The following is a 57,671-nucleotide window of genomic DNA, read 5'->3' on the forward strand; positions in this document are numbered from 1 at the left end:
GCACTATAGCCGTCATATCCTGCTCAATGAAATTGATATTGATGGACAAGAAAAACTCAATCAGGCAAGAGTTCTGCTCATTGGCTGTGGCGGTTTAGGCAATGCCTGCGCACCGATACTTGCAGGTGCAGGTATTGGGCAACTGATCCTTTGCGATCACGATATCATTGAGCAGAGTAATTTACAGCGTCAGTTTGCTTTTCGTCTTAATGATATCGGACGTACCAAAGTTGAAGTCTTGGCAGAATATCTACAACAACGTAACCAAGAGATTAGCATTCAAGCCATTCATAGCAAAATCACAGCCGTATTATTAGAACACTATTTACCGACTTGTGATGTCATTGTGGACTGTACTGACAACTCAGCCACTCGCCATCTGATTAATCAATATGCAGTACAACGTCATGTGCCTTTAGTCAGTGCATCTGCGATTCAATTTAGTGGGCAACTCAGCGTCTTTGATGTACGGCAATCTCATTCGCCTTGCTATGCCTGCCTATTTCCACTGCTAAAAACAGAAGATCGACGCTGTACCAATAATGGTGTGTTCTCTCCATTAGTGCATATAGTTGGTGCGGCACAAGCTGCTGAGGTGCTCAAACTACTGATTGGTTTTGCTGCATCATCCATTGGAAAAATGTGGCAATTTGAAGCATTGAATTTTTCCACCTATGAACTACAACTTGTGCAAAATCCAGACTGTCCTGTTTGTGGACAATTTCACTCTAAAGTTGAAGTTTAATGCACCCTTTCATCTCCCCCTTTATAACTAGATCAATGCTCTACTTCTGATGAACTACTAGCGCTAAATCATTAGGTTATAATGAATGATTAGCTTTATTTATTCATGAGTTGACCATGCTAGTAGATGCTTATGGACGTACTATCGACTACCTACGAATTTCAATTACAGACCGCTGTGATTTGCGCTGTACCTATTGTATTCCCAAGGGCTTTACCGAGTTTGAAAAACCCAGTCATTGGCTCAATTTTGATGAAATTGAGCGTATTGTCCGTCAGTTTGCAAATATGGGGACGCGACGGTTTCGGTTGACAGGTGGTGAGCCTTTATTGCGTAAAAACGTGGTTGAATTGGTGCGCAGACTCAAACAAATTGAAGGTGTAGATGACCTATCATTGAGTACCAATGCCACTCAGTTACAGCATTATGCACATGATTTACGTCAGGCAGGTTTGGATCGACTGAATATTAGTCTAGATTCTTTAACACAATATACAGTGCAAAAAATTGTTGGTTTTGATGCACAAGAAAAAATCATGGCTGGTTTGAAAGCTGCCAAAGAAGCAAACTTCAAACAGATCAAAATCAATATGGTACCGCTTGCAGGCATCAATGAACATGAGATCGATGACATGGCCGAACTCTGTCTCAATAATGGTTTTATCTTAAGATTAATTGAATTGATGCCTATGGGCGCAACAGCCCAGCAATATGATTATGTCAATCTACAACCCATCATCGAACGCATTAATCAAAAGTTTAATTTAAAACCTGCTGAAGATAACTATGGGGGTGGCCCTGCACGCTATTGGCAAAATCAAGATGGTTCATTCCTGATGGGTTATATTACTCCCCGTTCTCAACACTTTTGTTCAAGTTGCAATCGGGTACGTCTTGCAGTGGATGGCACATTATATATGTGTCTTGGTCAGGATCATCAGTATGCTCTTGCACCCTTACTCAAGGCCAATGCCAGTGATGCAGCGTTACAGGCAGCAATTCAACAGGCGATTGATCTAAAACCGTTAAAACATGAGTTTAATGAAAAGCCAAATAAAATGATTCGGATTATGTCGATAACAGGTGGCTAATTCAAAAACCAAACTTTCAATACAACATCTTACAAATAACGTATTCAGATTCAAAAACACCTGAATACGTCGCTTTTATTGCGCTTTAGATCAAACTCAAACTTAGAATAATGGTGTGTGCTTCATCATGCAGTTTTATGATAACAATCAATTAAAAATTTTTAGGTCTAAACGTTTCAGAAATATTGTGATGAGTCTCTATATATGGCCCTCCAATTGCATCTATGCATAACGGCACAGCTGAAAAAATACCATGCACAATTGTCTTTCCATCTGCATCTTTAACCCCCGAAAGCGTTTCTGCTATAGCCTTTGGGCGGCCAGGTAAATTTAAAATTAAACTATTTTTACGAATAACCCCTTCTTGCCGAGACAAAATTGCTGTTGGTACAAAATATAAACTGACTTGACGCATTTGTTCGCCAAACCCGGGAATGACACGATCTGCAATATTCAAAGTCGCATCTGGTGTAACATCTCGAGGAAAAGGACCTGTTCCACCTGTAGTCAAAATTAGGTCACATTTTTGATTATCAACCAAATCGATTAAAACCTTTTCGATCAGTGCTTGTTCATCTGGAATTAGTCGCTCAACACAGAAAAATGGATTTTTCAAGGCAGCTGTTAACCAGTCTTTTAATGCTGGAATACCTAAATCTTCATAAATACCATTAAAAGCACGATCACTTACTGAGACTAAGCCAATTTTTACAGTTTCCATAATCCCCTCCTAAACTTCTTTTAAATAAATAACCTGAATGGATTGTCCCTCACGAACTGTTTGCTGTGCAGGTACTATGACAAGTGCATTACTCGAACCACAATTGGCAAGCATGGCGCTACTTTGTGATGAATGAATCTTTGCATGAAGTTGACCAAATTCGACTGCCAACTGACCACGTAAAAATTGTTGCCGACGCTGAGGCCGATCTATACTAAATTGCGCTTTGGCCTGTAACAGCATAGGCAATGCTTGTTTATTCGTGAGACCCGCCAATATTTTTAAAGCAGGCAATGCAACAATCAAATAGGTCACCCAACATGCCACAGGATTTCCTGGCAATACAAATACTTGAGCTTGATTAATTCGCCCCCAGCCAAAGGGTTTTCCGGGTTTAATTGCTAGTTTCCACTGCTGTATTGAACCTAAACATTGTAAAGCAGCGATACTGTAGTCTTTGTCTCCAACAGATGCCCCACCTGAAATCAAAACCACATCATTTTGATTTGCTGCTTGTGCAAGCGATTGTTGAATCAAATCTTGTTGATCAGGTAGCAAACCGCCATCACTCACTTCAAGGAATTGGTTCTGTTTGAGTAAAGACATCAGCAACGGTCGATTAGAATCATAAATTTGATTTTCTTGTAATTTTTTGCCCAATGCTTGTAATTCATTACCGCTCGAAAATACACAAACTTTTAATTTTTGATAGCATGGAAATTCGGTATACCCTTGACTTGCAGCAATACCGATATGAGTTGCATTTAATACACGCTGTGCGGCAATCAGTACCGTACCTTGTTTATATTCTTCTGCACAAAAACGGATATGCTGCTGCGCTTTGATGTGACTGCTCGTACTGACATAATCATCAATCACATCAACCTCTTCTTGAGTCAGCACTGCTTCAGTACCTTTTGGAATAGCTGCCCCAGTAAAAATCCGAACAGCTTGACCGCGCTGTAAAACTAAATTTTGAGTTGAATCACCTGCTGTAATATATGCAACCAATTGCCATACCGATTCATTTAAGCCACAAATCGCATAACCATCCATGGCACTATTATCAAATGCAGGAGAATCTTGCGTTGCAACAATATCCTTTGCCAATATTCGACCTTGAGCTTGCAATAAAGGAACAAGTTCAATTTGCTTATTTATAGAGAGTTGAGGTAATAATTTTTCTAGTGCCTGATCATAGGAAATTAAACTCATATTGATCGTTCCTAAGCTAAGTAATGCTGCAATGTTTGAAAATCATTTATATTTATAAATTGGGAATCATCTTCAAAATCAATAGCGACGGCCTGCATCAGATGTAACCATTGTCGAATACTATGCTTTGATTGAGTGATCAAGTATTGTTCGAGCTTTGCTAAAACCTGTCGTTTAAATTGAAAAATGACAGGGTAAATTTGATTCGCTGATTTGGCATAAACGACATGAGCAGATTGAAGATTTAACTGTTGAGAGAGTGTTGCAATGACCTGTTCACTGATAAATGGAGAGTCACAAGGCACAACTTGAATCGTATCAATATCTGCTGGAAACTGACTAGCACTGCTATAAACGCCTCCCAAAGGCCCCAACCCTAACCATGGCTCGTGATCTGACCAGACATCCAAGCCTTTTTGCTGATATTGCTCGATATCTTGATTTGCACTGATTGCAACGTAGTCACATTGATTTTTTAGAACTTGAATAACAGGGTCAATCAGATATTCATCTCCAAAAGGCATTAGGCCTTTATTTTTATACCCCATGCGGCTGCCTAAACCACCTGCCAAAACTAAACCGCCTAAACTCATAATGACATACTCCATTTTTTTATTTTATTTTGATCACTTTTCTTCGCCGCAACCCAGTGAGATTCTCCATTTTCAAAATGCTCTTGCTTCCAAAAAGGTGCAGATGTCTTTAAATAATCCATAATAAATTCATTTGCTGCGTAAGCATCTAAACGATGTTTAGATTGCGTCATGACCCAAACGATGGGCTCACCAACAGCAATCTTCCCAACACGATGCACAACAACGATTGCACTCAATAACCATTTTTGCTGTGCTTTCTCAACTATACTTTTAATTTCATTTTCAGTAACTTGTGGATAGTGTTCGATATACAAATGAGTGATGGGTTCGACATAATCATGCTGACGGACAAATCCAGTAAAAGTGACTTGCGCGCCTTGATCATGATTAAACAGCATCGCGAGGTCTGTATATTCATTGATATTGAGTACTTCAGGTTCAATCTGGATAATGATACTCACGAGCTACCCTCCAGTTACAGGAGGTAAAATAGCCACTTCCGCCCCATCGGGAATAGTCGTAATTTGATGACAAATCTGTTTTTGAACGACCAATTTAAATACTTTATCTTCAGCTAAAGCCGTTCCCCAACGTGAATTACGAGAACGAAGTAATTGCAGCAGTGATTCAGTTGTTCCACCATTTTCCCACGGTAATGATTCAGTCCGTGTTCCTAGTTCTGTCGCCAATGGTCCAAAATATTGAATATAAATCATGTCTGTACCCACCAATCGTCTTACTATCCTTTCTAGCTTAGACTGTGGGTTTCTCATCAACAATAATCACTTTGACCGATATTCACCCCCAACTTTGGTGTAGTAACATCAACAAAAGTAGGGAGAATCATCATGTCTCAAAATCAACTCACACATTTTGATCAAGCTGGTCAAGCTCACATGGTTGATATCAGTGGGAAACCTATAAATAAGCGTATTGCTATTGCTACAGGTACAATTTTTATTTCGGAGCAGGCTTTAGCTTGTGTTTTACAAGGCAATAACAAAAAAGGTGATGTGCTTGGAATTGCTCGCGTTGCAGCCATTTTAGCAAGTAAGCAAACTGCTTTACTGATCCCCTTATGTCATCCCCTTGCTTTGACTCATGTCTCTGTGGATATTGATGTCGATGAAAAAAAATCGGCCATTCATATGATCGTAACAACTGAAACATGTGGACAAACAGGGGTAGAAATGGAAGCGTTATGTGCAGTCAATGTCGGTTTACTTTGCATATATGATATGCTTAAAGCCGTCGATAAAAATATGAAAATTAGTGATGTTCAATTGCTAGAAAAACAAGGCGGTCGTTCTGGTCATCTATACAATAATCCAGTAAGAAAATGAGCATGTTAAAAAAATATTTCAACAGCATTTCTAACAAACTTAAATTTGCAATTATTATTTGGTTAGTCGGTGCCTTATTCTTTGTCGGATTAACTTTAAATATTATATGGAAGTTGGAAGACCGAGGTATTGCGATCAATGAGGCTGGTAGTTTGCGAAAGCAGGCTTATTACATGGTCGCTTTGGTGCAGGCTAAACAGACGACAAAGCTACCTCAAGAAATTCAATTGTTTGAAAGTAAACTCAAACACTTGTCATTACTCGAAACACAAACCTATTGGTTTCACTCAAATAACCAATATTTATCGCAATTAAATCAAGTCAAATACGAATTTTCTAAATATAAAATTAAAATCTTAGCGGCAGAATCTGATCTCAATACCCAACTCAATTTAGTACCCGACACGATGTTGTTTATTCAACACATCGATAATTTGGTCAAAAGTATTGAAAAACAAAATACTTTAAATATACAGATCATGCGTATCGCTCAAATTTTATTGATGCTGATGGCAATTGTATCCGCATTTCTATCCTTATTTTTACTCAATCGTTTAGTGATACAACCTTTATCTCGACTCAGTCTAGGCTTTGAAAAAATTAAAAAAGGAGAATTAGACACGCGGTTAAATATTCAAACCAATGATGAGTTTCACCAAGTTTCCAATGGTTTTAATCAAATGGTTACTAGCCTTCAGGATCTATATCAACACTTAGAAGACAAAGTAACGCAAAAAACCATTGATCTTAAACTCAGCAATGACAAACTCACAACCTTGTATGAAATGACGGATTTTTTACATAAAAATCCATATAATGAGCAAACACTCAATTTATTTCTAGAAAAAATTACTGCACTAGCCCATGCCAAGACCAGTAGTATTCGCCTGTTGAATCAACAAGGTTCACAAATGTGGACCATACAAAGTATAAATGTTCCTGATGTTTTGCTACAAAACCCAGCTTGTGTCGAAACAACAGCTTGTTTATGTGGTCAGGCACTCAATCAATCAGATCTTAAAATCGATCTTTTACAACAAGATAATCAAAAATATTTATGTAAAAAATTGGGAATGGATCATTTAATGGTGTATCACATCCGATTACGTGAACAAACTTTGGGATTATTAACCCTATATTTTGAAAGTCCTTCGGCTCAAACGGATAGCAATACCTCATTGATCCAATTGCTATGTAATCAATTGGCTACCGCTATTGAAAATAACAGACTCATTTTAAAAGAAAAACAATATGCTGTGTTAGAAGAACGCAATATTATGGCCCAAGGTTTACACGACAGCATTGCACAGTCACTCTCATTTATGAACATGCAACACCAAATGTTAAATCAAGTTTGGAAAAAACAGCAATATGATAAAGTTGAACAGCATTTAGACTTTTTACATACTGGATTACAGCAGTGCTATGAAGATATTCGAGAATTACTCAATAATTTCCGTTTAAAACTAGCGCAAGAATCCTTTCAAGATATTCTTTTTTCAGTCATTGAGCGTTTTAAAAATCAAACTCAAACTCAGGTCAATTTTACTTATCAATCCTCTGGTGTTGATTTATCACCACAACAGCAATTACAGTTGATTTTTATTTTACAAGAAGCGCTTTCCAATATCCGTAAGCACGCTTCAGCGAGTTTAGTTACAGTTCACTTTAAGAATAGCCAAGAAATATTTTTAAAAATTCAAGACAATGGAATTGGATTTGACACTCAATTGAGTAAAGAGCACCAAGGACATCATATAGGCTTATCTATCATGCAAGAACGTATTCATCAGATTGGTGGGCATTTAAAAATAAATTCTATTTTGAACCAAGGTACATGTATTGAAGCCACAATAAATCATAACAATCAGTTAGTCAGTTAGAGGGAAATCATGCCAATTATTAATATTTTATTGATCGATGATCATACTTTATTCCGAACAGGCTTACGTTTTTTATTAGAACAAGAAGAAAATTTTAATGTCATTGGTGAAGCGACTGATGGACTCAGTGGGATTAAACTCGCTGAGCAATTACACCCAGATATTGTTTTATTAGATTTAGATATGCCTATCATGAATGGCTTAGAGGCCCTACCTCAATTACTCAATAGCTATCCTGATTTGGTAATTCTAATTCTCACCGTTTCGGAAGATGCCGTCGATTTAACTGAATGTATGCGTCTAGGTGCACGTGGTTATTTACTTAAAAATATTGAAACCCGATTTTTAATTGATGGAATTTATAAAGCAATCGATGGGGACAATGTACTTTCACCAGAAATGACAACAAAATTGATTTCTCAACTCCGCAACCCAATCATTGTCAAAGAAGAAACGGCGTTGACCTATTTAACACAACGTGAAAAAGAAACCCTACACTGGCTTACCAAAGGGGCCAGTAATAAAATTATTGCTCGATCTATGAATGTTGCCGAATCTACAGTTAAAGTCCACGTACAAAATGTATTACGTAAACTCGAACTGAATAGCCGTGTTCAGGCTGCTGTCTTTGCTGTTGAACACGGTTTAGATAAAGATTTATAGATGTATCCGTTTTGCTCGATAAAATGGAGAACCTATCTGCTTAAATTTACAATCAAGTTTCAGCCAAATTTAAACTGAGATTGGATGCCAGCGTCCTAAAACGCTGGCATTTTTATGCTCACTACTTATTCTTTAAATTTCTATCTGACTACCAATTTCAACCACCCGATTGGAAGGAATCTGATAAAAATCACTAATTGGACTGGTATTTTTATGCATCGTCGAAAATACCTGCTCTCTCCATTTTGCTAGAAGCTTTTGTTGCTTCGAGATAATTCTTTCACGCGAAACAAAGAAACTGATTTCCATCAAATTAAACTCAAAACCATAGGCATTGAAAATGGTTTCAAGCACTGCTGGGATATTGGGCTGCTCTTTAAAACCATATTTCAAATGAATACGAAAGAAATCTTTATCTAATATTTCAACATCATATCTTGCATCATCAGATACATAAGGTACGTCTTGAACATCAACAGTCACCAATATATTTCGTTCGTGAAGAATTTTATTGTGCTTTAAATTATGTAAAAGCGCATGCGGTACAACGTTTGGTGAACCTGTCAGAAATACAGCTGTTCCGGACACTTTATTTAAACTGTCACCTAAATATTGAATAAAGGTCTCTAGCTGTAAGGTATCACTCTGCAATTTAGCTTGTAATGTAGCCTTACCATTCTTCCAGATCATCATCAAAGTGAAGACCACTGTCGCAACCAATACTGGCATCCACCCGCCAATAAAGAATTTGAGCATATTCGAGCTTAAAAGCACTAAGTCAATGATAATGAATGGAACAATAAATAAAACAAGTTTCCATGTCTGCCATTTCCAGTAACTATAAGCCAAGAAACCGACCAAGAGCGTGTCACAAAACATGGTGACAGTTACCGCTAACCCATACGCTCCTGCTAAATGACTACTGGTTTTAAAGAGTAGAACCACCACGATAATCGAGATAAACAAAAGCCAGTTCAACAATGGAATATAAATTTGCCCCACTTCCGACTCAGAAGTATGCAATACCGTTAAACGTGGCAAATATCCCAATTGGATGGCTTGTTTTGCCATGGAGAACACGCCACTGATTAACGCTTGTGATGCAATAACCGCGGCAGCTGTTGCAAGTACAATCATTGGGTAAAGCAACAATGAAGGAACCAATAAATAGAATGGGTTGGAAATTGCAGAAGGATCTCTAAGCAGTAAAGCCCCTTGTCCTGCATAATTTAAAACCAAACAAGGAAGGACTATAAAAAACCAACCTAGACGAATCGGTAAAACACCAAAATGTCCCATATCGGCGTAAAGTGCCTCACCACCTGTAACGGTCAGTACAACAGCACCCATCACAAAAAAAGAAATGACTGGATTGGTGAGAATAAATGAAATTCCCCAATGTGGGCTTAAAAAAGCCAAAATTGAAGGACTTTGAACAATACTCATCACCCCTAAGCTACCTATGGCTAGAAACCACACTAAAGTAATTGGGCCAAAAAATTTCCCCATGATGGCTGAACCATGTCTTTGTACTAAAAACAAAGCTGTTAAAATGCCAATACTGATTGGCAAAATAAATTTTGACAATGTCGGCGTCGCAACAGACAAACCTTCGACCGCAGAGAGTACTGACATCGCTGGGGTAATGATCCCATCACCAAAAAATAAAGATGCACCCGTAAAACCCAAAGCTGTAATAATAATTTTTGTTCTATTTGATAAGCCTTTTTGACGAAGATTCAAGGCCAATAACGCCATGATTCCACCTTCCCCATTATTGTCTGCGCGCATGATCACCATGACATACTTCAGCGACACAATGAGCGTAATGGTCCAAAAAATTAATGACAAAATCCCCAAGATATTGATTTCATTAATAGGCATACCATGTGTTGCATGAAAACTTTCTTTGAGCGCATAGAGTGGGCTGGTTCCAATATCACCAAAAACCACACCCAATGCAGCTAGAGTCAATATTGCAGTACTTGCCTTTTCAGGCGTCTGATTTTGCATACAGTAAAATCACATGAGTAAAATTGGATTGATACTAGCACCAGAAATAGATGATTTATTGAAGCCAATAAAAAACCATAATTTATTCATTTTTAATTGTTTTTCTAGTTCAATTATAATAATAGCTTGAATCTTCTAACTTTATGGAGAACACAGCATAGAATATAGTGAATAAAAATCATTCAATATCGATGTATTTGGATCTCTACCTAAAGACCAATTTAAAACTTATGTTAATTTTCAAAGTTGGCATGATTCAAGACACGCTAATTGTTCAGCTTTTTTAAGACATAAGCTTTAGCTGGTACAGGATTTTGACTGAAATAAAGCCTATTGTTTTCACTACTGTTTAAAATTTTATCTAAATCCATCACCAAATTACGATCTGCATCAACTTTATAGAAAAACTGTATCCCTTCTATGCGGTTGATAACAATTTCATGGTTCACTTCATCATAAACCCATGTATTTTTTTGATATGAGCGATTCGGTTTTATTTCATTGTTTTCATAGGTCATTTTCCCCATATACACAATATTGCGATGTGCTGTTCCATCTGCAAGTAGATTGACAATAAATTCAGCACGCCCTGTTTCACAATGGGCAAAACGATCTTCACAACTCATTTGAGTATGATAGCGTCCTACAAATGACTCTGCTTTTGCAGGTAGCGGTTCTGCGTCCAGACCTCTGCGTTCTGAAGCAGCAGGTAAAGTTGCTTGCCCTGCAACTTCAGTTAATTTTTTTGCAGCATCTGCATGTTGTTCAGACTGATCTTGTTCGGCTTTATTTAAGGTCTTTTGAGCATCTGTAGATTGTTCTTGATCAATAGAATCTTGTGAATCACAAGCAACCAATACCAAACAAATACTCATGCTTAGTATTCTGCAAAATCCTACTTTATTTAAATTTAAATACATGAACCCAAAACCACATTATGCTGAATAAATACATATCAAATTTTGATTGTGAATATGAGTATATTATTGTGTTGTTTCAATTGACGAAATCATCTCCATTCATTTTTTACAAAAGTATAAAAAAGTACAAGCAACTTTAAAGCTGAATGTTTTAAACAAATCCATGAATTCACAAAAGTTTACATAATATTTACAAATAAATTGCACATTCCCCTTTAATAAATTCACACGATCACCATTTAATAATTATGCGATAAACATCAATAATGATGTTGCAGCTTTTTTTAAACTTAAGGAGACTTTGATGGCCAATTCTGGTTTATATCGTTCTAGCCGACATAACATGATCGCCGGTGTAATGGGCGGTATTGCTGAACGTTTTGGTTGGAATGTCACATTATTACGTATCATTTTTATTTTGGTATCGTGTTTGAGTGCCGCTTTCCCAGGAATTATTGTGTATTTAGTACTTTGGTTACTTATTCCAAAGCAAGAACTTCGATTAGATGGCCCGCAAAGCTATCAACATCCAGTTCGAACAGTGATTGATGAAAAAACACGATAATTAATTTTAATACTGAGTCGATTTTAATACTAAGTTGATTTTCCTTTTCTGCTACGCCAGTTCCCCCAAACTGACGTAGCTTTTTTTATGTCTAAATTTTTCTATGTGGTAAATCGTCTCAACATTAAATCGGATGCGTTGCTCGATTCAGCTGTTGTTGCATGACTGCAATCATGTCTGCTCGGCTAATAATTCCCACCAATTTCTGGTTTTCAACCACTGGGATATAGTTAAATGAACGCTCAACAAAGTAAGGCACCAAATCTTGTATCGGTTGAGTAGGCTGAACTGTTACGACCTTACGATCCATAATTTGCTTCACAAGATGTTGCCATGGCGCTCTTGGATCCGCGGTACGTTTAAACCATTCCACTACCTCATAAAGTGCAAGTGTACCGACCAATTGATGCTCCGTATTGATCACAGGAAGACTCATTAAATTGATCTGTTTAAATTTAATCAACGCGTCTTGAATCTCTTCTTGCTCCAATAGACAAATCACATCCTTGGTCATAATATCTTGGCAAAGATATTGATTCACCGCCCTTGCATTGGCTTTTTCTTGCGCTTCTAAAATAATTTTTTGTAAATCATACTCACTGATATCTAATAACTCTGTTTGATGCTCTAAAACATCGTGAATATCTTGTGGTTGAATCGTCACTTTCTGTGTAGGCGTTGGATCTTTAGAACGCGTATTCAGCTGTGCAACTTGCGGGTATTGCTTACCCAATAAGCGGTTAAAAATAATCGCAACCACTAAAAGTAGGATTGAATTTAAAAGCACTGGATAAAAAATGAAGTGATAACCCAGTTGATGGACAGATTCTCCGCCTAATACGGCTGTAATCGCCACAGCTCCGCTGGGTGGATGCAGTGAGTCAGTGGTCATCATCAAAAAGATTGCCAATGCAACAGCAACACTAAAAGCTTCTGTTAAATTGGGAATATACATCGCGCAAGTCACGCCAATAATACCTGCAATCGTATTTCCAACCACCATATTCCACGGCTGTGCTAATGGACTGGCTGGCACTGCAAATAACAATACCGATGAAGCGCCCATTGGTGCGATATACCATGCATTTAAATCACCAAGAACATACCAACTGATTAATGATGATATTGCTAAACCAAGTAAAGCCCCAATACCACAAAGTAATCGTTCTTTGAGCGGTAAGACTTTAAAATTTGGTTTTAAGGTATTTAACCATTCAAGTTGCGTATGAAACACGACAGTCCTTTGCTTTTGCACTTTTGAGGTGCGTGATTATACGATGTTGTGATGATAAGGTGTATCTATTATCTATCTTAGATTTATCAGTATTTCAACTACATTCTCACTTACTGATTTTTATTGAGAATATTCAGCGAGTTGCTCAACTCTTGCACCATATTCTTTCATCGGACAAAATGCATACATCGGAGAACCTATATAAGCACCTGCATTTTTGCACTCTTGGTCTACATAGTTTTTCCAAAGTTGTTGTGATTTCATAATATCTTTATAGCGCTCAGGCTGCTGATATTTTTCACTTTGTTGCTTGATTTGATCTAACAAAGCGACAATCTGTTTTTCATACATAGCTTTGGTTTTCTGACTGCAAAATTCCACCACCGCATTATTAATATTGCCCAAATCTAATTTTTGAATGGTTTGGTCAACACATTGGCTATAAGCATCAGGTGAACTATTTTGATCACCTGCATAAGCAAATGTGGAACAAATAAGTGTAGCTAAAATAATCGTTGTCATGCATGCTTTCATCATGTTTTATCTCTTTGTTGTTTTAAGCCATGAATCAATATAATAACAAAATCATTTTAAAAGCTTTATTTTTTGCACCGATTTTTATTCAGCTCTTCCTCGTTATTTTATTTATTTTGATAAATCATGAATTTAGCATGAAATCTATCCTCACTGTGTGTGGAATTAGCCTGATCATTTATATGCTTTATTGTGTGATTGTGATGCCTATTGCTTATGCTATTTCAATCTTACTTGCACGCCGATCTTGGCTCAACTTTTTTACAATTATGATCGGTTCACTATTGATGTGGCTCATCGTCACGATCATCGGTTATTTGGTTTTTATAGGATCACTTCCCACCTCAATATCGGAATGGGTTTCAACTTGGTATTTTTATGTAATTGCGGTGTTGGTGGGTTGTTGTTATTGGTCAGCTTTAAAATTCTTTTCACGCCCTATTCTGCCAAACAATAAAGACCAAGCAATAAAAAACCAAGCAATAAAATAAAAACCTACGAAAATTCATAGGTTTTTAAATCATCATTTAACTCAATAAAGTTACTTTACTTGCTAAGACTACCAACCCAAGTGAATGTATTGGGGACATCTGTGAGTTGAATGCTTTGTAGGATTTTTGGTGTTTTCAAATCAATTTCAAGAATTTTCTTTGTATTTGTATCATTGATAAAAATGCTTTCAGAGGCAGCATTGACTACCAAACGGCTTTTGGCTAACTCAGTAGCGACTGGATTTTCAATCACATTGAGTTTCCCAACCACACTCCAATTCCCTGTATCAATGATATGTAATGTTCCTACACTATCTAAAATAACAAAATATTTTCCAGTCGCATTCATCACATGCTGTAAACGCTTAACAGGTGTTATACCATCACTTTCTTTAGTGCCTTTAGCCCAATCAACATTCATTGCATTTAAATTTTTAGGGTCAATGATAAACATGCCCCCTGTGCCTGTGGCAAATCCAACCAATTGATTTAACTTTTCATGTCCAACGATCGTTGTAATACGTTGATCAATTGAGATTTTTTTGTCAGTAAATTGATTACCATTTTGCTCAACCACTAATACGCCATCTAGACATCCAAAGGCCGTATAATTTGCAGTTGATCCTGCACCATGTAATTTGTCACATGGATTAAGCAAAGTTTGTTCTTCATGAAAATGGTCTCCATGCAGTTCATAGCTTTTGACCATACTTAAAATATTAGAATCTTTGGGTAAATATGTACTTAAAACATAATTCCCACGAGGCTCTGCAACACCATGATGCTTTACAGGCAGTTGCTGAGTGGCAATTGACTGTTTCTCAATGGCAAGATCATTAAAATAGTCAAATTTAGAAGTTTCTGTTTCGCTCCCATCATAAAAAATCGCAGCTTGCCCATTAAAACTACGGAAATGTGTAGGTTTAGCGCCCTTAAATTGATAGGTGAGTAAATGTGGCGTATTGATCTGCAATTTATTATCTTTGAGGAAAATACCACTATCTGCAAACTGAACAATACCCTCATTACGGCTTAATAAAACAGCAAAACGCGATTGTGGACTGCTATACATCGCGGCAGGTGCGGTGCTGAGAGCGATTGTATTGATATTCTTTTTATCATTTAAATCATATACAGAAAGCAATGGTCTTTCATTATCGGCATTTGCAATCACCAAACGCCCTTGATGCTCTGTTTTAGGAACGGATGGCTGAGTGACAGAATGCTGAGTATCTGAATCATCATCCCCACACCCTGCTAGTAAAATGCTGCTAAACAGTAACCCCATCAGCATTTTTTGAGAAATCATCATTTTAATTCTCCTATAGAATGATCATTTTTATAATTGAAATGTTATAACATAACATTAACAGAAAAACAAAATTGTATTTCTGGATCGCCATTAAGATCGAGCTAGTTGATAAATCATCGTTACAAAGTTATAGAAAACAATAAAAGATATTCTCATAACTCCTTTGCCACTCACTCGCAAAATCCTTATACTTAGAACCAATTTTTTCTTATATTTATAATGGATGCTGCATGAGTCGCGCCATATCGCACATTGATACATTCCAAGGCTTAATTCTTGCCTTACAAAACTACTGGGCTGAACAAGGTTGCGTCATTTTACAACCTTACGATATGGAAATGGGTGCAGGGACATTCCACACTGCAACATTCTTACGCGCACTTGGGCCTGAAACATGGAACGCAGCATACGTTCAACCGTCACGCCGTCCTAAAGATGGTCGTTATGGTGAAAACCCAAACCGTTTGCAACACTACTACCAGTTCCAAGTGGTACTAAAACCAAACCCAGATAATATCCAACAACTGTACCTAGACTCGTTAGAAGCGATTGGTATCGATACCCTTACTCACGATATTCGTTTCGTAGAAGACAACTGGGAATCTCCAACACTGGGTGCTTGGGGCTTAGGTTGGGAAGTTTGGCTCAACGGTATGGAAGTGACTCAGTTTACCTACTTCCAACAAGTCGGTGGTGTTGAATGTTACCCAGTAACAGGTGAAATCACTTACGGTCTTGAGCGTTTGGCAATGTACCTACAAGGTGTCGATTCAGTTTACGATCTGGTTTGGACCAAAGGTCAGTTTGGTACTGTGACTTATGGCGATGTATTCCATCAAAATGAAGTTGAGCAATCGACCTATAACTTTGAATATGCCAACGTTGAAAAAATGTTTGAATTATTCGATTTCTATGAAGCTGAAGCAACGCGCTTAATGGAAGCTGAACTTCCACTGCCTGCCTATGAGCAAGTGATCAAAGCATCACACAGCTTTAACTTACTCGATGCACGTGGTGCGATTTCTGTGACTGAGCGTCAACGCTATATTTTACGTGTACGTACTTTGGCACGTTCAATTGCGCAAAGTTATGTGGCTGCACGTGCCAAGCTTGGTTTCCCAATGGCAGAACCGCATTTACGTGATGAAGTTTTAGCTCAACTGAAAGCTCAGGTTGAAGCTGAAGCGGCTCAAGCAGAAAAATCAGCGGAGAACAAATAATGTCTAAACATACCGTTTTATTTGAACTCGGCTGTGAAGAACTTCCACCAAAAAGCTTAAAAACTTTACGTGATGCATTACAAGCTGAAACTGTAAAAGGTTTAAATGATGCAGGTTTAGCTTTTGAAGCAATTGAAGCGTATGCAGCACCTCGTCGTTTGGCATTGAAAATTATCAATGTAGATGGTGCTCAAGCAGATACTCAAAAACGTTTTGACGGCCCTGCTGTACAAGCTGCTTATGATGCTGAAGGTAAGCCAACCAAAGCACTTGAAGGCTTTATGCGTGGTCAAGGCATTACTGCGGATCAAGTTTCAACTTTCCAAGCAGGTAAAGTTGAAAAAGTATGCTATTTAAAAGATGTGCAAGGTCAAAGCCTTGATGTTTTACTGCCACAAATTTTACAAACTGCTTTAGATAACCTTCCTATTGCAAAACGTATGCGTTCTGCGGCAAGCCGTACTGAATTTGTACGTCCTGTAAAATGGGTGGTCTTGTTAAAAGACAATGATGTTGTTGATGCAACGATTCAGGATCATAAAGCAGGCAATGTGACGTATGGTCATCGTTTCCATGCACCTGAAGCGATTACTTTAGCCAATGCAGATGTTTACTTAGATGCGCTTCGTGCTGCGAAAGTTGTCGCGAATTTTGAAGAGCGCCAAGCCATCATTGACCAACAAGTGAAAGCACTTGCGGATGAAGTCAATGCCATTGCGATCGTTCCTGCTGATTTACGTGATGAAGTGACTGCATTGGTTGAATGGCCTGTCGCACTTCGTGCAAGCTTTGAAGAGCGTTTCCTTGCTGTGCCGCAAGAAGCGTTGATCACCACCATGCAAGACAACCAAAAGTATTTCTGTTTGGTGAATAGTGATAACAAATTACAGCCTTATTTCATTACCGTTTCAAATATTGAGTCGAAAGATCCGACTCAAATTATTGAAGGGAATGAGAAAGTTGTACGCCCTCGTTTGTCTGATGCTGAATTCTTCTTCTTACAAGATCAAAAGCAACCGCTTGCATCTCGTAAAGAAAAACTCGCCAATATGGTTTTCCAAGCGCAGTTGGGTACGCTTTGGAATAAATCTGAACGTATTGCTAAATTGGCTGTAACTTTATCTGCAATCACAGGTGCAAATTCTGCGGATGCTGAAAAAGCAGCACTGCTTGCAAAATGTGATTTAACTTCTGAATTGGTCGGTGAATTCCCAGAACTTCAAGGTATTGCAGGCACTTACTATGCACGTATTGAAGGCGAGAATGATGAAGTTGCGGAAGCTTTAGGTGAGCAATATTTACCTAAGTTTGCGGGTGATGTTTTACCGCAAACTAAAACTGGTACTACGATTGCCCTTGCGGATCGTTTAGATACGCTCACAGGTATTTTCGGTATTGGTCAAGCGCCTACAGGTTCGAAAGACCCGTTTGCTTTACGTCGTTCTGCGATTGGTATTTTGCGTTTAGTGACTGAAAACAATCTTGATGTTTCAATTGAAGAATTGATCAAGCTTGCTTTGGCTGCTTATGGCGATGTATTGAAAGACCATGACAAAACTTTAACGGATGCGGTTGCATTCCTTGAAGGTCGTTACCGTGCGAAATATGAAGACCAAGGCGTTGCAGTTGATGTAATTCAAGCGGTTCAAGCGCTTTCACCAAAATCACCTCTTGATTTTGATAAGCGTGTGACTGCGGTGAATCATTTCCGTAGTTTGCCTGAAGCTGCTGCTTTGGCTGCTGCAAATAAGCGTGTTGCGAATATCTTGGCGAAAGAAGCTGCACCTACTGGTGAAATTGTTGAGTCTAAATTACTTGAAGATGCTGAAAAAGCACTTTATGCAGAGATTCAAGCTATTCTACCTGTGGTTCAACCGCTTTTGGCTGCAAAAGACTACACCGCTGCGCTATCTAAGTTAGCTGCGCTACGTGCGCCAATTGATGCATTCTTTGAAAATGTAATGGTCATGGCAAATGATGCTGAATTGAAAGCAAACCGTTTACGTTTACTGGCTCAGTTACGCGACTTGTTTACAAGTATTGCGGATATTTCAGTGTTACAACACTAAGCTAAATTATTGAAATAAAATGAGAACCCTGCTTAAATAAGTGGGGTTCTCTTTTTTGAGCAAAATAATGGCTAAACCACGTATCTTTGTTAGTTCTACATACTATGACTTAAAACATATCCGTGCTTCATTAAGCTTATTTATTGATTCATTAGGTTATGAATCAATTTTATTTGAGAAAGGGCAAATTGCTTTTGTAAGTGATGATCCTTTAGATATTTCGTGTTATAGAGAAGCTGAAGCTGCTGATATATTTGTTTTAATTATAGGTGGTAGATATGGTTCTGAAACTAGCTCTGAAAGTTTAGACCAAGAAAAAAATCAATATACACATTACAATAGTATTACGCGAAAAGAATATGAAACAGCAAGTGAGAATGGCATTCCAACATATATTTTAATTGAGAAAGGTGTATATGCTGAATATCAAACTTATAAACGAAACCGGAAAAATGTTGATATTGAATATGCCCATGTAGATAGTATTAATATTTTCAAACTTATTGATGAAATTCATAATAAACCAAATAACAATCCAATATTTGCCTTTGAAAAATATAATGAAATAGAGGAATGGCTTAGAGATCAATGGTCTGGTTTATTTAAAGACTTTCTCATAAGAAGAAGTAACCTAAAAAAACTTGAATCACTTCAAAGCCAAATTAGGCATTTAGAGACACTAAATTTAACATTAAAAAGTTATTTAGAAGTATTATTAAATGCCTCTCAAAGTATAGAAACAGATCATATTATCCAAAAAGAAAATGAAAAAATAACAAAATCACAATTAATCGAAAGATTACAAAATACGTTTATGTTTAGTTATCTATTTAACGGTGGTAGTTTAAGTAATGAACAATTTGATACATTTATTAATACTATAAAAATTTCAGATAGCCCTAATGAATTTATTAAAAGAATTACTAATAATAATTTGCCAATTGCAGATAATGTTTATAGCCTTGCTTTACATCACATAGATGACAAAAATAATTCTTTCTTAAATGATTTAAATGACTTAAGAGCACTGTTATCACTTAGTTTATGGTCATATTAACAATATAACCATAAACTAACTCAATGTAAAAATGTAATAGACTCAGTCTTAAATTAACAATCAAAAACCAAATAAATCTGAATCTTCTCAATGGATTGTATAAACTCAACTCATTAGAATCTACCAAGACTAAAAGCAATGAATGCAAAAATCTTCTTCACTACTATTCTAACAACCCTCACCGCTTGCTCAACGACACCGACAAACCCCGACGCCCCTATTGTCATCGAACAACATAAAAACATCTCTGCTGAACCTGCAACCAAATACAACTTGGCACGTTTGATTAAGCAAAAGGACAACTGCCTTATCGAATTTACAGGTAACTTTGAAACAGGCAAAGCCACTGAATACTGGATCTTTAAAGGTGATCAATTGATTTCAGCATTTTCCAATGTAAAAGTGGAAGTGGAAAATACTCAAACTGTTTTTGACGTACAAAACCCTGAAAAGATCAACAATTTCAATTCACTAAAAAATAATTTTAAAGCATCAAATTTAGAAAAATGTAATTAAAAACATGAAGTATCACTTAGGCAATATTTGATGTCTAAGTGATTTTTTTATTTTCTTATATTCACTTACGAATTCTTTTAAACGCTTTGCGTAAAATCGAAGACAATTTATTGCAACAATGAGCATGGTTTTCTGCTTGATTGCATTTATACAAAACATGTTCATTCAAGAATTTCTTAACAACACTGACTACAGTTGTAACTTTCCAAAACGATAAAACAGATTGAAAACCTATAAATCAATGAGTTAAAAATGCTCACTCTGTAAATTCCATTCACAATTCTTTCATTTTTGTTAAAACTCTGTAGATAAGCTGTTGATGTTTTATCTCAAAACCAACTTTCAAACTTATTTCCGATTAATATAGCGCTGACTCAAACTAGATGTGATTCAAGCACAGGATAAAACCAAATATGAAAATGCTTAAAACAACAGTCATCGCAACAGCACTTATTGCGAGTTCTCCTCTTTTTGCAAATACAACAGTGAATGGCAGTGCGAATGTGTCTGCTGAAGTAAATACACAAGGCGGACTTTTACATAACCTTGGTCAAGGTATTCAAAACACAGCCGACAAAGTAGGTAGTGGTATCGAAAAAGGCGTGGATAAAACCCGTGATGTCTCTAAAGACGCTTGGGACGGTACTAAAAATGTGGCAGGCAAAGTCGGCAATGGTATTGAAAAAGGCGTAGACAAAACTGTCGATAAAACCCGTGATGTCTCTAAAGATGCGTGGGACGGCACCAAAAATGTGGCAACAAAAGTAGGTGACGGCGTTGAAAAAGGTATCGATAAAACTCGTGATGTGTCTAAAGATGCATGGGATGGCACCAAAAATGTTGCAACCAAAGTAGGTGACGGCGTTGAAAAAGGCGTAGATAAAACTCGTGATGTGTCTAAAGATGCATGGGATGGTACTAAAAACGCTGCCGACAAAGCAGGTCATGGCATTGAAAAAGGTGTAGACAAAACCCGTGAAGTCTCTAAAGATGCTTGGGATGGTACAAAAAATACTGCTGACAAAGTAGGTGATGGTATCGAGAACGGCGTAGATAAAGGTAAAACAGCGACAAAAGGTGCTTGGAAAAATACCAAGGAATTGAGTTCTAAAGCTGCTAAAAACACCAAACAAACAGCTGTGAAAGCCAAAGACAAAACTAAAGCAGCAACAAGCAAAACTTGGCAAAAAACCAAAGATGTTGTGAAGCCGAAACCTGCGAATGTAAATGTGAACACGCAAACTCAAGTAAAAACACCTATAGGTAGTGCAAAAGTTGGCGTATCGACGGAAGCAAAAGTAGCGACAAAATAAGCGTCGTCTCATTGAATTTATATACAGAAAAGCTCACCTCGGTGGGCTTTTATGCAAAATGAATTTTTTTAATCTTAGCAATGTAGAGATATGTGTTTTTCTGTACTCATTTTCCTAATAATCAATCTATTCAAACAATAAAACAGTAGGATAGTGACAATATTATTTAAGTTGATGATTCAACAGAAATCAGCAGAGAGAGATAAGTGTGTTAATGAATAAAATCAAAGCTATATATATAGTCACTGCTATGTTAACTACGCCATCACTATATGCACAAACAGAGGATACTAACAAAACCCAGCCTTATGGTGACAATCCAAATATTTTCAGAGTACTGGCTCATAAAACAGGCACAGCGGTTCAAAATACTGCTGAAAAAGTTGGAAATGCCACTGAAAAAGGTATTCAAAAAATAAAACCACAAATTGATGAAACCATTGAAAATACTAAAACCTACACCACCGAACAGGCAACGATTGCACGTGATAACACTCGTCAAGGGATTGATACCGCAGTTAAAAAAGTAGAACAAACCAAAGATAAAATTATGGGTAAAACCAGTGCAAATATACCGATTGAACAAGGGCGTTTAAGTCAATCTTCAACATCACCGAACAGTAGCATGAATAATGCCATGCCTGCTACAGCGCCAATCGCTACACAAGCTCCTGTCATTGCTGAACCTGCTCAACCTGCTCAACCTGCTCAACCTGCTCAACCTGCTCAACCTGCTCAACCTGCTCAACCTGCTCAACCAACAGTAGCACAATCTCAAAATAATGTTTCCGAAGAACCAGAGATTAAGAAACAATCTTTACCCATTGAGAATAATCCAAGCCCCACCGATTCAAACAGTAGCAATGCAAATCGCTCGAATAATTCAAAGGCAAGCAATCCATCAAATGATGAAACAGGTGTTCCACGTTAGTCTGCATTTATTGACAAACTTCATGGCTCTATTAGGGTTTACTTCATACGTTTTAATCTTCCTCGCAATAAAATTAGCGAGAGAGATGAAGAACCTTTAGCCATTTACTTGGCGTATAACCTGTCCATTTTTAAACGCTTTAGCATTCTCATACAACTGATTTACCATGCGTTGTCGTGCTTCTACACTGCCCCATGCACTGTGTGGGGTAATAATTAAATTGGGAATATCCTCAGCCAATAATACATTGCCCTGCTTTGGGGGTTCTACTGAAAGTACATCTGTTGCTGCACCTGCAATTTTACCTTGTCTTAAAGCATCGGCTAGGGCTTGCTCATTGACAATACCGCCCCGTGCGCAGTTGATTAGAAATGCCGAGTCCTTCATTAAATCAAATTGTGGCGTACTGATTAAATCTTTGGTTTCGTCTGTTAATGGGCAGTGCAAACTCAGGAAATCTACTTGAGGAAGTAATTCGGCGAGTGGTACACGAGTTTTATCGCCGCCACGGTGAGGTAATGCGCCAACGAGTATCTTCATGCCAAAAGCTTCGGCAAGTTTAGCAACTGCTTTACCGAGTTCCCCATAACCGAGAATGCCCAGTGTCTTGCCTGACAGTTCAACAATAGGAAAATCCAGTAAGCAGAAAATGGGCGACTTGTTCCATTGTCCTTGTTTCACAGCATGATCATATTTTAATAATGATGTGGATAATGCCAGCATTAACGAAATCGTATGCTGTGCAACTGCTGAAGTGCCATAACCCTGACAATTACACACCACAACACCGTTGGACTTAGCTTGCTCTAAATCGACATTATTGGTGCCTGTTGCAGAAATAAGGATTAACTTCAGCTGCGGAGATTGCTCAATCGTCTTTGCATCAATCAGCACTTTATTGGTGATAATTACATCTACCCCCTGAACACGTTCAATCACTTGCTCAGATGTAGTTGATGGATAAAGAACAAGTTCATCAAAAGCTGTTTTTAACTGGGTAAAATCCAAGTCATTTTTATCTAAAGATTCATAATCTAAAAATACAGCCTTCATTGCTTAACTCACTGATCTATTCAAAATTTAAATAATTTATTTCTACTTATTGTAAAAGTACCGTAAATATTAAACTTGGGAAATAGGATGTAAATTATTTTTAAGTGACCATAAATAAGCGATCACCATCCGATATGCTTCTTGAATAATCTCTTCGGAAATATAGCTATCATTATAATAACCATGCTTCATATAAGTGAAAATCAGCTCCATGATCACCGTTAATACATCTGGGTTCTGAGGTACATAACTTTCGACCTTGATCATTTCCAAAGCCTTACGAACACCGTCACTGAGTTTTTTGAGTTCAACTTGGTATTCTAGATAAGCCTGTCGTGTAAATGGCCCACTGAGGATAATTAGACTCGCAACATCAGATTCATTAAAAAAATTGGCCGTGGTTCGAATTAAACTGGCTGTAAGCAATTTACCACTTTCTTCCACCGATGCTTTTGGGCTATCTGTTAATACGCGTACCGCGGCTTGCCCTAACTGTTTAATCAATACATTTAAATGCATTAACGCAATATGTCGTAAAATATCGTACTTACTGGGGAAAAACTGGTAAATGCTGGTTCGTGGAACGCCCGATGCATTGGCAATTTCAGGAATAGAAATTTTTTCAATTCCAACCGCTAGAAGCAACTCTTGCGTGGTCGCAATCACCTTTTCCATACGCTTTTGAGTACGTTCTTGTTTTGGTAAATTTACTTTCTTCGTCATTTTTTTTTGCATTTGAAAATCCTACGAATGCTGACAAGTCTTATAAAATGATGTCCTTATTTTCATCATCATAACTGATATTGATTCAGGACAAATAACTATTCAACTTTTCATTTAAACTAAGATCAAAATATTGCGATTTTTAGTTTCAAATCTTAGTGTTTAAATCTATATTCTTTACTTTCACGCTTTCAAAATAATCATGAAAAAACTAAAAAAATGGCTTTTGATCCTCGGCCTAACATTGTTCAACATACAAAGTTTTGCAAAAGAAAACCTATTGCAGTCAGTTGAAAATATTGAAAAATATTCATCACATGATGGTAATTATTTTGAACTTGTCCAACTGGATCTGGGCTGTCGTATAGATGCTCGTTTCTATTTATCCAATCAAAACCATTTATATCATTACTTTTTTATTTATGGAAAGTTGTATAAAGCCAGCCATAAAATATTTAAATATCACTATAAAAAGGGCGAAGAAGGTTCATTACTGCATGTTACCGATATCTATCAGGATGCAAGTCATATACTGAAATTAGATGACCCTCAAGTTCAACAAGACTTTAAAAACTATAAAGCCTTATTCCCAACAACTGATTTAAACCGATGTAATTAATATAAAAACTCCTAATTAAAAACATCGGCTTAATCATGCTAAGAAATTTTAAAATGACAGAACTCATTTAAACTTTCATCATCAAATGTGACTTGCCCTTGTACATCACAACTCATGTATAAGTCTTTATACGAAAGTACATAAAAGTCTGTACATTTTCGAATGACAATTGGGTTCATATCTAAAGATAAAGCATCATCTTGCTTAAATAGTTTGGTCACACGGCGGTCATTCATACAAATCAAATAGGTTTGTTTTTTAATTTCAACCTGTGCCAAGCCACTATTTTCAACATGCAATGGAATGATATATTTCCCATTCACATCAATGACTTGTTGATCATAACTTTCTAACTTTTGCGTAATCACATTAAAAACCAAGATATTTCCATAATAGTCTTTGAGTTGATTTTTATCTTCAAAAGCAAAATTGACCTGAATACCCAATTTTTGTAAATCTTGTTCATCTACACGTTTATTGGTCAATAAAATTCGGGTAATGGTTTGTTTTAAACTGGCATCAAAAAAGGTGCTATCCAGTTGAATATCAATTCCTTTTAATATTTTACCAAGTGCCTCATTGTGCGTTCCAAGCAAATGCGCAATCACACTACGATAGTAGAATTTACTGTTTTTCTTCACCTCACGAATTTGCTTATAAAAATAAGTCTGGTCGTAAGGACGTTCAATAAAATCATGCAATAAGGCAGAATTGGCTAGAACCGCTATCGCATCATGCCCTGTATAAGGTAAATGCAATGTGTGTAATTGGGGGATTAAGGGTTTTATTTTTAAATAATGTTCTTTGTCATTTTCAAAATAAGGGTCATAAACAATAATATATTCACAATCTGCAACGATATCCTGCGCCTGAATACGCATCTCTGCATTCAGCTCAGCATCATAAAAATCGGTATAGCGTTTATCTTCAACCTCGGTAGGATCGATTGAATACTGAGGAACCATTGCCACGACACGATTCATTTGCAAAGGTTGAGCGTATTTAATGGCAGCATAACCACCCATCGAACCGCCATAGCCGACAATATTTTTAAATTGATTTAAGATCGGCTGTAGCTGTTCTAACAATCCAGCCATACTCATGGCAGGAAACCATGATTTTTGCTTTGGCATAATACCAACCACAGCATAATCATATTTCATCAATGACTTTTCAGCATTGATCGAAAGTCCTTTGGCACGAGTGATCAAGTCACCAAATGAGAGAACTAAAGTATTTGAATTGCCTGGTAAATAGATCGCTCTAATATGATCATCTTCAAAAATTATTTGCTTATCCATTCGCAACACCGAGCTTAGGCTCTCTGATTTTAGCTAAAATTAAATAAACAGACGACTTGCCTATTCATTGCATCAAGTGTCATATTTTATAGAATCTAAGCAGATTAAAAAGCGCAAAATATGACACATTCCTTACATCCTGCTGCTCAAAAAGGTTTCAGTTCTGCCGCTGAACTTTATCAACAAGTGCGTCCCGATTACCCACAAGACATTGTAAAATGGTTAAAAGAAGATCTAAAACTCAATACCCATTCCAATGTCGTTGACTTGGGTGCGGGTACTGGAAAATTCCTACCTTATTTAAAACAAATTACGCCACATATCACAGCTGTCGAACCTGTCACAGAAATGTTGGAACAGTTGAAAATAGTACATCCTGATGTACAAACACTACAAGCCAAGAGTGACCAAATTCCACTCAATTCAGCAAGTATTGATGCGGTTCTATGCGCTCAATCTTTCCACTGGTTTGCCAACATTGAAACCTTGAATGAAATCCATCAAATCTTAAAGCAAAATGGACATTTAGGACTGATTTGGAATCAACGAGATGAGCAGACCGATTGGGTCAAAGCATTGACCAATGTGCTCTTACCGATTGAAGGAGACACACCTCGTTACCACAGTGGGCAATGGAAACAGGTCTTTGAAAACCAGTTTTTATTCCAACTGGAAAGCACTCAAATTTTCTCACAAGTACAAACAGGTACAGTCGAAAATGTGGTGAGTAAACGATTCCTTTCGATCAGTTTTATTGCGGCAATGTCTGAAACTGAGCAGCTCAAATTAAAACAGCAGTTTGAACAGATTATTTTTGAATATACTGGCAAACGACCTCAAGATGAAATTGACTTTCCTTATGTCACCTATGCATACAACTTTAAAAAGTTAGAACCTTAACCCATAACTTGAAAGCGATATGGTGAATAATATGATCAATCCATTTTTCCGCCCAATCCTCATCTCTGGATTGTTGGCTACACTTATTTTGACTACGGCTTGTACACCCAAAAACGATGCGCAACCAAATCATGATTCAGAAACAAAAAATACTTCACAGGAGGTGATGGATCAACTGAAAACTAAGCCCATTAAAGCATTTCCAAATACTCCAGATGATGCACATGACATTGTTGTACTAGAAGAATATCAACAAAAGTTGGCTGAGAATAACAATGCGCTTGAAGCTGATTTAAAGAAACGTAGCGTTGAGGGTAATTTAACAGCAGAAATTGATCATCAACTTAAACGAGATGGTATTGAGTCTGCATTAACCATGCTAAAAGAATTGGATTTAAAAACCGAACAAGGCCGCTATATTCAAGGTTTGTATTATCAATACTGGGAAATCCAAGCCAAAATCTATGATGAGAAAAAGCCATCAACGACACCGACCAGCCCTGAGCAAGATCATCCGAGTGATACTTTAAAAGGGATGGGCGATATGCTCACGGCGGATGAGCAGCTTGAGCATTGGAACAAGATACAACCAAAAAGCTAATTTCGATCAATATAATTAACTTGTTATATAAAACTGTTTTTTCCACCTATTGACATACATGATATTGCTACCGCGTAGGCGGCATGGATGCCGCCGTTGGTCAAGGGCGATAGGATATCCCCTTTGACCAACAAAGGATTTTTGTTACTTTTCATCCTTGAAAAGTAAAGCCTTACCTACGCAAATTAATTTAAATTTTCAATGTTATTTAAGGTAGTGTTCACTTTTTAATTATATATTAACTTTAAATGGATACCATTCCGCTAAATTAAATCAATATTGGGGTGGGATAAGACTCTTTTAAAATTCACCCAAAAATTATTTAAGACACACGTATACGACATAACCATTTCTGATCAGGTTCTTTAGATGACTCCCAAGCACGAACATGAACCAATTGAATATAGTCCTGTCCAGGCTTTTCAGCAGTAAAGCGGAAGGTTTTCGTTCCAGCAACGCCAACTGCTTTTTCATCGACGTGATTTTGTAAATATGTTTCTTCTGTTTTAAAAATTTTTAAAGGTTGTTGTAATTGCCACTGATAGCCTGTACTTGGGTTTTCAGGTGCATTAAAAACCAACACTTCACCCACTTTCATATCTTTTAAGGTCGCACACTTTTGCTCTGGTGTGTACTCATGTGTTTTAACAACGGGGGCTGAAGGCGCATGACAAGCGCTCATTCCCACACTAAAAAAAACGAGGCTAAAACACACTAAACCTTTCATTTATCCACTCTTTTTGACAGTATTTGCTTATCATTTCAGCACATACCTTATCACCTTCTTGAATAAGGCTCAAATGAGAATCTAAATGTTCTGCTTTTCAATCCATTGAATTGAATCTACGCGAATCAGTTTGCATGCACCATCACCTACACCATTCCAGTCCAATGCAGATTTCCAAACTAGATTTTTATCGTTGACCTGAACCAAATCGCCTTTTAAGCGTACCAAATCACCACGTTTCACTTTTTTAATGGCTTTGGCAATCGTTGGATTGGCAGGAATAATATGCATATTACTGACCAACTGTGTCGCATACTGTGCTGGAATCGGTGGTTTTGCCATTTGCCAATTTAAATAACGATCATACTGATTAATCGAGATTTGACGTGCAATATCAGGTGCAGTGAACATACCACGTGTCACCGCATAATCAATCGGAGAAAACTTGGCTTGTTCATCCGTACTATATTCTTTCGAACCTAAAATCCGAAACTCACCATGAAATGGTTCTAAAACAGAAATTTTTTGATATTGATCGACAGGTGCTAAACCATTGGCTATGTTAAATTCAGGAGATACACCTACAGATTGAGAAGCATTGACCTGAAATGCACTCAGAATCAACGCTGCTGCATAAATAAGTTTTTTGGTCATCACATGCCCTTCTCTGTTATCACTTTAAATGTAAACCTTGAATAAATCACACATCAAATAGGCTCAATATTCATGTTTATTATTAACAATACTGAATAAAATAAAAATCGAGTTTCAGTAACAAAATACAGATATTTCGTCATCTTTTTGTCTTATGTTTAGTCCCCGCTTTCGTTAAAATCAAAGCAATAGCAAAACAACAGCCTAAAAATATGGTTTATAAATTTTATCAACAACGGGTTTTTCCACACCTACTCAATCAAATCATGCAAACACCGAGTTTGATGCAAGGTCGCGCAGAATTACTCAGCAAAGTTCGTGGTGATGTACTCGAAATTGGTTTTGGGACGGGGCTTAATCTGCCTTTTTATCAAGAAGTTGATCAAATTTATGCACTTGAACCTAATCGTGATGTTTATGATTTGGCTAAAAAACGTGTTTTAGATGCGCCCTTTCATGTGCAACATATTCAAGCCAGTGCTGAAAAACTGCCTTTTGCGGACAATTCAGTGGATAGTATTGTCAGTACATGGACGTTGTGTAGTATTGCCGAATTAGGCAAAGCCCTTCAAGAAATCCATCGTGTTTTAAAGCCCAATGGTACATTGCATTTGATTGAGCATGTGCAATATCAAGACAATAAGTTATTGAAAAAATTACAGGATGTACTCACTCCTGTACAAAAAGTGATTGCAGATGGTTGTCATCTCAATCGGAATATTGAACTTGAGCTATTAAATGCAAATTTCAAATTTTCTGAAAAATACTATTTTGATGCCGAGAATCTTCCTAAAGTCGCTCGACGAATGTTTATGGCAAGGGCGCAAAAGGTTGAGTTCTAAAATTTAATTGGTGAACTCTACATTTAAATTAAAGGTTAAATGTAATAAATGCGGCTTTAAGGTCATTCTTTTTGGCATAGCAATCCAACCACTATACAGAAACATTAAAGCCGTAAAACCAACTCGGAATCAAGCTTAGATTAGAATTATTCACATAAAACAAATGCTTAATAGTATTTATTTTACCAGTGAAAAATTCCTTATTTTCAATATTAAAGCTAAATCAACATTGGAGAGTTATGGGAATCCTTCAGGTATAAAAATATGTGCTATTCCAAAAAATGCCAAAGATAGGATCAAAAAAATAATAAATTGATAAAATCTGTGGCTCGGTAATTTACAACGAATAAATAATGAAGGCTTAACTAAACTTACAAAAGCACAAATACCAAAAATAAAAAAAAGTAATAGACAAAAATAAAGTAATGATTGTGTAAAAAATGTTGCCTCACTTATCACGATACTCTTCCTATTTTGTTAAAGCCTCTTCATCTAAGAAGCCCTTTTGATTTGTTGTTCGTATCAGTTTCCCATTTTTATAAATAGCTCTTTCAAGCCACATATAGGACTGCTCCTTTGCTTTGGTTGTTACGCCATTGATCAATGGGCTCGTATTCGTTGTATGGCCAATGGTTACAGACTTAGTCTTACCAGACTGATATAGAAAATGTGACCAATAACTTACTAGATTATTTTCTCCTTTCGGATTTTCAGCAGTTTTACAGCCATGTACTTCAATTTTTGTATTTATTGTAAATACATTCATGTTTAATGATTTTAAATAAGGTGTTTCAAATGTTTCATCATTCACAACATATCTATATAACCAATTTTTGTTAAATATCGAGCTACCATCTCCCTCCCTAACACTCACCATATAAAGAGAATTTTTCCCACCATGAGTGAATATGTCTAATGACTTAATGCTGTTATCAGGTTGCCGATTAATTAAGTCAACTAAATCCTGTCTTATCTTAACCTCACGAATATAGTAATTAAACTTCTCACCATATTTTTCTTTATACATTCTTTCAAGATTATTAGCCGCATCTCTAAATGTATTATTGTCACTTCTACTATATGCTCCACCCCAAACAATAATCCTATTTTTTCGAGTGACTGTTATTTTTTGAATTGAACCTTTCTTTTGATTGGTTAATGCCGTTCCTGTTGGAGTAATCATTTACCTTGCCTTATTTATCTATCATTAACTCAGCATCATCACCTAACCATATTTTTAATTCACCACTCGAATTAGTCGTAACTCTTGATGTTTTTCCTTCTGAATCAGTCATACCTTGATAGATTTCCCCTTCAGCTGTTTCAATATAAAATGCTATATTAGGTAAATATTGACCATCTTGATCTATAGCAACAATTTGCTCATCAAACACATTTTTCTGTTTTAACAATTCATTTGAATTGCTTGCTGTGGTGTGCCTATTGGTATCACCATCACGGATAACTAAATCCTGATTTTTGATGTATCTTGCACCACAGGTTGATGAATCTCCATTTCCAACAATAGTTCTTGTTCCAACCACCATGAAACCTGAGTTAGATGCAATAGCATAAGAAATAACATTACATTGAGGACAAAAATGCTTCATACCATCCAAATGAACAGCAGCTCCTTCAATGATAAAGGAGTCATCTGCCTCATAAATAATTCCACCATGATCTGTAATACAACCTCTAGTTATTAATGCTTTCATTTTATTTATTAATTTTTGCTAAAAATTTAAAATATCAAAATTTAACAATATCTTCTATACCTTTCATCTAGTCTTAGATTTACATTATAAAAATCAATACAATATAAATTAAATTTAAAAAAATACATTTCAAATCCTACCCCTCAAAATCAATTCGAATCGTTTCAAAGCGCACTCGCCCTTCATGAACCGCCTGAGCAATGGCCTGTTGACCTTTGGTTAAACGTGCACCACCACTTTTAATATCGATGAACACCACCTCAATATCCTCTGCCAAGCCGTCACCATCACGAAAATCGGTGTAGCCATCAAAGACAACATAATCAATAGGGTCACCTAAAAACTTAGCATCACTGGGTAAATAACGAAATTCAGGCATGATCGGTGCCATTTGCTCTGCCATTTTGCCTTTTAGAACTGCACGACTGGTATTGACACTACGCTTTTGCGCACTGGCCAATGTCTGCTGATGCTCTAGCTCTAATTCAGCAATATATTGCTCGTATTCAGCTTTAATTTTGCCGTTACGTGTACTCGACAAAACAATTGTGGTTAAAACGATGCCGATACATGCACCTATTAACATTGCCATCCAAATGGACATGCTTTTCTTCCAAAAACAACACACTGCACAATGTAAACAACTACTAGACTTTTGTCATGTGTAACCTACACATGACAAATTAATGCTAAGCTAAGACAAACGATTACTTGCCTAAAAAATTGTCAAATCATGAAAACGATCCTCATTGCAAACTTAAAAGGTGGCTGCGGTAAAACAATTACAGCAATAACATTGGCTTCTGCACTTGCACAAAAAGGTTATAAAGTCGCTCTAGCCGATGCCGATACACAAAAATCAGCAATGCAATGGTTAAAACATCGTCCCGAAGATGCTGCTCGGATTCAAAGTTTAGATTGGCGACATGAGAAATCGATTGGTGATGCACCTAAAAATTTAGATTATTTAGTGATTGATGCTCCGGGCGCATTGACTGGTGAGCATGCGGAACAATTGATTAGTGAATGTCATGCTGTTGTTACCCCATTACAGCCTTCATTTTTCGATATCGACAGTACCAAACGTTTTCTCAAGCATATTCAAGAGATTAAGAAAATTCGTAAAGGTAAAGTTGCTGTGCATTTGGTTGCAAACCGTATGAAACCAAATAGTGCCAGCGCTAAGGATATTCAGCAGTTTTTTGATAAAATTGAGCAGAAGCCTGTCGCATGGATATCTGAACGTAGTGCCTATGGTCTATTGGCAATGCACGGCTTAACCATTTTCGATAAAACGCAAAAGAATTTCATCACCATTCAACAACAATGGCAGCCACTTTTAGATGCCTTAATCGATGACCCAAGCGATTGGTTTTAAAACTTTTTTTATAAAAGATCATATGAATGTCGCTTAGAATTTGCCACATTGCATTTTTCAGTTAATATTGGGTGATTAACTCAGCATTTTATTCAGAGTAATTAGTGCAAGAATTTTCTTCGAACATACAACGTATCTTATTGTTTAGTTTATTATTTATCCTGATTTTCTTGGGTTATGATATTCTAAAATACTTTATTGTTCCTGTTTTATGGGCCTGTATTATCGCCTATATGACTTGGCCAATGTATAAACGCATCTTAAGAATATTCGGAACACATCGCCCTACGCTTAGTGCATCTATTATGATTACGCTCGTTGTGTTAGTGGTTGGCGTTCCATTAACATTTGCGATTTTTATTCTACAACATGAAGGCAGAAATCTTTATTTTGACTTACAACGTCAACTGTCTTCTGGTCATTTAACTGTTCCAGATTTTATTCGTGAATTACCCATTATCGGTAAAGAAATTAGCCGTACTGTTCGTGAAATAAACACAGACCCAACCAGTCTTTCCCAAAACATTGGCAATTGGATTCAGGGACATTTAAATTACGGCAAACTGGTTCTCAATGAAATTACTAAAAATATCATTAAGCTGTGTTTTGCAGTCATGTCATTGTTCTTTTTCTATCGTGATGGGCAAACCATTTTAGGGCAAGTCAGTAAGGCCTTAGAAATGCTGATCGGCCCACGTATTCATCATTATTTAGACACCATTTCTGAAACCACACGTGCTGTTGTTTATGGTGTGGGATTAACTGCTGTGGCTCAAGCTTTTCTTGCAGGCGTGAGCTATTTTGTGGCAGGCGTACCCAATCCAATGGTGTTAACCATTATCACCTTCCTCATGGCGTTAATCCCCTTCGGCCCTCCTGTTGCCTATACTGCTATTTCGCTGTGGCTATTTTCACAAGGTCAAACTGTGGAAGCGATTGGCGTTATGGCATGGGGCGTTTGTATTGTCAGCACTGCGGATAATGTGATTCGTCCATTGGTCATTTCAGGTGCGACTAAGATTCCGTTCTTATTGATCATGTTTGGCGTTTTAGGGGGGCTAGCAAGTTTTGGATTGGTCGGTTTATTTATTGGTCCAGTGATCTTGGCAATCCTTCTCGCAATTTGGCGTGAATGGTTACATGAAACTTTTGATCCTGAACCTATGCCTAAAACAACCATGGCGTATGATATTGATGATGAATCAAAACAGCTTTAAACCATTAAATTTGATGTTTTAAATATCAGTTAAGCCTCACTTTATTCAATTTTAAAACTTATCAATTCATGTCAATTGGTAAGTTTTAATAAAAACTTATTTTAATAAAATAAAACTTATTTAAGAAACTTATACAATCAAATATTTAAAGCGCATTGTTTCGCAGTCTAAGTTTTGTTGCAATAGATGCAATAATTTCAAAATGATTAGGATGCTTCATATGTCATCTATACTTTTTAAAACGTCTATATTTTGTTCTTTGTTCGCTTTAATTTCAGTGGGTTGCACTTCAAATCCAAACAATACCGAATCCTCAAAATCACCACAACAGGTTGTAGACATTCATAGCGTCTCAGCACAAGGTATTGGCAATAAAATTGGGACTATTCGTTTTCAAGATACAGCAAAAGGTTTAAGTATCACTTCAAAATTATCGGAATTACCTTCAGGTTTTCATGGTTTCCATATCCATGAAAAAGGCTCATGCGATCCTGCTGAAAAAGATGGAAAAATGGGGGCAGCTTTGGCAGCAGGAAGCCATTTCAATCCAAATCATACGGGACATGGCACACCAAATGAAGGACACATGGGTGATTTACCTGTGTTGAATGTTGACTCCAATGGCAATGCCAATACGACTGTGATCGCCCCTCGTCTTAAACTTTCAGATGTCCAAGGGCTTGCGATTATGATCCATGCAGGTGGTGATAATTATTCAGATCATCCAAAACCATTGGGTGGTGGCGGTGACCGTATTGCCTGTGGCGTTATTTAATCAGTGATTGTGGATTGCAGCTTAAGTTGAACAACTTCACTCAATACGTTTAAAACAGAACTGAACGATTTATTTGATGTGGATAAGAAAAGACTTATCCACATTTTTATTTTCAAAACTGCCTATTTGCTCATTCACTTATCTATTGATCAAGCTATAATTGGTTGATTTTTCAACATAGAGAATCTTTGTGAATAGCATTAAAGATCTGTTTCTGAGTTTCAAATCCAATTCAACACTGATCTATTGCTTACAAATTTTTATTGTTCTGACTGGAACAACACTGGGGCTTTATTTTCTTGATTATGAATACTTAATTGTCCCGATCACCTTAGGTGCAATTGCAACAGCACTGACAGATTTTGATGATCGACTGACCATTCGTTTGCGTAATCTTGCCTTTGTTTGCGTGTTATTTTTCAGTGTAAGTAGCATTCTCGAATTTCTCACGCCTTATAAGTTATTATTTTTAATTTATTTATCACTTTCTAGTGCTGCTTTTATTTTAATGGGCGCACTTGGGCAACGGTATGCCACGATTTCATTCGGCACAGTACTCTTGTCTATTTACACCATGTTTGGTTTGGGTGAATACAGTGAATGGTACCAACAACCCACGTATTTCGTTATGGGCACATTATGGTACGGCCTTACTTCAATTCTGTTCTATGTACTTAAACCGACACAAGCTGTTCAAGATAATTTATCGCAAAGTTTTGATTCATTAGCACAATTATTAATGAGTAAAGCACGACTTTTTGATCCTGACAATACCGATAATGTCGAACGACTTTTATATGAATTATCTTTACAAAACAGTGCTGTTGTACAAACTTTAAATACCACTAAAGCGTCTTTACTGACGCGCTTAAAAGCATCTCGTGCCAATAAAAATACGATTTACTGGCTGAATTTATATTTCTTAGCCCAAGACATTCACGAGCAAGTCACTTCAAATTACTTACATTATGAAAATATTCACAAAAATTTTAGTCGTACAGATTTGATCTATCGCATTCAAAAAAATGTGCGCTTACAAGCCATCAATTGTCAAAAACTCGCTGAAAGTATTTTAAAACAACATACTTTTCAAACCAATCCAGAAAATTCAGCAGTCCTAGAAAATTTAGAACACTCGATGCAAGCGTGGATTCAACAGAACCCCTATAATTTAGAAGTGAAGAATCTATTATTAGTTTTAAATAACCTGAAAAATGTACAACAACAATTTATTAATCTCAGTATCGAACAAGACAGCTATCAACAAAGTTATAGTCAACATCATGATAATTTGAATCTGTTGGATGACGATATTCATGGTGTGCAGGATTTATGGCTTAAAATCAAACAACATTTAACGCCTAAATCTGCATTGTTTCGCCACGCTGTACGGATTGCCTTTGTATTTGCAGTGGGCTATAGCATCTCGCTATTGCCCTTTGCTAAAAATGGATATTGGATTTTACTCACCAGTTTATTTGTCTGCCAAATCAGTTATTTTGCAACCAAGAGTCGCTTGAAATTACGAACTTTAGGGACAATTTTAGGTGTCTTTTTAGGGATCCCTATTCTCTATTTTGTACCCAGTGTAGAAGGTCAGTTGGTATTGACCATTATTTTTGGGGTATGTTTTTTCTATTTACGCTCAAAAAAATATGCCATGGCAACGCTGATGGCAACCTTAGTGGTTTTGTTGATCTTTAATTTAAAAGGTGCAGGTTATGCCATTATTTTACCTCGAATTATTGACACAATTTTAGGCTGTTTAATTGCCCTATTTGCAGTCAGCTTTATTTGGCCAGATTGGAACTTCCGCAATATTTCCAACAATATTCGCAACAGCACACAAGCTACTTTAGATTATTTCGATGCAATTGTTGAGCAATATCAACATGGTAAAAACAACAGTGTTGATTATCGTAAAGCTCGCCGCTCAGCACATAATGCGCAAATTGAATTGTCGAGCATGATTTCAAGTTTAAGTACCGAACCCAATCCTCAACAGGATTTAATTCATCATGCTTTTCGCTATTTGGTCTATAGCCACAGTCAACTTAGCTATGTGTCTGCTTTGGGCAGCCATCGTCAGCAAGTACATGATCAACAGATTTTAGATTTAATGCTGTGGTGTAAACAAACACTGAACGATGTTTTACTCCATCATGTGTCTTTAGATGAAGCATCGATTCAACACAAATTATTAGAAATTAACCAGTTGAGTGAGCAAGAGAATTTGTCGGATGATTTATTACTGGCACTAAAACAAATCAGTTTGTTATTGGAAACCTTACCAGAATTGTTAAGATTGAAAACGATATTACTTGAACTAGAAATTAAGTAGTTCACAATCGGTTTTTATTTGGGTTTGGGGAGCATTCAACTTCATCAATTTTATAATTTCGCCCAACTTTTCATCGAATTACGTTACACTCGCAACTCATTCTCATTTTTAAATAGTGACCATGAATATCAAATCTTTACGTATTGTTGGTTTTCTCGAAGGTATTTCCTTCCTTCTTCTCCTGTTTGTTGCTATGCCAATGAAATACATTTGGGGTAATCCTATTTTAGTCAAATATGTCGGCATGGGACACGGCGTACTTTTTATTGCATTTCTTGCTGTTTTATTTGTGGTGTGTGAAAAACAGAAATGGTCTATTAAAATGTTTATCCTCGGTCTAATTGCATCCATTTTGCCGTTTGGGCCATTTGTTTTTGATCATAAATTGAAGAAATTTGCACAAAATTAAAATTCAATTTTGTCGCCTATAAAGTTTTATTTTTGAATATGATCGTGAAACCAAGGGAGATAAACATCTCCCTTGGTTTTAACAGCAAATATGCTATAGGAATATGAAGCAAGCATCTAAAAGCTTAAAATTCGCCTCGTTCCTTTCTACCCAACATAATTTTTTTCAAGGTTGCTCGTGGGAAGGTAAACCATAGAACAATCAATGTTAGGCATGACAATGCATAAGCCCAAAGATGAAAATGCTCATACAACACACGAACCAATTCAATCACAAAGAAAAAAGTAAACATCATCAGTACTGAAACAGCTGCAGCAACCGTGCCTTTCGATATTTCAGAAGACATCAGTGCAAAACGGTACAATACAGAGAAACTAATCCCTTCGCCAAAACTGACTAAAGTCATCCCAAGAATGACACAGTGTAGGAAATATTCTCGCCAAATCACACCTAAGAACACAATCAGCGTACCCAATAACATCAGTGGTATACCGATTAACACGGTTTTACCTAAGGCATAACGATCAATCACTTTGATGAGCACAATATTGCCAACAATCAATCCACCTAAAACGGGGAATTGCGCCAATCCATATTGCACACTGCTCAGTCCTAACTCTTCGACCAATATTACTGGTGACAAAGCAATCCACAACATTAAAGGCATGGCGAGCATCGGTAGCCCCAAAGTCAGCCCAATAAAGGTCTTATTCTTCAAGACTTGTTTATAGTCATCCCAGATATAACTTAAAGGTTGTTTGGGAATACTGACTTTACGATCTGGCATTTTGGCTTTTAGCCCAAACCAACTGAGAAAAGCCAGAAATGCAATCCCAATAAAACCCCAATGCCATGACACATGGTCGATGAGAAATGCACCAAATACTGGCCCTAATAACGGCGCAAGTAAGGAAATATTGGCCATCAGCGCCATGACTTTAATGGCATCGCGTTCTTCAAAAGTTTCTTGAATCGCAGCATAACCAACCGCAGAAATCACCGATAAACCAAAGCCTTGTAAGAATCGTAAAGCCAAAAAGCTTTCAATGGTGTGTGTGAATAGAATCAATAAACAGGTGATGACAAAGAATGCGACGCCTGTTAATAGAACTTTTTTACGACCGAATCGGTCAGACAATGGGCCCATAAGCCATGCAACACACGCCCCTCCTAGCAAATAGAAGGACATGGAAGATGGCGCCCAAACACTGCTTACACCAAAGTCTTTGGTAATCGCAAGCATGGCAGGTTGTACCAAGTCATTGCCGATATAGACTGAAAATTCGAACAGCACCAAGGCCAATGGAAACATCAGCGTGGCACGACTGAGTGTCGTGGTCTGTTCTTTTTGCATTAAATTTTGCATTGTTTTCTACATATAATTTTTGGCTTATTTGGCTGTAGCTTAGGGTTTATTGATCATTCATTTTATAAAATACCAATACACCCTGTTTTGGGAGATAAGCGACAGCCCAATGACAAGCACTGAGATTTTAAATAATAAGTTGTGAGGTTTGCTTTGAAATAAAACGTTCAACACCGTATTCACAAGGTGTCTAGATCAATGAATAAAAAGCGACAATAAAACAATATTTGTGAGATTTTAAGTTCAGCAAAATACACCCATCTTGCTGATTGGCGAGATTCTAACAAAGTTTAATTACAAAGACGAGTAAGGATTTGCAAAGATCATAATATAAGCAAAATTGAACAAGAAGAACGATTTTACTTAATCAGATTCGACAGACTGAATAAATTTTCCAGCCTTTAAATCTTCATAGGCTTGCAAAATTTCAGCATAAGTATTCATTACAAAGAAGCCTTTGGCATTGATCGGCTCATTCAGTGGCGCAGCACTCATGAATAAAAAATGACTTTCTCGCAATGCTGTGATTTCAACTTGTTCACCATGACTCGACATTACTGCAAGCGCTTGGTCATCGAGTTGTTCATCTTCAGGAGTAAATTGTAAACGTCCTGTGCGTAAGAAGATTAAAGTACTGTCAGCTACTTTGGCAGGAAATACAGCGCTTTGCCCTGCTTTTAAATGAATATCTAACAGCAAAATTGGGCTATGCGTTTTGGCTGGCCCTATCTGTCCTGCATATTCACCAGCAATGACTCGAACAGAACCTACGTCATGTTCTAACTGAACCGTTGGAATAGTCGCATTTTTTAAACTTTGATAACGGGCAGGCTTGAGTTTATCTTTTGCAGGTAAATTGACCCACAGTTGTACAATCTCAAACGCACCGCCTTGTTTAGAAAACTCCTCACTAAACAGTTCTTTATGCATCACACCTGATGCAGCCGTCATCCATTGCACATCCCCTTCGGCAATAATACCTCCGCCACCTGTAGAATCACGGTGTTCCAACTCACCTTTAAACATGATGGTGACAGTTTCAAAACCTCGATGCGGATGCTCTGTCACGCCTTTGCGTAAGTTGGTCGGTTTTAAAATTCCTGGACCTAAATGATCGAGCAGTAAAAAAGGTGAAACCGTATTTCCTAACTCATGATGTGAGAAAATGGTTTTTACAGGATGAAAATCCCCAACAGAAAACAATGTGTCATTTCGGTGAATAAAAGCGAGGGTTTTCATACTGTATTTATTCTCTTAGTCAGAAAAATATTAACCATAAAAATGTTGTTTTAGGCTAAAGCTATATTCTGTTAAATAACGCTGTAACTTTTCAATATCGTTGGTCGGCTCAATAGCACGTAAATTTAAAGCTTCAATTTTGTCATTCAATAATTTTAAAATCTGAGCTTGTTCAATTTCAGGTAGCTGTGCCCTTTCTTTCTGTTGTTTTTTAATTTCTAAATAATCTTCTGCCCAATGTCGTAATGGATCATTGGCATTAATTTGCTCAAATAGTTGAGTAATCAATAATTCAGGCATGATTTGCTGTGTTGCCAATTCTGCTGACATCAAACCACGAATCGAATAAAAGACTTTTTTATAGGTAAAATTATCAGCGGTTTGCATGACATCCATACCACCTTTCGCAAGAGATAAATAATGATAATACAATGCCTTATAGTCTATTCGTTCCAGCAAACCATCTCTAAACTTTTCCCATTCAGGAAATTCATTTAAATAGACAATATGCGCACGAACCCATTCCAAAACAGTCGGGTTACTTTTCGCCAAAAGCCCAAACATTTTATTCAGGTCAAATGAAACAAAGTCGAAATCACCATCCATGATTTCGATTAAATCACGGTGTTTTCGATAATCATAATATTGTGCTTTTGAAGGGAGATGAAAGCCACGTACATCGTAGTCACTGTCTGGACTTGCCATACCCCATAAACGACTACCACTTTCGATATAAAACAGAGGATGGTCATCTCGATCTTTAAATAAGTTTTGAATTTCTTGTTGAATGTTCATGACGTTCTAATGCTAATTCTATAAGTTGAGTAATCAATTCAGAATAACTTATTCCTGTATTTTCCCAAAGCTTTGGATACATGCTGTTATTGGTGAAACCAGGCAAAGTATTGACTTCATTTAAGAATATCTCACCCTTTTCAGTTAAGAAAAAATCAACACGTGCAAGACCTAGACAACCTAAAACTTTGAATGCTTTGATTGAAATATCTCGAAGTTTTTTACTTTCTTCCTCTGAAATTAATGCGGGAATAACCACCTCAGAGGATTGATTATCAATATACTTTGCTTCATAGGAATAGAAACTTGATTTAACAACCACTTCACCACAAACACTGGCTTTTGGATAATAATTTCCTAGAACGCCACACTCTATTTCACGTCCTTTAATAAATTTCTCGATCAAGACTTTATTGTCATATTCAAAAGCATAATCTAATGCTTTTAAATACTCTTGTTCATTTTCAACTTTACTTACCCCCACAGAAGAACCTTGGTTCGCTGGTTTAATAAAGACAGGAAGTCCTAAAATATTTTGAACCGCTTGAAAGCTTATTTCATGTGGATTATATGAATGAACTGTTAAAAATGGCGCTACAGCTATACCAGAACCTTGCAGTAAACGCTTAGTCACATCCTTATCCATACATACAGCTGAACTCAGAACATCTGAACCGACAAAAGGGAAATCTAAAATTTTAAGCATCCCTTGTAATGCACCATCTTCACCTAAAGTACCGTGAATGATTGGAAAGACAACATCTATTTTTGGAAGTCCTTGAGCATTCTCAATTTCAAAAATTTGAGATTGACTTGTATGTTGCTGATCAGAATTTTCACGAGGCGCAAGTGAGATCAATTTAGGATCATTACCATTCTCTAAGTAATGCGTCGTGTCTAAAATACGCCAACCACCATCTTGATCTATGCCAATCAGGCTAATATCAAATTTTTGTTTATCAATTGCATCAACAATATTTTGTGCAGATTGTAATGAAACACGGTGCTCTGATGATTTACCACCAAAAATTATTCCAACCCTAATTTTTCTCATTTTTTGACTACTCAGATTATTTCATTACAAATATTTTAGTTTTATCAATCACTCATCAAGGACACTTTGCCTTCTGAAAAGCCTTGGTATTTTTACCACGCAAACATTGATATTCTTTTTGCGTATCGACACGCTTCCAATCATCATCAACCTTTTTAAAACTATATACGGTGCGAATCGACTTCACAGAATCATCCATCAAACCTGTTTCAGTTAACTTCACTTCTGCCACAGTCGGAGATTCAACACTATTAAAATACTGACGAATTTCTAAAGTAGACAAATCTTTGCGCAGATCACTACGCTCATTCAACACCTGAGCCAAAGGTGTTTCAGAACCACCTCCAACTTTACTTACTAAATTCTGTGTCGTTGCACAACCTGACAGTACTGCTGCACATAAAGCTGAAGTTAAAATCAAACGATTCATTGTTATTATTCCCCTATAACAAGAAAAAGGTATTACACATATCATGCAATACCTTTTCACTTTACACTATTGAAACTATGTTTCTATGACAGTGTAAATTTTACAAATCAAACAATTTACCCGGGTTCATAATACCGTTTGGATCGAAAACCTTTTTCAACGCTTTCATATATTCAATTTCTTCAGCAGTACGTGTGTATTCAAGATAAGGCTTTTTCGTCATGCCGACACCATGCTCAGCAGAAATCGAACCATCATATTTTTGCACAGTTTCAAATACATACTTATTCACGACCTGACATTTTGCAAAGAATTCATCTTTAGATAAATTTTCAGGTTTTAAAATATTTAGATGTAAATTACCGTCACCAATATGACCGAACCAGCAAATTTCAAAATCAGGATAGTTTTCTGCAACAATGCTATCAATTTCTTTAATAAAAGCTGGAACATGTGTGATTAATACTGAAATATCATTTTTATACGGTGTAAACGGTGCAATCGTTTCAGAAATATCTTCACGCAAACGCCATAAGCTCTGTACTTGTTCAAGACTTTGACTCATCACACCATCAAGTACCCAGCCTTGCTCCATACAATGCTCGAAGATTTCCATCGCAGCATCAATGATTGGTTCGTACGGTGCTTCAAATTCAAGCAATACATAGAACGGACATTCTGTTTCAAATGGACGTGGCACATGTCCACGAGCCAAGACTTTCTGCATTGCCAATTCACCAAAGAACTCAAATGCAGTCAGATCAATTTTACTTTGGAAAGCATGTAGCACAGGCATAATCGCATCAAAATCAGGAACACCCAATACCAAGACTTGTAAGTCATGCGGTTGACGTTCAAGTTTAATTTCAGCTTCAGTGACTAAACCTAATGTCCCTTCACCACCGATAAATAAATGTTGCAGCGCATAACCCGTCGCATTTTTAATCATGCCTTTGTTTAAACGCAGCACATCACCTTTACCAGTTACAACAGTCAGGCCCAACACCCAGTTACGTGTCATACCGTACTTAATGACTTTAATACCACCAGCATTGGTACCAATGTTGCCGCCCATTTGTGATGAACCAGAAGAAGCAAAGTCGACTGGATAATACATACCTTGTTCTTCGGCATAATTTTGTAGTTGCTCAGTCACTACACCCGCTTGGATACGTACCATACGGTCAGCAGGATAGAACTCTAAAATTTGATTCATTTTGTCAAAGCTAATGACAATTTCACCATCGGCAGCCACAGCGCCCGCAGATAAACCTGTACGACCACCAGATGGTGTAATCGCCACATTAAACTGATTGGCAAGTTTCACAATCGCTTGTACTTGTTCAGTAGAGGATGGGAAAACAATCACTGACGGATTTGGATCAAAATGCTTAGTATGGTCTTTACCCCAATTTTCTAAGCTATCAGCATCGGTTTTGATGCGGTTTTCACCGACAATTTCCGTCAATTGGGTCAATAATTCAGGTGCTATCGTTACTGGAGCATTCATCGTTTTGCGGGCCTAGCAAGTAGAAAATAAAGTTGTGGTACTACAACATGCAAAATTTTAAATCAGTCAGTGAAAATTTTTCAGCATTTTTTTACAATCAAATGCAGTCAAAATGGTCAACTTTACTGATTTTAGCAGTATTTTACCTAGATGACTGCTGAGGATAAAGCGCAGATCTGATTCACATTATCCACACTCCGTGTATAAAGCATGTTTCAAGCACTATAAAAATCAATAAATTAGCGATCTATTTGATTTATATATAATGCTTATCAGAAATCGTAGATAAAATATCCGCTTTACTATGACAAACGAAATATCTATAGAACAGTGTCTATGGTATCATACTGCGACTAAATTTGGCCTTTGTAGCGGAGCCGTAATGAGCCAACATCTTTCACTACCTAAAGATAAAATTCGTTTCTTGTTGTTAGAAGGCGTTCATCAAAACGCGATCGACACTCTAAATGCTGCTGGATATACCAATATCGATTCCCGTAAAACTGCGCTTGAGGGTGAAGCGTTGAAAGAAGCGGTTAAAGATGCACACTTCATTGGTATTCGTTCCCGTACACAATTAACTGAAGAAATCTTTGAAGCTGCGAATAAATTGATCGCAGTGGGTTGTTTCTGTATCGGGACAAACCAAGTGAATTTAAATGCAGCGATGATTCGTGGTATTCCTGTATTTAACGCACCTTACTCAAATACGCGTTCAGTTGCTGAACTTGTACTTGCTGAAGCTATTCTTTTACTTCGTGGCGTACCTGCTAAATCTGCTTCTACTCACCGTGGTGGTTGGAACAAATCTGCTGTAGGTTCGTTTGAAACACGTGGTAAAACGCTAGGTATCGTGGGTTATGGCTCAATCGGTTCTCAACTTTCAGTTTTAGCTGAAAGCTTGGGTATGCACGTCATTTATTATGATGCAGTGACTAAGTTACCAATGGGTAATGCACGTCAAGTGGGTTCTTTAGATGAACTTCTTGCCAATGCTGATGTGGTGAGCTTACACGTTCCAGATGTTCCTTCTACTCGTAATTTCTTTACTAAAGAACAATTTGCGAAAATGAAAGAAGGTTCAATCTTCATCAATGCTGCACGTGGTACATGTGTGATCATTGAAGATCTTGCTGATGCGATCAAGTCTGGTCACATCGCAGGTGCTGCGGTTGACGTATTCCCGAAAGAACCTAAAGCCAATGGTGAAGAATTCGTTTCTCCACTTCGTGGTTTAGACAACGTGATCTTAACCCCTCACGTGGGTGGTTCGACCATGGAAGCGCAAGCCAACATCGGTTTAGAAGTGGCTGAGAAATTTGTTGCTTACTCAGATAAAGGCATGACTTTATCTGCTGTAAACTTCCCTGAAATCGCACTTCCATTGACTGAAGGTAAACATCGTTTACTTCACATTCATAAAAACGTGCCAGGTGTTCTTTCTAAGATCAACAACTTGTTTGCTGAACATGGCATCAACATTTCTGGTCAGTCTTTAATGACCAAAGGCGATGTTGGCTATTTAGTGATGGACGTTGATGCAACTGCATCTAAAGAAGCACTGGATACACTTAGCGAAGTTGAAGGTACAATCCGCGTTCGTGTATTGTTCTAAGCATTTCTGATTTGAAAAACCACAGGTATCTGCCTGTGGTTTTTTTATTGGGTTGATCAATCTAGTCGATTTTTTAAATTTAATAATTTTCAGATCAATTAAGTTTTATTGATCACTCATCGATTTAAATATCTTCTCTTATGCTCCTATACAAAACAATGTAGGGTCTAAAGCTAAACAGCGTCAAAATCACATGACTTTTCACAAAAATTGTTTTATAAAATAAAGTCCATTGCCAATATTTTTCTACAAGCCCTTACTCTAAATTGCTGAAAGAATGCCAAATTTAAAAGTTGCACCTCATCTTCAAGCTTTAATTTTACTGTTCATTGCGATGATCAGTATCCAGAGTAGTGGTGCGCTTGCCAAAACCCTCTTTGATCATTTTCCTGTATTGACCATTTCCGCTATGCGTCTTTTACTAGGTTCATTGATTTTGGCTGTTATTTTCAAAATTTGGCAGGCCAATTTCAAAAAAGTGAGATGGGCAGCGATCATCAGTTATGGCATCGCTTTAGCTGGTATGAATGCCCTATTTTATTTATCGATTAAACGTCTGCCTTTAGGTATTGCCGTTTCTTTTGAGTTTATTGGCCCATTAAGTGTCGCACTGTATCATGCACGGCAAAAGTTTGATTTTGTTTGGGTTGGATTGGCAATTTTAGGATTGGTTTTACTGTTCCCTTTCGATCAAGCTGCTCATCGATTAGACCCGATCGGTATTGCTTTAGCATTGGGCGCTGGTGCATGTTGGGCGCTGTATATTATTGCAGGGCAAAAGCCCTCTGGAGTTTCAGGGAATCATACCGTTTGTCTCGGTATGTTTGTCGGTATGCTGTGCTTAATGCCGATTGCTTTATTTACAGGAATGCCTGCAAGTGTTTTCCAACCTTCCAACTTGATCTATTTTATTGCTTTAGCCATCTTAGCCAGCGCATTACCTTTTTCTTTGGAAATGATTGCGTTAAGAAATTTAACTGCTTTGAGCTTTGGTACACTGATGAGTTTAGAGCCTGCGGTTGCTGCATTTTCAGGATTCATTTTCTTAAATGAACAATTGTTATGGACTCAATGGCTGGCTTTAGCGACGATTATTAGTGCATCGATTGGATGTACGATCACCGTACAAAAGGCAAAAAAATAAATCCCTTCATTTTGAATAAGCAAAGGGATTTATTGTTTAAAACAATCAATTAATCAGTCATTCCAGCTCAATAGAAGCAGCTTCGATATGTTGATTTTGCTTTGCCAGATTTAAATATTTCTCAGCAATTTCTCGATCTTTTTTTACACCAATTCCTTCATTGTAGATTTTAAATAATTCAAAAGCTGCATCAATATCGCCTAAATCTGCTGCACTTTTATAGTATTCAAGACTCTGCTGTAAGTCTAAAGAGACGCCTTCGCCTACTTTAAAAATTTCAGCCAAAAGAAAATAAGCTTTCGCATTATTTAAGTCTTTTGCCTGATTTAACCAAAATAAAGTGCCTTCAATATTTTGCTGTTGTCGCTCATGTGTCGCCATACAAAGTATTGCTTGCTCATGCCCATTCTGCGCTGCGGATTTCAACAATGAAATATGCTGTTCGTGCTCTGGCGGGAGTTGCATAGACACTTCAAATTGCGCTGCAGGATCTCCGGATTCAGCTTGTTTTAGTAAAGCTTGATCTATTCTTTCTAAATTCATCATTAACCACCCTACTTACATCTTTTAAAATTTAATTTATGTGATGTATCTATAATTTATTCTCTTCATCATAGCGTAGAATTTCCAATCTCCAAGCAAATATTTTATCTTTCGATATAAACTTTATAAATAGTCGCTTTATTATCGACTAATGATAAAATCGCTCAAGAACCCTACACTTTTATACTTATGCAGAACTCTCATCTTACTGCTGTACTCTTCATGGTTTTGTCCATGGTTGCGTACCAAATCAGTGCATCATTTGCTAAACAGCTTTTTGAAGTTTTAGATCCACTTACGGTCGTTACCTTGAGATTATGTTTTGCCTCTATTCTCATTGTTTTAATGTTTAGATCTTGGAAAATCATTAAACGTTTGCCGTATTTAAGATGGAAAGACTTATTACTTTATAGTGGTTCTGTATGTTTAATGAATGTCTTGTTCTATGCATCCTTAGGTAAATTACCACAGGGAATTGCCGTAGGATTAGAGTTCCTTGGCCCGCTTACATTGGCATTACTCTCGATTAAACAAAAAAGTGATTATCTCTGGGTCTTGCTTGCCATTATTGGTGTTGCCCTAATGGTGCCATGGCAAGATGCAACAGCACATAATTTTTCATATCTAGGTGCAGCTTTTGCATTGGGTGCAGGGATTTGTTGGGCGATCTATATCTATTATGGGCAAAGGGTGGTTCGTCAAAATATTGGTATGCATGCCCTCAGTATCGCGATCGTATTATCAGCACTGGTCATGTTACCCATCAGTGCTGTACACAATCCTGAAGCCCTACTCAAAACTGAATATTGGGGTAAAGCCTTACTGATTGCGTTATTAGCCACTGCAATTCCCTACGCACTCGATTTGATGGCTTTAAAACGTTTAAGTAAGCTCAGCTATGGAACACTTTCAAGCTTATCTCCCGCCTTAGGAGCAATTGCAGGTTTCTTCTTATTAAAAGAACAGATTAGCTTATGGCAATGCATTGCCTTAGTTTGCATTATGCTCGCCTCTATAGGTGTGACGTTTAGATCTAAACAAGATTCTCATGATTTATAAACAGTAATTTTCTATCATTTATCATCTTGAGTTTCCCAGATACTCAATACATAAAAAGATGGAATACTCCATCTTTTTAACCATCTATGATTCAAAAATGTAAAATTTATTGGGATGAATCTATAAGCGCATCTTTGTGTTTTGCCTTATATTTTTTATATTCAGCTTGATACTTTTTTGCAAGTAGCCTCTTTTGGTTATCATCCAAAATTTTACTCGCTTGTTGAAAAAAACGATATTCCTCTTGTTGTAAATGCTGATGTACCGTTTCAAAGAGTTTCTTCGCCAGTACTAACCAACGAGAATGGCTAAAATCAGTTTCAGTTAAAGATTTTAATATTTCATCCATTGCACGATGCTCTGAAAGTGCGTGACGCGTCATATTCAATCCTGAATCCGTCATCATCAATGGAATATAAAAATAACGATCTTCTGCAACAGCGTGTGCAAATAATTCATTTTTAAGTAGTGCAAATATCTCACGGCGCTCAGAAGTATCACCTGATGTTTCAACTAATTTCTCAGATAAATCCCTTTGAACGTCGTGACTCACTTTTAATGCTTCAAAAATATCCATTCAAATCCCTCTTTTGTGACAATTCCCTCATTAAATCCAATAAAATTGATTTAATAAACATAACATCATAAAAGAGTGATTAAAAAAACACCGTCATTAAATGAAATTTTTTGTATCGAAACGCTTACGCATCAAACGAGGTTAGCCCATAAACATTTGATAGGCCAAACGACAAATTAACACACTGACTAAAATTAAAAATAGAATACGAATAAAGCCACTACCGTATTTCAAAGCCATTTTCACCCCAACCAATGAACCACAAACATTGGCAATAGCCATCATTAAGCCGAGTTGAAACAGCACATGTCCTGTTGGAATAAAGAAGCTTAAGGCTGCAAAGTTAGTCATAAAATTACCAATTTTCGACAATGCTGATGCATGTAAAAAATCAACTTTTAAATAACGGATGAAGTAGAAAATAAAGAAACTACCTGTTCCCGGCCCAAAAATTCCATCATAAAAACCGATCGCCAAACCACCAACGCCTGCAATCAGTAACATTTTATTGGTGATTTCTTGCTGAAAATGTACTTGTCCAAATTGCTTTTTAAAAAAAGTATAAATCGCAATCATGATCAACATGAACAACACAAACGGACGTAAAATTTCCTGTGGAATCAGTGACACACAAGCTGCACCACCAAAAGAACTGATAAAAGCCGTCACGGCAATAACAGCCAAAAGCTTCCACTGAATTTTAACTTGTCTTAAATAAGAAAATGCTGCCGAGGCTGTACCACAAATTGAAGCGAGCTTATTGGTACCAAAAACCGTTGCTGTTGGATAATGAGGCAATGCTCCCATCAACGCTGGAATTTGTATTAAGCCTCCTCCACCCACAGCCGCATCGATTGCTCCTGCACAAAAGGCGAAAAAAATCAGGCTAACAATAATTTCCAATTCCATACAACTTACTCAAATTAGAGATTTAAAACACGCTTAGGTACTAAACGCTTTCTATCAGTGATTTCAGCCAAACCTAAGCATTTTTCACCATCAAAAACCAGCACTTCTGCATCAGCTTCATGGTCTATATTACTTTCCATACCACGGCTAAAATATTCTGCACGCCCTTCTGGTGCTTGGACTTTGGTGAAATGGTCGATTGGTGCATAAACTGGTAGCAACAAGGTTTCACGCTCTTGTTCAGTTAAACTTTCCAAATATTCAATGGTATAACTTGGATTGAGTTCAAAATGCCCTGTTTGAATTCGATGCAAATAGACCAAATGCCCATAGGTTCCAAGTGCTTGAGCAATATCTTCACCTAATACACGAATATAAGTTCCTTTAGAGCATGTCACATCTAAAGTCATTGTATTTTCTGAAAATTTGATTAACTGAATGGCATAAATGTGGATCGGGCGAGCTTCACGCTCAATCTCAATCCCTTTACGAGCCAATTCATACAAAGGACGACCTTCTTTCTTTAATGCAGAATACATCGGTGGAACTTGTTGAATATCGCCTTTAAATTGCGCTAACACCAGTTGAATCATTTCTTCTGTGAGCACAGGTACTGTTTTTTCTAATAACACCTCACCTTCAACATCGCCTGTGGTCGTGCTATGTCCAAGCTGAATCGTCGTAAGATAACGCTTCGCTGAATCAAGCAAATAGTGTGAAAATTTGGTCGCCTCTCCTAAACAGATGGGTAATAAACCAGATGCAAGTGGGTCGAGCGCACCAGTATGACCAGCTTTCTGTGCACGATACAACCAGCGTACTTTTTGTAGCGCAGCGTTCGAACTGATTCCTAATGGCTTATTCAATAAAAAAACGCCACTAATATGACGACGTTGAATTTTTGGCGATTTTGCAGACATATTGTGTAATCGGAACAATGTGTGCTTATTCTAACAAATCCATTTACCTATTTTTACAATTTTCTCCCTTGCAAAATAAATATTTATAGCCGATTATTTTTTAACCAGAAAAACAATATAAATCAAAGGACTTACATGCAGGAAGCAAGCAAAAAGTTGCTATGTATAGCAATTGTTTTAATTATTGTGACATTGTTTGCTTTTATTTTTTGGCTAAAACCACCAAAACAGTCAAATAATGATCTGCAAACATCTTCAGAAAAGTTTGCCAAGCAAGCGCTAGGACAAATGGTGCCTACGACGCTCTCAACGGCTCAAGCACAATCCTTTTCCAGTAAAAGCCAACAAGATACCCAAGTCAATTGTCAGATTCGTGTAGACCGCTCAAATCGCTTAATGGTGAATGAACAAACCAAAGATTGTTTTGAGTATTTTATTACTCAATATGGCGAAAAAACACTTGATCAGATTAAAGCGGATTTCCTTGCTTACATCAAAGCCAGCTATAAAGAACCTGTTTTATCGCAATTAACCGACCTATGGGCACGCTATGTAGATTATCGTAGCAAATTGGGTGATCTACAGCCACCTACAGCAGACAAAGACAGTCCGAAGTATTATCAACAGATTGTGGACAATACTCAGAGTTTGAGAAAAAAGTTCTTTTCTGATTATGAAATTCAAGGTTTATTTGGCACACAAGATATTTATGATCAATATACCCTTGATCGTATGCAAGTGATGGACGATAAGGATTTATCTGCAACTGAAAAAGCTGAAAAATTAAAGCAATTATTTAACCAACTCCCTGAAGACTGGAAAGAAAACTTACAACAAATTTCTCAACTTGAAGATCTCAGGAAGCTCACCTCTGAAATTAAAGCACGTGGTGGTTCAGCTGAAGAATTACATCAAATGCGTACCAATTTAGTCGGTGCTGAAGCAACTCAACGCCTAGAAGCACTTGATGTACAACGTAGCGATTGGAAAAGCAAAGTCAATCAATATTTAGCTGCACGTGACACGATCATCAATAGCTCATCAATGAGTGATGCTGCAAAACAAAGCGCTGTTTCACAATTAAAATCACAACAGTTTAGCAATCAACAAGATTACATACGACTACAAACCTTTGAAAAAGTTCATGATGAAGGAGGGAAATTACCATTTGCCGATTAGGGATAACGATGCCCTAAACTGATATATCGACACTCAACATTTTTTCAGGATGAAATATAAATGTTAAAAAACAAAAAATATGCACTACTTTGTTCTATTTCTGCACTCTGCGGGGCAATCGGTATTGGCTCTGCACATGCTGCTCCAGGAGTACAACAAGTGACTGCATCCGTTCAATCCGATTATGCAAAAACCAAATACCCCATCTTATTTACACATGGGATGTTTGGATTTAGTCGCTTAGGTGTCGCTGCATTTGGGCTTGATTATTGGTATCAAATTTTACCTGATCTCGCTCGTAATGGTTCAACAGTATTTGCTGCTCAAATTTCACCACTTGAGTCTACAGAGGTTCGGGGAGAACAATTACTCGCACAAGTTGAAGATGTCAGAGCATTAACAGGTAAAAGCAAAGTCAATTTAATTGGTCATAGCCATGGTGGTCCAACGATCCGTTATATTGAAATTGTTAAACCTGGATATGTGGCATCTTTAACAGGTGTTGGCGCAACGTTTAGAGGATCAAAAGTTGCAGATGATCTATTAGCAAATAAAGGAGGTGCTCAATTCCTAAGTATTGCAACCAACTATATCATTGGCCCTATTATTGCCTTTTCTCAGGGCAATACTGGACTGAAAAGTAATTTGAATGCTTCACTGACATCCATCAGCCAACAAGGTTCAAATGCTTTCAATCAACGCTACCCGACTCCTGCCCTTGCCAGCAGTTGTTCTGAAAATGGTGCAGCATCTTATAATGGTGTCTACTACTACTCTTGGACTGGAACTTCACAAGTCACCAATATATTAGATGTCGTTGATAGTGCCATTGCTGTTTTAGGGCCTATTTCTTACGGTAGTTTAGACAATGATGGCTTAGTTCCACGCTGTAATGCTCGTTTTGGTAAAGTTATTCGGGATAATTATGATTGGAACCACCTTGACGAGGTGAATCAGGTGCTAGGAATCCGTGGTTTATTTGCTGCGAATCCTGTTTCTGTTTATCGCCAACATGCAAATCGATTAAAACTACAAGGTTTATAATTTTATTTAGACATAAAAAATGCGCCAAACGGCGCATTTTTTGCTTTAAAACAAAGTTTAAATTAACCTTGTTTACGCGCTGGTAACTTTTCACGAATACGTGCAGCTTTACCTGACAATTCACGTAGGTAATAAAGTTTAGCACGACGAACGTCACCACGACGTTTCACTTCGATTTTAGCAACAACTGGTGAATGTGTTTGGAAAACACGTTCAACACCAACACCGCTAGAAATTTTACGTACAGTGAAAGCAGAGTTTAAACCGCGGTTTTTCTTCGCGATTACAACACCTTCAAATGCTTGAAGACGTTCACGATCACCCTCTTTTACTTTTACCTGAACGATAACTGTATCACCAGGTGCAAAAGCAGGAATGTCTTGTTTTAACTGTGCATTTTCAACAGCTTGAACTAAAGGATGTTTACCACTCATTGTGGGAATCTCCAATATTGCGGCTCAGAAGAGGTCTGAATTCCGCTGGGGATAGAGGCTAAGCGCATATCAACCCGATTATATTTCTCTTTACGCTTGACCACTTCAATGCATAAAAAGCCTATTAAAGAGTATTTAAAACTTTATTTAAATACCAACTCGAAGCAATGCTTCTCGTCTTGTGCTCGGACAACAACTTTTAACGGTTATTACCTTGCTCATCTTTTAGCCATTTTTTTTGCTGCTTCGTCAGCTCAACTTTTTCAACCAACTCGGGTCGACGCTCTAAAGTTCGCTGATAACGCTGCAAAAAACGCCATTTCTCAATATTTGCATGATGCCCTGATTTTAAGATTTCAGGCACATCCAAACCTTCAAAATGATCTGGCTTGGTATATTGCGGGCAATCTAAAAGACCATCCACAAATGAGTCTTGTATTGCTGATTGTTTATCAGACATTGTATTCGGCAAACGTCGAATAATACTGTCCAATAAAACCATCGCAGGTAACTCTCCACCTGACAATACGTAATCACCTATTGACCATTCTTGATCAACATATTTTTGGATCAAACGCTCATCAACACCTTCATAGCGTCCACAGAGTACAATTAATCCATCATATTCAATGAATTGTTGTACTGCAGTTTCGTTTAAGGTTTTTCCTTGGGGTGACATATACACCACAGGAACATGAACTGCACCTGCTTGCTTTGCAAGCTCTTTAGCACGGTGAATTGCTTTTGCCAAAGGCTCAGCCATCATCACCATACCAGGACCACCACCAAATGGACGTTCATCCACTCTTTTATAGTTGCCCTCTGCAAACTCCCGTGGATTTATACAATGGACCTGTACAAGCTCACGTTTTGCTGCGCGCCCGCTAATGCCGTACGCTGTAATCGCTTCAAACATTTCAGGAAAAAGCGTAATGACTGCAAAAAACATCGCAGACTCCTCTATTTTCCTGCTGCGTTCATCCTTAAAGGATTAATAATCTACGCCCCAATTCACGTAGATACGACCAGCTTCGAGATCAACACGCTGTACCACATCTTTATGCCATGGAATCATTCGCTCTTCGCCATCAATGCTTTCTGGGGTTGCGCGAACCACCATCACATCATTGGCACCTGTTTCAAACAATTCGTGGATTTTACCAAGATTCACTTCCTGTTCTTCATCATCTAAACCTAACACTGTTAAGCCTTTTAAATCTGACCAGTAATACTCGTCCACGCCTGCTTGAGGCAGTTGCGATTTTGAAATCCAGACATTTGCACCAACGAGATTATCCGCTGCGGTACGATCACTCACACCTTTTAACGAAACAACCAAGCCTTTGCCATGTGGTTTCCAACGTTTTACATCTATCATTTGCCAACCTGCTTTGGTTTCTATGTACCAAGGCAGATAGTCAAAAATATTACTCATAGGTTCTGTATTGGAATAGACCCAGAGCCACCCATTTAATCCATATGCTGAACGTAGCTGTCCAATCTGTATACGATCTTCGGGCACATTCTGTGCTGGTGTCATGGGCTTACTGCCTAATTAAAAATTTAATTATGCAGTAGCAGCAGCTTTCTTAGCTTGAGCAGCTAAAGAAGCAACACGTTCAGACGGTTGAGCGCCTTGAGCGATCCAATGAGCAAAACGGTCAGCATCTAAACGAAGTTTTTCTGCTTTACCTTGAGCTGTAGGGTTAAAGAAACCAATACGTTCGATGAAACGACCGTCACGTGCATTACGGCTATCAGTTACGATTACTTGATAGAACGGACGTTTTTTAGCACCACCGCGTGCTAGACGAATTACAACCATGATAGAACCTTATAGTTTTTACGGATTATCCCTGTACCGACCATCGGCACATTTCAAACCCCTTTCATAGAGGGCAGTATTTTACGTTATCTTTACAGCGAAAGAAAGATCAAAATTTATTTATCCACAATTTTGAATTTGTTTTTAATTACCATCCCAGTTTGAGGTGGCTGTTGGGGTACATGTAGAACCTTTGGTCCAACACTTCTGATCTTGGTTATTTAAGATAACACTACCGTTTCCATCTTGTTTTGAACCCGAAATTGGGTTAGCGGTTAAAGTCCATGCCAAATTATCAGAAGAAATATCCAATTTTATTTTGTAATTTGCAGTTCCAGTAACTGGATAATTTTCTTCAAGTGTACTATTTTGAAGCTGTGCGTCTTTATAAGTCCCTTTTGCCATTTTATAACTAGACAAATTTTGATTAATTTTCAGCATTTCGCTTTGCACATCTGTTCGATTTGTCTTAATTACATAATCTTTGTAAGAAGGATAAGCAATTGTTGCTAGAATACCTATAATGACAATTACAATTAACACTTCAATTAATGTAAATCCTTTTTGTTTCATATGTATCACCATGACTCGACTTCGCCACCAGTACAATTAGTATACGTTACACTATCTATTGTTTTACAGCGAAGCCCTTCACTTGTCATCAATAAGTTATAGTTCTTAACATCTGTACTCTCCGCTTTAATAGCCCAACCAAAACCAGATGCATTTGAAGCTGTAAGAGATAAACTTGGATTTGATAAATCTTTGATTGTAATTTTATATTTGATTTTATCTCCCGTTGAACCAATTGGGGTCATTATTTCATCCGGAGAATTTAAACTATATACATTTTTTAAATCAAAACTCTGATATGTAAAATTCTTAGATTTAAAACGCTCTAATTGCTCTGCAATTTTCTGCATTTCTTGTTGAGCTTGTGCCTCCGCCGCCCTTCTAACATAATCTTGATAGTTGGGATAAATAATTGCTGCTAAAATTGCAATAACAACCACAACAACCATCATCTCTATCAATGTAAAGCCATCATCCCTCCTGTGATAAGTTTTGCTTATCACAGGTCCATATTGATTAGTTTTATTTAGCTTCAACATATTTTTCATACCATCGAATTGGATTTAGGATTTTATTACATTCCCATCTTCCTTTCCCTTGTTGTAAACCTAACAAAGTCAAAGCACCACAATTAGTACCAGTACCAGTATTCCCACCGTTATTTGTATCGTCTGGACCAAAAGTAATTCCTTGAATCCCTGGTCCTAATATATTGAGATTTCTACCATCCTTTATTTGGAATCCTGTATTTTTCTCAATACCCCAATCAACATTACCTTCTGAGTCTAAACATGCTCCAAATGGTAAGCAAAATTGCTGAACATTACTTTCACCAATCGTTCGAGGTTGACAAGGATTTTGTTTATTATCAATTCCAGTCCCTTCTGGATCATACACTGACATAATCAAACGTCCTGTCATAGCAACAGGCTCTTCTTCAAAGGCCTTTAACCCTCCAGAAGTTCGATTTGCAACTGGATCTCCATTATAATCACTAGATAGTGAACGATACCAACCTTGCAAACCAGTTTTTGCATATGGAAAGAACTTAGAAGCAACTATACCTGATATTTTTTGAGGATTTTCCTGTAAATATTTTAAAGTAATATCAATCGTTTTTAACTCAATATCCTTATAGGTCTTTGTTGTAGTATCTAGTTCACCTGTAAAAAGACCTTTCTCTGCGATATCTCGATCTATCAATCCATATACTTTATTAGTTGGACGATCTGTTAACTCTTTTAAAGGTAACATTAATTCACGACCTTTAACTGGAGAAACATCCAATGGTGTACTACGATCTCCAGAAGCAATACCAACGACAACAAATGTAGAGACTCCTTGGTCATGCACAGTCAAAGTAGGTGGTTGATAAAAACGAGGTTGATCTCCATTACTAATTACTGTCCCATCCGCTTTTGTAGCTAAATTCGCTAAACGTACAACTCTTTTCCCCAAAGCTGCTGTTGATGTGTCTTTTGCATTATTTAGGTCAGCGCGAAATACTTGTCCTCCTAAATCGCCAAAATACAAATGATCAACAAGTCCATCTCCGTCACGATCAAGTGTGCTAATACGACTTACAATACTATGAGTCATATTTGCATTGTTAGTATTTGCACCTGTATTACTCGCCCACCAAATTCTCTCACCAGTTTTAGCATTGATAATATAAACTGCATTTCCTTCAGCAACCGTTTTATTACAACCTCCATTAAATTCGGCAGGGTTTGCAGTGCCAAATTTAAAGCGTGGATTCTCATAACAC

The 57,671-nt window shown here is 37.3% G+C and carries 62 protein-coding genes (2 of these 62 running past the window's edge); 27 read left to right on the plus strand and 35 right to left on the minus strand.

Annotated elements, in window-relative coordinates:
- On the plus strand, window positions 1-745 hold the 3' portion of the coding sequence (locus ACY45D_RS15665; RefSeq protein ID WP_463107546.1) for a HesA/MoeB/ThiF family protein. The gene continues 20 nt to the left of window position 1, outside the view; 745 of the gene's 765 nt are visible here — the last part of the coding sequence; its start codon lies off the left edge, out of view; it ends in the stop codon at window positions 743-745.
- A 116-nt stretch (window positions 746-861) separates the two neighbouring features.
- Window positions 862-1,836 (plus strand): GTP 3',8-cyclase MoaA, encoded by a 975-nt coding sequence (gene moaA / locus ACY45D_RS15670; RefSeq protein WP_463107547.1) that lies wholly within the window; start codon window positions 862-864, stop codon window positions 1,834-1,836.
- A gap of 151 nt (window positions 1,837-1,987) precedes the next feature.
- Here the strand turns inward: moaA and mog are convergent, their stop codons facing one another.
- From mog to ACY45D_RS15695, 5 genes are read right to left on the minus strand one after another with little or no spacing between them, the layout of a single operon-like run.
- Window positions 1,988-2,557 carry a molybdopterin adenylyltransferase gene (gene mog / locus ACY45D_RS15675; protein ID WP_463107548.1) on the minus strand — a complete coding sequence of 190 codons (570 nt, stop codon included), beginning with the start codon at window positions 2,555-2,557 and terminating at the stop codon, window positions 1,988-1,990.
- A 9-nt stretch (window positions 2,558-2,566) separates the two neighbouring features.
- On the minus strand, window positions 2,567-3,772 hold the full coding sequence (locus ACY45D_RS15680) for a molybdopterin molybdotransferase MoeA (RefSeq protein ID WP_463107549.1): 1,206 nt from the start codon (window positions 3,770-3,772) through the stop codon (window positions 2,567-2,569).
- Window positions 3,773-3,783: 11 nt separating this feature from the next.
- Window positions 3,784-4,365: a molybdenum cofactor guanylyltransferase gene (gene mobA / locus ACY45D_RS15685; RefSeq protein ID WP_463107550.1), complete on the minus strand. Its 582-nt coding sequence runs from the start codon at window positions 4,363-4,365 to the stop codon at window positions 3,784-3,786.
- Entirely contained in the window at window positions 4,362-4,829 is a 468-nt protein-coding gene (locus ACY45D_RS15690; RefSeq protein WP_463107551.1) for a molybdenum cofactor biosynthesis protein MoaE, read from the minus strand. Before ACY45D_RS15690 ends, mobA begins: the two co-directional genes overlap by 4 nt.
- 3 nt (window positions 4,830-4,832) lie before the next feature.
- Window positions 4,833-5,084 (minus strand): MoaD/ThiS family protein, encoded by a 252-nt coding sequence (locus ACY45D_RS15695; RefSeq protein ID WP_463107552.1) that lies wholly within the window; start codon window positions 5,082-5,084, stop codon window positions 4,833-4,835.
- 132 nt (window positions 5,085-5,216) lie between these two features.
- Here ACY45D_RS15695 and moaC point away from each other — a divergent pair, with 132 nt between their 5' ends.
- From moaC to ACY45D_RS15710, 3 genes are read left to right on the plus strand one after another with little or no spacing between them, the layout of a single operon-like run.
- On the plus strand, window positions 5,217-5,711 hold the full coding sequence (gene moaC / locus ACY45D_RS15700; protein ID WP_463107553.1) for a cyclic pyranopterin monophosphate synthase MoaC: 495 nt from the start codon (window positions 5,217-5,219) through the stop codon (window positions 5,709-5,711).
- Window positions 5,712-5,713: 2 nt separating this feature from the next.
- Window positions 5,714-7,594, plus strand: a complete 1,881-nt coding sequence (locus ACY45D_RS15705) for a histidine kinase (RefSeq protein WP_463107554.1) — start codon at window positions 5,714-5,716, stop codon at window positions 7,592-7,594.
- A 9-nt stretch (window positions 7,595-7,603) separates the two neighbouring features.
- The gene (locus tag ACY45D_RS15710) at window positions 7,604-8,257 is read left to right on the plus strand and encodes a response regulator (protein ID WP_463107555.1); all 654 of its coding nucleotides are present in this window, start codon (window positions 7,604-7,606) and stop codon (window positions 8,255-8,257) included.
- 132 nt (window positions 8,258-8,389) lie between these two features.
- Here ACY45D_RS15710 and ACY45D_RS15715 read toward each other — a convergent pair whose 3' ends face one another.
- Both ACY45D_RS15715 and ACY45D_RS15720 read right to left on the minus strand, forming a co-directional pair.
- Window positions 8,390-10,270, minus strand: coding sequence for a potassium transporter Kup (locus ACY45D_RS15715; protein WP_463107556.1), 1,881 nt, complete (start codon window positions 10,268-10,270; stop codon window positions 8,390-8,392).
- Window positions 10,271-10,536: 266 nt separating this feature from the next.
- Window positions 10,537-11,145: a hypothetical protein gene (locus ACY45D_RS15720; RefSeq protein ID WP_463107557.1), complete on the minus strand. Its 609-nt coding sequence runs from the start codon at window positions 11,143-11,145 to the stop codon at window positions 10,537-10,539.
- 349 nt (window positions 11,146-11,494) lie between these two features.
- On the opposite strand from ACY45D_RS15720, the gene ACY45D_RS15725 reads away from it, so the two are divergent.
- On the plus strand, window positions 11,495-11,755 hold the full coding sequence (locus tag ACY45D_RS15725; RefSeq protein ID WP_463107558.1) for a PspC domain-containing protein: 261 nt from the start codon (window positions 11,495-11,497) through the stop codon (window positions 11,753-11,755).
- A gap of 124 nt (window positions 11,756-11,879) precedes the next feature.
- Here the strand turns inward: ACY45D_RS15725 and ACY45D_RS15730 are convergent, their stop codons facing one another.
- Together ACY45D_RS15730 and ACY45D_RS15735 are read right to left on the minus strand one after the other, a co-directional pair.
- Window positions 11,880-12,989: an HPP family protein gene (locus tag ACY45D_RS15730; protein ID WP_463107559.1), complete on the minus strand. Its 1,110-nt coding sequence runs from the start codon at window positions 12,987-12,989 to the stop codon at window positions 11,880-11,882.
- Between the two features lie 120 nt (window positions 12,990-13,109).
- Window positions 13,110-13,526, minus strand: coding sequence for a lysozyme inhibitor LprI family protein (locus ACY45D_RS15735; protein ID WP_463107560.1), 417 nt, complete (start codon window positions 13,524-13,526; stop codon window positions 13,110-13,112).
- Window positions 13,527-13,660: 134 nt separating this feature from the next.
- Here ACY45D_RS15735 and ACY45D_RS15740 point away from each other — a divergent pair, with 134 nt between their 5' ends.
- On the plus strand, window positions 13,661-14,014 hold the full coding sequence (locus tag ACY45D_RS15740) for a hypothetical protein (protein ID WP_463107561.1): 354 nt from the start codon (window positions 13,661-13,663) through the stop codon (window positions 14,012-14,014).
- A 55-nt stretch (window positions 14,015-14,069) separates the two neighbouring features.
- Here ACY45D_RS15740 and ACY45D_RS15745 read toward each other — a convergent pair whose 3' ends face one another.
- A complete protein-coding gene (locus ACY45D_RS15745) occupies window positions 14,070-15,326 on the minus strand; it encodes a hypothetical protein (RefSeq protein ID WP_463107562.1) in 1,257 nt (418 codons plus the stop codon).
- A 230-nt stretch (window positions 15,327-15,556) separates the two neighbouring features.
- Here ACY45D_RS15745 and glyQ point away from each other — a divergent pair, with 230 nt between their 5' ends.
- The 6 genes from glyQ to ACY45D_RS15775 all read left to right on the plus strand — a co-directional run bounded on the left by glyQ (window position 15,557) and on the right by ACY45D_RS15775 (window position 22,432).
- Window positions 15,557-16,546: a glycine--tRNA ligase subunit alpha gene (gene glyQ, locus ACY45D_RS15750; RefSeq protein WP_004978878.1), complete on the plus strand. Its 990-nt coding sequence runs from the start codon at window positions 15,557-15,559 to the stop codon at window positions 16,544-16,546.
- The gene (glyS, locus tag ACY45D_RS15755) at window positions 16,546-18,615 is read left to right on the plus strand and encodes a glycine--tRNA ligase subunit beta (RefSeq protein ID WP_463107563.1); all 2,070 of its coding nucleotides are present in this window, start codon (window positions 16,546-16,548) and stop codon (window positions 18,613-18,615) included. Before glyQ ends, glyS begins: the two co-directional genes overlap by 1 nt.
- A 67-nt stretch (window positions 18,616-18,682) precedes the next feature.
- Complete coding sequence (locus ACY45D_RS15760; RefSeq protein WP_463107564.1) at window positions 18,683-19,672, plus strand: DUF4062 domain-containing protein; 990 nt, start codon at window positions 18,683-18,685, stop codon at window positions 19,670-19,672.
- Between the two features lie 138 nt (window positions 19,673-19,810).
- Entirely contained in the window at window positions 19,811-20,188 is a 378-nt protein-coding gene (locus ACY45D_RS15765) for a hypothetical protein (protein ID WP_463107565.1), read from the plus strand.
- A 413-nt stretch (window positions 20,189-20,601) separates the two neighbouring features.
- Entirely contained in the window at window positions 20,602-21,501 is a 900-nt protein-coding gene (locus tag ACY45D_RS15770; RefSeq protein ID WP_463107566.1) for a hypothetical protein, read from the plus strand.
- 214 nt (window positions 21,502-21,715) lie between these two features.
- A complete protein-coding gene (locus ACY45D_RS15775) occupies window positions 21,716-22,432 on the plus strand; it encodes a hypothetical protein (protein WP_463107567.1) in 717 nt (238 codons plus the stop codon).
- Window positions 22,433-22,528: 96 nt separating this feature from the next.
- On the opposite strand, the gene ACY45D_RS15780 is transcribed toward ACY45D_RS15775, so the two are convergent.
- Window positions 22,529-23,485, minus strand: coding sequence for a 2-hydroxyacid dehydrogenase (locus tag ACY45D_RS15780; RefSeq protein WP_463107568.1), 957 nt, complete (start codon window positions 23,483-23,485; stop codon window positions 22,529-22,531).
- A 69-nt stretch (window positions 23,486-23,554) separates the two neighbouring features.
- On the minus strand, window positions 23,555-24,220 hold the full coding sequence (locus ACY45D_RS15785) for a TetR/AcrR family transcriptional regulator (RefSeq protein ID WP_463107569.1): 666 nt from the start codon (window positions 24,218-24,220) through the stop codon (window positions 23,555-23,557).
- A gap of 190 nt (window positions 24,221-24,410) precedes the next feature.
- Between ACY45D_RS15785 and ACY45D_RS15790 the strand changes: the two genes are divergently transcribed.
- Window positions 24,411-24,827 (plus strand): hypothetical protein, encoded by a 417-nt coding sequence (locus ACY45D_RS15790; protein WP_463107570.1) that lies wholly within the window; start codon window positions 24,411-24,413, stop codon window positions 24,825-24,827.
- Between the two features lie 38 nt (window positions 24,828-24,865).
- Here ACY45D_RS15790 and ACY45D_RS15795 read toward each other — a convergent pair whose 3' ends face one another.
- A complete protein-coding gene (locus ACY45D_RS15795; protein WP_463107571.1) occupies window positions 24,866-26,128 on the minus strand; it encodes a hypothetical protein in 1,263 nt (420 codons plus the stop codon).
- 120 nt (window positions 26,129-26,248) lie between these two features.
- Here ACY45D_RS15795 and ACY45D_RS15800 point away from each other — a divergent pair, with 120 nt between their 5' ends.
- Both ACY45D_RS15800 and ACY45D_RS15805 read left to right on the plus strand, forming a co-directional pair.
- Window positions 26,249-27,028 (plus strand): class I SAM-dependent methyltransferase, encoded by a 780-nt coding sequence (locus ACY45D_RS15800; protein WP_463107572.1) that lies wholly within the window; start codon window positions 26,249-26,251, stop codon window positions 27,026-27,028.
- Between the two features lie 31 nt (window positions 27,029-27,059).
- Window positions 27,060-27,629: a hypothetical protein gene (locus tag ACY45D_RS15805; protein WP_463107573.1), complete on the plus strand. Its 570-nt coding sequence runs from the start codon at window positions 27,060-27,062 to the stop codon at window positions 27,627-27,629.
- A 322-nt stretch (window positions 27,630-27,951) separates the two neighbouring features.
- On the opposite strand, the gene ACY45D_RS15810 is transcribed toward ACY45D_RS15805, so the two are convergent.
- Window positions 27,952-28,356 (minus strand): protease inhibitor I42 family protein, encoded by a 405-nt coding sequence (locus ACY45D_RS15810; RefSeq protein ID WP_463107574.1) that lies wholly within the window; start codon window positions 28,354-28,356, stop codon window positions 27,952-27,954.
- An 81-nt stretch (window positions 28,357-28,437) separates the two neighbouring features.
- Window positions 28,438-29,010 carry a hypothetical protein gene (locus ACY45D_RS15815; RefSeq protein WP_463107575.1) on the minus strand — a complete coding sequence of 191 codons (573 nt, stop codon included), beginning with the start codon at window positions 29,008-29,010 and terminating at the stop codon, window positions 28,438-28,440.
- A gap of 212 nt (window positions 29,011-29,222) precedes the next feature.
- Here ACY45D_RS15815 and ACY45D_RS15820 point away from each other — a divergent pair, with 212 nt between their 5' ends.
- Window positions 29,223-29,852 carry a class I SAM-dependent methyltransferase gene (locus ACY45D_RS15820; RefSeq protein ID WP_463107576.1) on the plus strand — a complete coding sequence of 210 codons (630 nt, stop codon included), beginning with the start codon at window positions 29,223-29,225 and terminating at the stop codon, window positions 29,850-29,852.
- 469 nt (window positions 29,853-30,321) lie between these two features.
- On the opposite strand, the gene ACY45D_RS15825 is transcribed toward ACY45D_RS15820, so the two are convergent.
- From ACY45D_RS15825 to ACY45D_RS15835, 3 genes are all read right to left on the minus strand, one after another.
- Complete coding sequence (locus ACY45D_RS15825) at window positions 30,322-31,035, minus strand: hypothetical protein (protein WP_463107577.1); 714 nt, start codon at window positions 31,033-31,035, stop codon at window positions 30,322-30,324.
- A gap of 10 nt (window positions 31,036-31,045) precedes the next feature.
- Entirely contained in the window at window positions 31,046-31,567 is a 522-nt protein-coding gene (locus tag ACY45D_RS15830; protein WP_463107578.1) for a PAAR domain-containing protein, read from the minus strand.
- Window positions 31,568-31,703: 136 nt separating this feature from the next.
- Window positions 31,704-32,171 carry a Holliday junction resolvase-like protein gene (locus ACY45D_RS15835; RefSeq protein ID WP_463107579.1) on the minus strand — a complete coding sequence of 156 codons (468 nt, stop codon included), beginning with the start codon at window positions 32,169-32,171 and terminating at the stop codon, window positions 31,704-31,706.
- A 129-nt stretch (window positions 32,172-32,300) separates the two neighbouring features.
- Between ACY45D_RS15835 and ACY45D_RS15840 the strand changes: the two genes are divergently transcribed.
- From ACY45D_RS15840 to ACY45D_RS15860, 5 genes are all read left to right on the plus strand, one after another.
- Window positions 32,301-32,945: a ParA family protein gene (locus ACY45D_RS15840; RefSeq protein WP_463107580.1), complete on the plus strand. Its 645-nt coding sequence runs from the start codon at window positions 32,301-32,303 to the stop codon at window positions 32,943-32,945.
- Window positions 32,946-33,049: 104 nt separating this feature from the next.
- Complete coding sequence (locus ACY45D_RS15845; protein WP_089605863.1) at window positions 33,050-34,162, plus strand: AI-2E family transporter; 1,113 nt, start codon at window positions 33,050-33,052, stop codon at window positions 34,160-34,162.
- Window positions 34,163-34,382: 220 nt separating this feature from the next.
- Window positions 34,383-34,937, plus strand: a complete 555-nt coding sequence (gene sodC, locus ACY45D_RS15850; RefSeq protein ID WP_463107581.1) for a superoxide dismutase [Cu-Zn] SodC — start codon at window positions 34,383-34,385, stop codon at window positions 34,935-34,937.
- Window positions 34,938-35,127: 190 nt separating this feature from the next.
- The gene (gene yccS / locus ACY45D_RS15855; protein ID WP_463107582.1) at window positions 35,128-37,278 is read left to right on the plus strand and encodes a YccS family putative transporter; all 2,151 of its coding nucleotides are present in this window, start codon (window positions 35,128-35,130) and stop codon (window positions 37,276-37,278) included.
- A 121-nt stretch (window positions 37,279-37,399) separates the two neighbouring features.
- Window positions 37,400-37,687, plus strand: coding sequence for a DUF3817 domain-containing protein (locus ACY45D_RS15860; protein WP_089605866.1), 288 nt, complete (start codon window positions 37,400-37,402; stop codon window positions 37,685-37,687).
- A gap of 124 nt (window positions 37,688-37,811) precedes the next feature.
- Here ACY45D_RS15860 and craA read toward each other — a convergent pair whose 3' ends face one another.
- The 6 genes from craA to ACY45D_RS15890 form a co-directional block, all read right to left on the minus strand.
- Entirely contained in the window at window positions 37,812-39,041 is a 1,230-nt protein-coding gene (craA, locus tag ACY45D_RS15865; protein ID WP_463109500.1) for a chloramphenicol efflux MFS transporter CraA, read from the minus strand.
- Between the two features lie 375 nt (window positions 39,042-39,416).
- Window positions 39,417-40,292, minus strand: coding sequence for a pirin family protein (locus tag ACY45D_RS15870; RefSeq protein ID WP_463107583.1), 876 nt, complete (start codon window positions 40,290-40,292; stop codon window positions 39,417-39,419).
- A 30-nt stretch (window positions 40,293-40,322) separates the two neighbouring features.
- Window positions 40,323-41,087: a nucleotidyltransferase domain-containing protein gene (locus tag ACY45D_RS15875; RefSeq protein WP_463107584.1), complete on the minus strand. Its 765-nt coding sequence runs from the start codon at window positions 41,085-41,087 to the stop codon at window positions 40,323-40,325.
- Window positions 41,053-42,141: a D-alanine--D-alanine ligase gene (gene ddlA, locus ACY45D_RS15880; RefSeq protein WP_463107585.1), complete on the minus strand. Its 1,089-nt coding sequence runs from the start codon at window positions 42,139-42,141 to the stop codon at window positions 41,053-41,055. Before ddlA ends, ACY45D_RS15875 begins: the two co-directional genes overlap by 35 nt.
- A gap of 55 nt (window positions 42,142-42,196) precedes the next feature.
- Window positions 42,197-42,571 (minus strand): hypothetical protein, encoded by a 375-nt coding sequence (locus ACY45D_RS15885; protein ID WP_463107586.1) that lies wholly within the window; start codon window positions 42,569-42,571, stop codon window positions 42,197-42,199.
- A 100-nt stretch (window positions 42,572-42,671) separates the two neighbouring features.
- Window positions 42,672-44,081 carry an FAD-binding oxidoreductase gene (locus ACY45D_RS15890; RefSeq protein WP_010113402.1) on the minus strand — a complete coding sequence of 470 codons (1,410 nt, stop codon included), beginning with the start codon at window positions 44,079-44,081 and terminating at the stop codon, window positions 42,672-42,674.
- Window positions 44,082-44,463: 382 nt separating this feature from the next.
- Between ACY45D_RS15890 and serA the strand changes: the two genes are divergently transcribed.
- Together serA and ACY45D_RS15900 are read left to right on the plus strand one after the other, a co-directional pair.
- Complete coding sequence (gene serA, locus ACY45D_RS15895) at window positions 44,464-45,696, plus strand: phosphoglycerate dehydrogenase (protein WP_463107587.1); 1,233 nt, start codon at window positions 44,464-44,466, stop codon at window positions 45,694-45,696.
- A gap of 277 nt (window positions 45,697-45,973) precedes the next feature.
- The gene (locus ACY45D_RS15900) at window positions 45,974-46,840 is read left to right on the plus strand and encodes an EamA family transporter (protein ID WP_463107588.1); all 867 of its coding nucleotides are present in this window, start codon (window positions 45,974-45,976) and stop codon (window positions 46,838-46,840) included.
- A gap of 57 nt (window positions 46,841-46,897) precedes the next feature.
- On the opposite strand, the gene ACY45D_RS15905 is transcribed toward ACY45D_RS15900, so the two are convergent.
- Window positions 46,898-47,386: a tetratricopeptide repeat protein gene (locus ACY45D_RS15905; RefSeq protein WP_463107589.1), complete on the minus strand. Its 489-nt coding sequence runs from the start codon at window positions 47,384-47,386 to the stop codon at window positions 46,898-46,900.
- Window positions 47,387-47,572: 186 nt separating this feature from the next.
- On the opposite strand from ACY45D_RS15905, the gene ACY45D_RS15910 reads away from it, so the two are divergent.
- Window positions 47,573-48,442 (plus strand): EamA family transporter, encoded by an 870-nt coding sequence (locus ACY45D_RS15910; protein ID WP_463107590.1) that lies wholly within the window; start codon window positions 47,573-47,575, stop codon window positions 48,440-48,442.
- Window positions 48,443-48,548: 106 nt separating this feature from the next.
- On the opposite strand, the gene ACY45D_RS15915 is transcribed toward ACY45D_RS15910, so the two are convergent.
- The 3 genes from ACY45D_RS15915 to truB form a co-directional block, all read right to left on the minus strand.
- On the minus strand, window positions 48,549-49,019 hold the full coding sequence (locus ACY45D_RS15915; RefSeq protein WP_463107591.1) for a hemerythrin domain-containing protein: 471 nt from the start codon (window positions 49,017-49,019) through the stop codon (window positions 48,549-48,551).
- Window positions 49,020-49,160: 141 nt separating this feature from the next.
- Window positions 49,161-49,928: a sulfite exporter TauE/SafE family protein gene (locus ACY45D_RS15920; protein ID WP_463107592.1), complete on the minus strand. Its 768-nt coding sequence runs from the start codon at window positions 49,926-49,928 to the stop codon at window positions 49,161-49,163.
- Window positions 49,929-49,942: 14 nt separating this feature from the next.
- Window positions 49,943-50,848 carry a tRNA pseudouridine(55) synthase TruB gene (gene truB, locus ACY45D_RS15925; RefSeq protein ID WP_463107593.1) on the minus strand — a complete coding sequence of 302 codons (906 nt, stop codon included), beginning with the start codon at window positions 50,846-50,848 and terminating at the stop codon, window positions 49,943-49,945.
- 135 nt (window positions 50,849-50,983) lie between these two features.
- On the opposite strand from truB, the gene ACY45D_RS15930 reads away from it, so the two are divergent.
- A complete protein-coding gene (locus tag ACY45D_RS15930; protein ID WP_463107594.1) occupies window positions 50,984-52,027 on the plus strand; it encodes a lipase secretion chaperone in 1,044 nt (347 codons plus the stop codon).
- 60 nt (window positions 52,028-52,087) lie between these two features.
- Window positions 52,088-53,071, plus strand: coding sequence for a lipase family alpha/beta hydrolase (locus ACY45D_RS15935; protein ID WP_463107595.1), 984 nt, complete (start codon window positions 52,088-52,090; stop codon window positions 53,069-53,071).
- 62 nt (window positions 53,072-53,133) lie between these two features.
- Here the strand turns inward: ACY45D_RS15935 and rplS are convergent, their stop codons facing one another.
- The 7 genes from rplS to ACY45D_RS15970 all read right to left on the minus strand — a co-directional run.
- The gene (rplS, locus tag ACY45D_RS15940) at window positions 53,134-53,505 is read right to left on the minus strand and encodes a 50S ribosomal protein L19 (RefSeq protein WP_010113417.1); all 372 of its coding nucleotides are present in this window, start codon (window positions 53,503-53,505) and stop codon (window positions 53,134-53,136) included.
- 199 nt (window positions 53,506-53,704) lie between these two features.
- On the minus strand, window positions 53,705-54,454 hold the full coding sequence (gene trmD, locus ACY45D_RS15945) for a tRNA (guanosine(37)-N1)-methyltransferase TrmD (protein WP_463107596.1): 750 nt from the start codon (window positions 54,452-54,454) through the stop codon (window positions 53,705-53,707).
- Between the two features lie 42 nt (window positions 54,455-54,496).
- Entirely contained in the window at window positions 54,497-55,045 is a 549-nt protein-coding gene (gene rimM, locus ACY45D_RS15950; protein ID WP_463107597.1) for a ribosome maturation factor RimM, read from the minus strand.
- Between the two features lie 27 nt (window positions 55,046-55,072).
- A complete protein-coding gene (gene rpsP / locus ACY45D_RS15955; RefSeq protein WP_010113423.1) occupies window positions 55,073-55,330 on the minus strand; it encodes a 30S ribosomal protein S16 in 258 nt (85 codons plus the stop codon).
- Between the two features lie 144 nt (window positions 55,331-55,474).
- Entirely contained in the window at window positions 55,475-55,903 is a 429-nt protein-coding gene (locus ACY45D_RS15960; protein WP_463107598.1) for a type IV pilin protein, read from the minus strand.
- Window positions 55,904-55,908: 5 nt separating this feature from the next.
- Window positions 55,909-56,442, minus strand: coding sequence for a type IV pilin protein (locus ACY45D_RS15965; protein ID WP_463107599.1), 534 nt, complete (start codon window positions 56,440-56,442; stop codon window positions 55,909-55,911).
- On the minus strand, window positions 56,426-57,671 hold the final stretch of the coding sequence (locus ACY45D_RS15970) for a PilC/PilY family type IV pilus protein (RefSeq protein WP_463109501.1). The gene runs 2,528 nt beyond the window's last position; the window shows 1,246 of its 3,774 coding nt (coding positions 2,529-3,774); its start codon lies beyond the right edge, outside the window; the stop codon is at window positions 56,426-56,428. The genes ACY45D_RS15965 and ACY45D_RS15970 overlap by 17 nt, the downstream gene beginning before the upstream one ends.

Source organism: Acinetobacter sp. BZX-2 (assembly GCF_055179795.1).

Bases quoted from the DNA above. Each gene is read 5' to 3' on its own strand.
- serA (WP_463107587.1), top strand. From the start codon at position 44,464: ATGAGCCAACATCTTTCACTACCTAAAGATAAAATTCGTTTCTTGTTG.
- ACY45D_RS15740 (WP_463107561.1), top strand. From the start codon at position 13,661: ATGAAATCTATCCTCACTGTGTGTGGAATTAGCCTGATCATTTATATG.
- ddlA (WP_463107585.1), bottom strand. From the start codon at position 42,141: ATGAGAAAAATTAGGGTTGGAATAATTTTTGGTGGTAAATCATCAGAG.
- ACY45D_RS15745 (WP_463107562.1), bottom strand. From the start codon at position 15,326: ATGATGATTTCTCAAAAAATGCTGATGGGGTTACTGTTTAGCAGCATT.
- ACY45D_RS15770 (WP_463107566.1), top strand. From the start codon at position 20,602: ATGAAAATGCTTAAAACAACAGTCATCGCAACAGCACTTATTGCGAGT.
- ACY45D_RS15930 (WP_463107594.1), top strand. From the start codon at position 50,984: ATGCAGGAAGCAAGCAAAAAGTTGCTATGTATAGCAATTGTTTTAATT.
- ACY45D_RS15800 (WP_463107572.1), top strand. From the start codon at position 26,249: ATGACACATTCCTTACATCCTGCTGCTCAAAAAGGTTTCAGTTCTGCC.
- ACY45D_RS15715 (WP_463107556.1), bottom strand. From the start codon at position 10,270: ATGCAAAATCAGACGCCTGAAAAGGCAAGTACTGCAATATTGACTCTA.
- truB (WP_463107593.1), bottom strand. From the start codon at position 50,848: ATGTCTGCAAAATCGCCAAAAATTCAACGTCGTCATATTAGTGGCGTT.
- rpsP (WP_010113423.1), bottom strand. From the start codon at position 55,330: ATGGTTGTAATTCGTCTAGCACGCGGTGGTGCTAAAAAACGTCCGTTC.
- ACY45D_RS15860 (WP_089605866.1), top strand. From the start codon at position 37,400: ATGAATATCAAATCTTTACGTATTGTTGGTTTTCTCGAAGGTATTTCC.
- moaC (WP_463107553.1), top strand. From the start codon at position 5,217: ATGTCTCAAAATCAACTCACACATTTTGATCAAGCTGGTCAAGCTCAC.
- ACY45D_RS15760 (WP_463107564.1), top strand. From the start codon at position 18,683: ATGGCTAAACCACGTATCTTTGTTAGTTCTACATACTATGACTTAAAA.
- ACY45D_RS15790 (WP_463107570.1), top strand. From the start codon at position 24,411: ATGAAAAAACTAAAAAAATGGCTTTTGATCCTCGGCCTAACATTGTTC.
- ACY45D_RS15775 (WP_463107567.1), top strand. From the start codon at position 21,716: ATGAATAAAATCAAAGCTATATATATAGTCACTGCTATGTTAACTACG.
- ACY45D_RS15795 (WP_463107571.1), bottom strand. From the start codon at position 26,128: ATGGATAAGCAAATAATTTTTGAAGATGATCATATTAGAGCGATCTAT.
- ACY45D_RS15765 (WP_463107565.1), top strand. From the start codon at position 19,811: ATGAATGCAAAAATCTTCTTCACTACTATTCTAACAACCCTCACCGCT.
- ACY45D_RS15735 (WP_463107560.1), bottom strand. From the start codon at position 13,526: ATGATGAAAGCATGCATGACAACGATTATTTTAGCTACACTTATTTGT.
- rimM (WP_463107597.1), bottom strand. From the start codon at position 55,045: ATGACACCAGCACAGAATGTGCCCGAAGATCGTATACAGATTGGACAG.
- ACY45D_RS15890 (WP_010113402.1), bottom strand. From the start codon at position 44,081: ATGAATGCTCCAGTAACGATAGCACCTGAATTATTGACCCAATTGACG.
- mobA (WP_463107550.1), bottom strand. From the start codon at position 4,365: ATGAGTTTAGGCGGTTTAGTTTTGGCAGGTGGTTTAGGCAGCCGCATG.
- ACY45D_RS15785 (WP_463107569.1), bottom strand. From the start codon at position 24,220: ATGCAAAAAAAAATGACGAAGAAAGTAAATTTACCAAAACAAGAACGT.
- ACY45D_RS15780 (WP_463107568.1), bottom strand. From the start codon at position 23,485: ATGAAGGCTGTATTTTTAGATTATGAATCTTTAGATAAAAATGACTTG.
- craA (WP_463109500.1), bottom strand. From the start codon at position 39,041: ATGCAAAAAGAACAGACCACGACACTCAGTCGTGCCACGCTGATGTTT.
- moaA (WP_463107547.1), top strand. From the start codon at position 862: ATGCTAGTAGATGCTTATGGACGTACTATCGACTACCTACGAATTTCA.
- ACY45D_RS15805 (WP_463107573.1), top strand. From the start codon at position 27,060: ATGATCAATCCATTTTTCCGCCCAATCCTCATCTCTGGATTGTTGGCT.
- trmD (WP_463107596.1), bottom strand. From the start codon at position 54,454: ATGTTTTTTGCAGTCATTACGCTTTTTCCTGAAATGTTTGAAGCGATT.
- ACY45D_RS15920 (WP_463107592.1), bottom strand. From the start codon at position 49,928: ATGGAATTGGAAATTATTGTTAGCCTGATTTTTTTCGCCTTTTGTGCA.
- ACY45D_RS15875 (WP_463107584.1), bottom strand. From the start codon at position 41,087: ATGAACATTCAACAAGAAATTCAAAACTTATTTAAAGATCGAGATGAC.
- ACY45D_RS15965 (WP_463107599.1), bottom strand. From the start codon at position 56,442: ATGTTGAAGCTAAATAAAACTAATCAATATGGACCTGTGATAAGCAAA.
- ACY45D_RS15835 (WP_463107579.1), bottom strand. From the start codon at position 32,171: ATGTCCATTTGGATGGCAATGTTAATAGGTGCATGTATCGGCATCGTT.
- glyQ (WP_004978878.1), top strand. From the start codon at position 15,557: ATGAGTCGCGCCATATCGCACATTGATACATTCCAAGGCTTAATTCTT.
- glyS (WP_463107563.1), top strand. From the start codon at position 16,546: ATGTCTAAACATACCGTTTTATTTGAACTCGGCTGTGAAGAACTTCCA.
- ACY45D_RS15870 (WP_463107583.1), bottom strand. From the start codon at position 40,292: ATGAAAACCCTCGCTTTTATTCACCGAAATGACACATTGTTTTCTGTT.
- ACY45D_RS15820 (WP_463107576.1), top strand. From the start codon at position 29,223: ATGGTTTATAAATTTTATCAACAACGGGTTTTTCCACACCTACTCAAT.
- ACY45D_RS15680 (WP_463107549.1), bottom strand. From the start codon at position 3,772: ATGAGTTTAATTTCCTATGATCAGGCACTAGAAAAATTATTACCTCAA.
- mog (WP_463107548.1), bottom strand. From the start codon at position 2,557: ATGGAAACTGTAAAAATTGGCTTAGTCTCAGTAAGTGATCGTGCTTTT.
- rplS (WP_010113417.1), bottom strand. From the start codon at position 53,505: ATGAGTGGTAAACATCCTTTAGTTCAAGCTGTTGAAAATGCACAGTTA.
- ACY45D_RS15810 (WP_463107574.1), bottom strand. From the start codon at position 28,356: ATGAAAGGTTTAGTGTGTTTTAGCCTCGTTTTTTTTAGTGTGGGAATG.
- ACY45D_RS15710 (WP_463107555.1), top strand. From the start codon at position 7,604: ATGCCAATTATTAATATTTTATTGATCGATGATCATACTTTATTCCGA.
- ACY45D_RS15830 (WP_463107578.1), bottom strand. From the start codon at position 31,567: ATGAAAGCATTAATAACTAGAGGTTGTATTACAGATCATGGTGGAATT.
- ACY45D_RS15960 (WP_463107598.1), bottom strand. From the start codon at position 55,903: ATGAAACAAAAAGGATTTACATTAATTGAAGTGTTAATTGTAATTGTC.
- ACY45D_RS15900 (WP_463107588.1), top strand. From the start codon at position 45,974: ATGCCAAATTTAAAAGTTGCACCTCATCTTCAAGCTTTAATTTTACTG.
- ACY45D_RS15840 (WP_463107580.1), top strand. From the start codon at position 32,301: ATGAAAACGATCCTCATTGCAAACTTAAAAGGTGGCTGCGGTAAAACA.
- ACY45D_RS15720 (WP_463107557.1), bottom strand. From the start codon at position 11,145: ATGAGTATTTGTTTGGTATTGGTTGCTTGTGATTCACAAGATTCTATT.
- ACY45D_RS15825 (WP_463107577.1), bottom strand. From the start codon at position 31,035: ATGATTACTCCAACAGGAACGGCATTAACCAATCAAAAGAAAGGTTCA.
- ACY45D_RS15725 (WP_463107558.1), top strand. From the start codon at position 11,495: ATGGCCAATTCTGGTTTATATCGTTCTAGCCGACATAACATGATCGCC.
- ACY45D_RS15905 (WP_463107589.1), bottom strand. From the start codon at position 47,386: ATGATGAATTTAGAAAGAATAGATCAAGCTTTACTAAAACAAGCTGAA.
- ACY45D_RS15705 (WP_463107554.1), top strand. From the start codon at position 5,714: ATGTTAAAAAAATATTTCAACAGCATTTCTAACAAACTTAAATTTGCA.
- ACY45D_RS15910 (WP_463107590.1), top strand. From the start codon at position 47,573: ATGCAGAACTCTCATCTTACTGCTGTACTCTTCATGGTTTTGTCCATG.
- ACY45D_RS15695 (WP_463107552.1), bottom strand. From the start codon at position 5,084: ATGATTTATATTCAATATTTTGGACCATTGGCGACAGAACTAGGAACA.
- sodC (WP_463107581.1), top strand. From the start codon at position 34,383: ATGTCATCTATACTTTTTAAAACGTCTATATTTTGTTCTTTGTTCGCT.
- ACY45D_RS15885 (WP_463107586.1), bottom strand. From the start codon at position 42,571: ATGAATCGTTTGATTTTAACTTCAGCTTTATGTGCAGCAGTACTGTCA.
- ACY45D_RS15815 (WP_463107575.1), bottom strand. From the start codon at position 29,010: ATGACCAAAAAACTTATTTATGCAGCAGCGTTGATTCTGAGTGCATTT.
- ACY45D_RS15915 (WP_463107591.1), bottom strand. From the start codon at position 49,019: ATGGATATTTTTGAAGCATTAAAAGTGAGTCACGACGTTCAAAGGGAT.
- ACY45D_RS15935 (WP_463107595.1), top strand. From the start codon at position 52,088: ATGTTAAAAAACAAAAAATATGCACTACTTTGTTCTATTTCTGCACTC.